This is a genomic window from Pseudomonas sp. 13B_2.1_Bac1, assembly GCF_025466155.1.
Lineage (GTDB): Bacteria > Pseudomonadota > Gammaproteobacteria > Pseudomonadales > Pseudomonadaceae > Aquipseudomonas > Aquipseudomonas aylmerensis.
Genome location: NZ_JANLOH010000053.1, coordinates 115,343 through 172,376, shown reverse-complemented (window position 1 = coordinate 172,376; position 57,034 = coordinate 115,343). Strand labels below are relative to the sequence as shown.

49 protein-coding genes, 1 tRNA gene, 4 pseudogenes and 1 riboswitch (2 of these 55 cut by a window edge) are annotated in these 57,034 nt (G+C 58.2%); of the genes and pseudogenes, 27 read left to right on the top strand and 27 right to left on the bottom strand.

Annotated features, from left to right (window positions below):
* From NTD80_RS13415 to NTD80_RS13400, 4 genes are all read right to left on the bottom strand, one after another.
* Positions 1 to 175, bottom strand: the 5' end (the start) of a protein-coding gene (locus NTD80_RS13415; protein ID WP_262133984.1) for an ABC transporter ATP-binding protein. It extends 590 nt beyond the left edge of the window; only the first 175 of its 765 coding nucleotides appear in the window; it begins with the start codon at positions 173 to 175; the stop codon falls past the left edge of the window.
* Positions 172 to 987: an ABC transporter permease gene (locus NTD80_RS13410; protein WP_120447837.1), complete on the bottom strand. Its 816-nt coding sequence runs from the start codon at positions 985 to 987 to the stop codon at positions 172 to 174. Before NTD80_RS13410 ends, NTD80_RS13415 begins: the two co-directional genes overlap by 4 nt.
* A gap of 12 nt (positions 988 to 999) precedes the next feature.
* Positions 1,000 to 2,067, bottom strand: coding sequence for a putative urea ABC transporter substrate-binding protein (locus NTD80_RS13405; protein ID WP_065899418.1), 1,068 nt, complete (start codon positions 2,065 to 2,067; stop codon positions 1,000 to 1,002).
* Between the two features lie 59 nt (positions 2,068 to 2,126).
* Positions 2,127 to 2,228, bottom strand: a riboswitch (guanidine-I (ykkC/yxkD leader).
* Between the two features lie 168 nt (positions 2,229 to 2,396).
* Positions 2,397 to 4,019 carry a methyl-accepting chemotaxis protein gene (locus NTD80_RS13400; protein ID WP_262133982.1) on the bottom strand — a complete coding sequence of 541 codons (1,623 nt, stop codon included), beginning with the start codon at positions 4,017 to 4,019 and terminating at the stop codon, positions 2,397 to 2,399.
* A 316-nt stretch (positions 4,020 to 4,335) separates the two neighbouring features.
* Between NTD80_RS13400 and NTD80_RS13395 the strand changes: the two genes are divergently transcribed.
* The gene (locus NTD80_RS13395) at positions 4,336 to 4,701 is read left to right on the top strand and encodes a hypothetical protein (protein WP_083221300.1); all 366 of its coding nucleotides are present in this window, start codon (positions 4,336 to 4,338) and stop codon (positions 4,699 to 4,701) included.
* A 55-nt stretch (positions 4,702 to 4,756) separates the two neighbouring features.
* Here NTD80_RS13395 and NTD80_RS13390 read toward each other — a convergent pair whose 3' ends face one another.
* On the bottom strand, positions 4,757 to 5,869 hold the full coding sequence (locus NTD80_RS13390) for an enoyl-CoA hydratase/isomerase family protein (protein WP_262133980.1): 1,113 nt from the start codon (positions 5,867 to 5,869) through the stop codon (positions 4,757 to 4,759).
* 136 nt (positions 5,870 to 6,005) lie between these two features.
* Here NTD80_RS13390 and ung point away from each other — a divergent pair, with 136 nt between their 5' ends.
* The 4 genes from ung (at position 6,006) to NTD80_RS13370 (ending at position 13,589) form a co-directional block, all read left to right on the top strand.
* Complete coding sequence (gene ung / locus NTD80_RS13385) at positions 6,006 to 6,698, top strand: uracil-DNA glycosylase (RefSeq protein WP_262133978.1); 693 nt, start codon at positions 6,006 to 6,008, stop codon at positions 6,696 to 6,698.
* 143 nt (positions 6,699 to 6,841) lie between these two features.
* Positions 6,842 to 8,809: a hypothetical protein gene (locus tag NTD80_RS13380; RefSeq protein WP_262133977.1), complete on the top strand. Its 1,968-nt coding sequence runs from the start codon at positions 6,842 to 6,844 to the stop codon at positions 8,807 to 8,809.
* A 330-nt stretch (positions 8,810 to 9,139) separates the two neighbouring features.
* Positions 9,140 to 11,083 (top strand): hypothetical protein, encoded by a 1,944-nt coding sequence (locus tag NTD80_RS13375; protein ID WP_262133976.1) that lies wholly within the window; start codon positions 9,140 to 9,142, stop codon positions 11,081 to 11,083.
* Between the two features lie 310 nt (positions 11,084 to 11,393).
* Complete coding sequence (locus NTD80_RS13370; protein ID WP_262133975.1) at positions 11,394 to 13,589, top strand: autotransporter outer membrane beta-barrel domain-containing protein; 2,196 nt, start codon at positions 11,394 to 11,396, stop codon at positions 13,587 to 13,589.
* A gap of 89 nt (positions 13,590 to 13,678) precedes the next feature.
* Here the strand turns inward: NTD80_RS13370 and NTD80_RS13365 are convergent, their stop codons facing one another.
* The 6 genes from NTD80_RS13365 to NTD80_RS13340 form a co-directional block, all read right to left on the bottom strand.
* Positions 13,679 to 17,299 (bottom strand): YncE family protein, encoded by a 3,621-nt coding sequence (locus NTD80_RS13365; RefSeq protein ID WP_262133974.1) that lies wholly within the window; start codon positions 17,297 to 17,299, stop codon positions 13,679 to 13,681.
* A gap of 163 nt (positions 17,300 to 17,462) precedes the next feature.
* Positions 17,463 to 18,491, bottom strand: coding sequence for an AbrB family transcriptional regulator (locus NTD80_RS13360; protein WP_262133973.1), 1,029 nt, complete (start codon positions 18,489 to 18,491; stop codon positions 17,463 to 17,465).
* Complete coding sequence (locus NTD80_RS13355; RefSeq protein WP_065899413.1) at positions 18,484 to 19,998, bottom strand: tripartite tricarboxylate transporter permease; 1,515 nt, start codon at positions 19,996 to 19,998, stop codon at positions 18,484 to 18,486. The genes NTD80_RS13360 and NTD80_RS13355 overlap by 8 nt, the downstream gene beginning before the upstream one ends.
* A 1-nt stretch (position 19,999) precedes the next feature.
* Entirely contained in the window at positions 20,000 to 20,458 is a 459-nt protein-coding gene (locus tag NTD80_RS13350; RefSeq protein ID WP_065899412.1) for a tripartite tricarboxylate transporter TctB family protein, read from the bottom strand.
* A 129-nt stretch (positions 20,459 to 20,587) separates the two neighbouring features.
* Positions 20,588 to 21,571: a Bug family tripartite tricarboxylate transporter substrate binding protein gene (locus NTD80_RS13345; RefSeq protein ID WP_065899411.1), complete on the bottom strand. Its 984-nt coding sequence runs from the start codon at positions 21,569 to 21,571 to the stop codon at positions 20,588 to 20,590.
* 33 nt (positions 21,572 to 21,604) lie between these two features.
* A complete protein-coding gene (locus tag NTD80_RS13340) occupies positions 21,605 to 22,897 on the bottom strand; it encodes an OprD family porin (protein WP_065899410.1) in 1,293 nt (430 codons plus the stop codon).
* Positions 22,898 to 23,132: 235 nt separating this feature from the next.
* On the opposite strand from NTD80_RS13340, the gene NTD80_RS13335 reads away from it, so the two are divergent.
* Positions 23,133 to 23,804, top strand: a complete 672-nt coding sequence (locus NTD80_RS13335; RefSeq protein WP_010212220.1) for a response regulator — start codon at positions 23,133 to 23,135, stop codon at positions 23,802 to 23,804.
* Positions 23,797 to 25,182, top strand: a complete 1,386-nt coding sequence (locus tag NTD80_RS13330; RefSeq protein WP_065899409.1) for a sensor histidine kinase — start codon at positions 23,797 to 23,799, stop codon at positions 25,180 to 25,182. The genes NTD80_RS13335 and NTD80_RS13330 overlap by 8 nt, the downstream gene beginning before the upstream one ends.
* On the opposite strand, the gene NTD80_RS13325 is transcribed toward NTD80_RS13330, so the two are convergent.
* Together NTD80_RS13325 and NTD80_RS13320 are read right to left on the bottom strand one after the other, a co-directional pair.
* Positions 25,183 to 26,004, bottom strand: a complete 822-nt coding sequence (locus NTD80_RS13325) for an HDOD domain-containing protein (protein ID WP_065899408.1) — start codon at positions 26,002 to 26,004, stop codon at positions 25,183 to 25,185.
* Positions 26,005 to 26,040: 36 nt separating this feature from the next.
* Positions 26,041 to 26,982, bottom strand: a complete 942-nt coding sequence (locus NTD80_RS13320; RefSeq protein ID WP_262133972.1) for a YgfZ/GcvT domain-containing protein — start codon at positions 26,980 to 26,982, stop codon at positions 26,041 to 26,043.
* A 140-nt stretch (positions 26,983 to 27,122) separates the two neighbouring features.
* Here NTD80_RS13320 and NTD80_RS13315 point away from each other — a divergent pair, with 140 nt between their 5' ends.
* Both NTD80_RS13315 and NTD80_RS13310 read left to right on the top strand, forming a co-directional pair.
* Positions 27,123 to 27,377, top strand: coding sequence for a succinate dehydrogenase assembly factor 2 (locus NTD80_RS13315; protein WP_010563680.1), 255 nt, complete (start codon positions 27,123 to 27,125; stop codon positions 27,375 to 27,377).
* Complete coding sequence (locus tag NTD80_RS13310; RefSeq protein ID WP_262133971.1) at positions 27,361 to 27,807, top strand: protein YgfX; 447 nt, start codon at positions 27,361 to 27,363, stop codon at positions 27,805 to 27,807. Before NTD80_RS13315 ends, NTD80_RS13310 begins: the two co-directional genes overlap by 17 nt.
* Here NTD80_RS13310 and nadB read toward each other — a convergent pair.
* Entirely contained in the window at positions 27,776 to 29,392 is a 1,617-nt protein-coding gene (gene nadB / locus NTD80_RS13305; protein WP_065899405.1) for an L-aspartate oxidase, read from the bottom strand. The genes NTD80_RS13310 and nadB overlap by 32 nt on opposite strands.
* 464 nt (positions 29,393 to 29,856) lie before the next feature.
* Between nadB and rpoE the strand changes: the two genes are divergently transcribed.
* From rpoE to NTD80_RS13285, 4 genes are all read left to right on the top strand, one after another.
* Positions 29,857 to 30,438, top strand: coding sequence for an RNA polymerase sigma factor RpoE (gene rpoE, locus NTD80_RS13300; RefSeq protein WP_003172477.1), 582 nt, complete (start codon positions 29,857 to 29,859; stop codon positions 30,436 to 30,438).
* 32 nt (positions 30,439 to 30,470) lie between these two features.
* On the top strand, positions 30,471 to 31,058 hold the full coding sequence (locus tag NTD80_RS13295; RefSeq protein ID WP_003172479.1) for a sigma-E factor negative regulatory protein: 588 nt from the start codon (positions 30,471 to 30,473) through the stop codon (positions 31,056 to 31,058).
* A gap of 16 nt (positions 31,059 to 31,074) precedes the next feature.
* Complete coding sequence (locus tag NTD80_RS13290; protein WP_262133969.1) at positions 31,075 to 32,034, top strand: MucB/RseB C-terminal domain-containing protein; 960 nt, start codon at positions 31,075 to 31,077, stop codon at positions 32,032 to 32,034.
* Positions 32,035 to 32,268: 234 nt separating this feature from the next.
* Complete coding sequence (locus NTD80_RS13285; RefSeq protein WP_065899403.1) at positions 32,269 to 33,705, top strand: DegQ family serine endoprotease; 1,437 nt, start codon at positions 32,269 to 32,271, stop codon at positions 33,703 to 33,705.
* A gap of 66 nt (positions 33,706 to 33,771) precedes the next feature.
* On the opposite strand, the gene NTD80_RS13280 is transcribed toward NTD80_RS13285, so the two are convergent.
* A complete protein-coding gene (locus tag NTD80_RS13280; RefSeq protein ID WP_065899402.1) occupies positions 33,772 to 35,205 on the bottom strand; it encodes a M48 family metalloprotease in 1,434 nt (477 codons plus the stop codon).
* Positions 35,206 to 35,300: 95 nt separating this feature from the next.
* Between NTD80_RS13280 and NTD80_RS13275 the strand changes: the two genes are divergently transcribed.
* Positions 35,301 to 35,540, top strand: coding sequence for a sulfurtransferase TusA family protein (locus tag NTD80_RS13275; RefSeq protein ID WP_028619344.1), 240 nt, complete (start codon positions 35,301 to 35,303; stop codon positions 35,538 to 35,540).
* A gap of 31 nt (positions 35,541 to 35,571) precedes the next feature.
* Positions 35,572 to 36,642, top strand: coding sequence for an AI-2E family transporter (locus tag NTD80_RS13270; protein WP_065899401.1), 1,071 nt, complete (start codon positions 35,572 to 35,574; stop codon positions 36,640 to 36,642).
* 114 nt (positions 36,643 to 36,756) lie between these two features.
* Here the strand turns inward: NTD80_RS13270 and NTD80_RS13265 are convergent, their stop codons facing one another.
* Together NTD80_RS13265 and NTD80_RS13260 are read right to left on the bottom strand one after the other, a co-directional pair.
* The gene (locus NTD80_RS13265; protein ID WP_025855402.1) at positions 36,757 to 37,230 is read right to left on the bottom strand and encodes a peroxiredoxin; all 474 of its coding nucleotides are present in this window, start codon (positions 37,228 to 37,230) and stop codon (positions 36,757 to 36,759) included.
* 12 nt (positions 37,231 to 37,242) lie between these two features.
* Positions 37,243 to 37,803, bottom strand: a complete 561-nt coding sequence (locus NTD80_RS13260; protein ID WP_003172487.1) for a glycine cleavage system protein R — start codon at positions 37,801 to 37,803, stop codon at positions 37,243 to 37,245.
* A gap of 273 nt (positions 37,804 to 38,076) precedes the next feature.
* Between NTD80_RS13260 and dapA the strand changes: the two genes are divergently transcribed.
* From dapA to NTD80_RS13235, 5 genes are all read left to right on the top strand, one after another.
* Positions 38,077 to 38,955, top strand: a complete 879-nt coding sequence (dapA, locus tag NTD80_RS13255; RefSeq protein ID WP_065899400.1) for a 4-hydroxy-tetrahydrodipicolinate synthase — start codon at positions 38,077 to 38,079, stop codon at positions 38,953 to 38,955.
* 17 nt (positions 38,956 to 38,972) lie between these two features.
* On the top strand, positions 38,973 to 40,088 hold the full coding sequence (gene bamC, locus NTD80_RS13250; RefSeq protein ID WP_065899399.1) for an outer membrane protein assembly factor BamC: 1,116 nt from the start codon (positions 38,973 to 38,975) through the stop codon (positions 40,086 to 40,088).
* A 4-nt stretch (positions 40,089 to 40,092) separates the two neighbouring features.
* The gene (locus NTD80_RS13245; protein WP_065899398.1) at positions 40,093 to 40,851 is read left to right on the top strand and encodes an MBL fold metallo-hydrolase; all 759 of its coding nucleotides are present in this window, start codon (positions 40,093 to 40,095) and stop codon (positions 40,849 to 40,851) included.
* 27 nt (positions 40,852 to 40,878) lie between these two features.
* Positions 40,879 to 41,592 (top strand): phosphoribosylaminoimidazolesuccinocarboxamide synthase, encoded by a 714-nt coding sequence (gene purC / locus NTD80_RS13240; RefSeq protein ID WP_010212191.1) that lies wholly within the window; start codon positions 40,879 to 40,881, stop codon positions 41,590 to 41,592.
* A gap of 83 nt (positions 41,593 to 41,675) precedes the next feature.
* Positions 41,676 to 41,765, top strand: a tRNA-Ser gene (locus NTD80_RS13235).
* A gap of 1,185 nt (positions 41,766 to 42,950) precedes the next feature.
* Here the strand turns inward: NTD80_RS13235 and NTD80_RS13230 are convergent.
* Together NTD80_RS13230 and NTD80_RS13225 are read right to left on the bottom strand one after the other, a co-directional pair.
* A pseudogene (locus tag NTD80_RS13230) lies at positions 42,951 to 43,232 on the bottom strand (TonB family protein); the annotation flags it as partial.
* Between the two features lie 842 nt (positions 43,233 to 44,074).
* The gene (locus NTD80_RS13225) at positions 44,075 to 44,335 is read right to left on the bottom strand and encodes a hypothetical protein (protein WP_262133963.1); all 261 of its coding nucleotides are present in this window, start codon (positions 44,333 to 44,335) and stop codon (positions 44,075 to 44,077) included.
* A 68-nt stretch (positions 44,336 to 44,403) separates the two neighbouring features.
* Between NTD80_RS13225 and NTD80_RS13220 the strand changes: the two genes are divergently transcribed.
* The gene (locus NTD80_RS13220) at positions 44,404 to 44,646 is read left to right on the top strand and encodes a helix-turn-helix domain-containing protein (protein WP_082781558.1); all 243 of its coding nucleotides are present in this window, start codon (positions 44,404 to 44,406) and stop codon (positions 44,644 to 44,646) included.
* A 95-nt stretch (positions 44,647 to 44,741) separates the two neighbouring features.
* On the opposite strand, the gene NTD80_RS13215 is transcribed toward NTD80_RS13220, so the two are convergent.
* The 3 genes from NTD80_RS13215 to NTD80_RS13205 all read right to left on the bottom strand — a co-directional run bounded on the left by NTD80_RS13215 (position 44,742) and on the right by NTD80_RS13205 (position 47,720).
* Entirely contained in the window at positions 44,742 to 45,716 is a 975-nt protein-coding gene (locus tag NTD80_RS13215; protein ID WP_262133961.1) for an HNH endonuclease, read from the bottom strand.
* Positions 45,717 to 45,730: 14 nt separating this feature from the next.
* Positions 45,731 to 46,129, bottom strand: a complete 399-nt coding sequence (locus NTD80_RS13210) for a hypothetical protein (protein ID WP_262133960.1) — start codon at positions 46,127 to 46,129, stop codon at positions 45,731 to 45,733.
* Positions 46,130 to 47,309: 1,180 nt separating this feature from the next.
* Complete coding sequence (locus NTD80_RS13205; protein ID WP_262133959.1) at positions 47,310 to 47,720, bottom strand: hypothetical protein; 411 nt, start codon at positions 47,718 to 47,720, stop codon at positions 47,310 to 47,312.
* A gap of 1,355 nt (positions 47,721 to 49,075) precedes the next feature.
* Between NTD80_RS13205 and NTD80_RS13200 the strand changes: the two genes are divergently transcribed.
* On the top strand, positions 49,076 to 49,687 hold the full coding sequence (locus NTD80_RS13200) for a recombinase family protein (RefSeq protein ID WP_262133958.1): 612 nt from the start codon (positions 49,076 to 49,078) through the stop codon (positions 49,685 to 49,687).
* A 110-nt stretch (positions 49,688 to 49,797) separates the two neighbouring features.
* Here the strand turns inward: NTD80_RS13200 and NTD80_RS13195 are convergent, their stop codons facing one another.
* The 3 genes and pseudogenes from NTD80_RS13195 to NTD80_RS31350 all read right to left on the bottom strand — a co-directional run.
* Complete coding sequence (locus NTD80_RS13195; protein WP_262133957.1) at positions 49,798 to 50,784, bottom strand: reverse transcriptase family protein; 987 nt, start codon at positions 50,782 to 50,784, stop codon at positions 49,798 to 49,800.
* On the bottom strand, positions 50,744 to 51,067 hold the full coding sequence (locus tag NTD80_RS13190) for a helix-turn-helix transcriptional regulator (protein WP_262133956.1): 324 nt from the start codon (positions 51,065 to 51,067) through the stop codon (positions 50,744 to 50,746). Before NTD80_RS13190 ends, NTD80_RS13195 begins: the two co-directional genes overlap by 41 nt.
* 724 nt (positions 51,068 to 51,791) lie before the next feature.
* Positions 51,792 to 52,289: pseudogene (locus tag NTD80_RS31350) on the bottom strand (tyrosine-type recombinase/integrase); the annotation flags it as partial.
* A gap of 76 nt (positions 52,290 to 52,365) precedes the next feature.
* On the opposite strand from NTD80_RS31350, the pseudogene NTD80_RS31345 reads away from it, so the two are divergent.
* Positions 52,366 to 52,452: pseudogene (locus NTD80_RS31345) on the top strand (hypothetical protein); the annotation flags it as partial.
* Positions 52,453 to 53,144: 692 nt separating this feature from the next.
* On the opposite strand, the pseudogene NTD80_RS31340 reads toward NTD80_RS31345, so the two are convergent.
* Together NTD80_RS31340 and NTD80_RS13180 are read right to left on the bottom strand one after the other, a co-directional pair.
* Positions 53,145 to 53,273: pseudogene (locus tag NTD80_RS31340) on the bottom strand (DUF6538 domain-containing protein); the annotation flags it as partial.
* Between the two features lie 181 nt (positions 53,274 to 53,454).
* On the bottom strand, positions 53,455 to 54,681 hold the full coding sequence (locus NTD80_RS13180) for an MFS transporter (protein WP_262133954.1): 1,227 nt from the start codon (positions 54,679 to 54,681) through the stop codon (positions 53,455 to 53,457).
* A gap of 279 nt (positions 54,682 to 54,960) precedes the next feature.
* Between NTD80_RS13180 and NTD80_RS13175 the strand changes: the two genes are divergently transcribed.
* From NTD80_RS13175 to NTD80_RS13160, 4 genes are all read left to right on the top strand, one after another.
* A complete protein-coding gene (locus tag NTD80_RS13175; RefSeq protein WP_106804865.1) occupies positions 54,961 to 55,215 on the top strand; it encodes a hypothetical protein in 255 nt (84 codons plus the stop codon).
* 144 nt (positions 55,216 to 55,359) lie between these two features.
* Positions 55,360 to 55,911 (top strand): cytochrome b, encoded by a 552-nt coding sequence (locus NTD80_RS13170; protein ID WP_262133952.1) that lies wholly within the window; start codon positions 55,360 to 55,362, stop codon positions 55,909 to 55,911.
* A gap of 48 nt (positions 55,912 to 55,959) precedes the next feature.
* Positions 55,960 to 56,511 (top strand): tetratricopeptide repeat protein, encoded by a 552-nt coding sequence (locus NTD80_RS13165; RefSeq protein ID WP_262133951.1) that lies wholly within the window; start codon positions 55,960 to 55,962, stop codon positions 56,509 to 56,511.
* A 60-nt stretch (positions 56,512 to 56,571) separates the two neighbouring features.
* Positions 56,572 to 57,034, top strand: the 5' portion of a protein-coding gene (locus NTD80_RS13160) for an RNA polymerase sigma factor (RefSeq protein WP_262133949.1). Its footprint extends 35 nt past the window's final position; only the first 463 of its 498 coding nucleotides appear in the window; it begins with the start codon at positions 56,572 to 56,574; its stop codon lies beyond the right edge, outside the window.

The following is a 57,034-nucleotide window of genomic DNA, read 5'->3' as shown; positions in this document are numbered from 1 at the left end:
GGCCTTTGCTCGCGGTTTCCTGGCCCAGCAGCAGGCGCAGGAAGGTCGATTTACCGCACCCCGAGGTGCCCACCAGCGTGCAGAACTCGCCCTCGGCGACGTGCAGGTTGAGGCCTTCGAGCACCACCTGGTCGCCATAGCGCTGCCACACATTGTTGACGCTGATAAAGCTCATGCCCGCGCTCCTTCGTACCAGGGGAACGCGCGTCGGGTCAGGGCCTTGAGGCCCCAGTCCATCAGCCAGGCCAGCAGGGTGATCCACACCACGTAGGGCAGGATCACGTCCATCGCCAGGTAGCGGCGCACCAGGAAGATGCGGTAGCCCAAACCGTCGGTGGAGGCGATGGCTTCGGCGGCGATCAAAAACAACCACGCCGAGCCGAGCATCAGCCGCAGCGAGATCAACAGGCGCGGCAGCAATTGCGGCAATACCACACGCAGCATCAGGGTCCAGGTGGAGGCGCCGAGGGTCTGCGCCTTGACCAGCAGCTCGACCGGAATCTCGCGCGCGCGCTGCTCCAGGTCACGGGCCAGGGCCGGGGTGATGCCGATCACGATCAGCATCACCTTGGACAATTCCCCGAGCCCGAACACGATGAACAGAATCGGCAGGATCGCCAGCGGCGGCACCATCGACAGCACCGTGAGCAGCGGCGACAACGGCGCGCCAAACAGCGGCAGCGTGCCAGCGGCGATGCCCAGGCACAGGCCGGCGAGGGCGCTTATTCCCAAGCCGATGGCCAGGCGGCGCAGGCTCGACGCGCTGTCTTGCCAGAGCACGTATTCCCCGGTGCGCGCGTCGGCGCTGAACGCCAGGCGTTTCACCGCGTCGCTCATTTGCGCGGCGCTGGGCAGCAGCTTGTCGTTGGGATTTTCCGCCAGGCGCTCGGCGGAGCCCACGAAGTAGGCGAACAGCAGCAGGGCGAACGGCAGTATCACCAACAACAGGCGGCTGGAGCGTTCCGGATGACGGTTGATCAGGCGCATGGCCAGCTCCTCTTACAGCTTGCCGTCGGCGGCCATCTGCACGTAGCTGGGGTCGAAATGCAGCTTGAGGTTGGCGGTGTCGCCGCTGGTCACGCCGTTGGCGAAGCTCATGCCCACGGCGCTGGTGTCCTTGGCGCCTTCGCCGAGCAAACCGTGTTCAAACGAGAACTCGGCGACCTTGCGCATGGTCGCCGGCAGCTGCGCGCTGGTGGCGAACGCCAGGGCTTCCTTGGGTGTGGCAAACAGCTTGGTGGTGTCCAGTTGCGCCTGGAAACCCTTGAGGTCGGTGCCGGAAGCCTTGGCCATATGTTCCAGGGCCTCGGTGCTGGCGGCGCCCTTGGCGTTCATCAGTGCGACCACTTCAAACCAGGCGCCCGTCAGCGCTTTGCCGAGCTTGGGGTTGTCCTTGAGGGTCTGGGTGTTGACCACCATCATGTCCATGATTTCGCCGGGCACTTTGCTCGAGTCGAACACTTCGCTTACGCCGGGCTTGGCCTTGATCTCCGAGAGCATCGGGTTCCAGGTGGTGACGGCCTGCACCTGATCGGTGTTGAAGGCGGCAGCGATATCGGCGTCGGAGGTGTTGACCACCTTCAGGTCTTTTTCAGTCAGGTCTGCCGATTCCAGCGCACGGGCCAGCAGGTAGTGGGACACCGAGAGTTCCACCAGGTTGACGTTCATGCCCTTGAGGTCGGCGACGGTCTTGCCCGTGCCCTTGATGATCACCCCGTCGTTGCCGTTGGAGAAATCGCTGACCACCAGCGCGGTGCTGTCCACGCCACCGGCGGCGGGGATAGTCAGCGCGTCCATGTTGGTCATGGTGCAGCCATCGAACTGGCCGGCGGTGTACTGGTTGATGGATTCGACGTAGTCATTGAGCTGGACCATGTCGATGCTGATGCCGTACTTCTTCGCCCATTTGTCGAGGATGCCTTGGCTGCCGGCATACTCCCAGGGCATCCAGCCGGCGTAGATCGTCCAGCAGACGCTGAAGTGGTCTTTGGTGGCGGCCTGGGCCGGCAGGCTCAGCACGGCGGCGAACGCGGCGGCGAGGAGGGCGGGTAAACGGATTGAGGGCATGGGCTTCTCCAGTTGATCAAGGGCGAGCAGGAGCAACGCGGCACCGCGAACGGTGGCTTGTCTCCCGGGCTTTTATCCCGCCGTGTAACCTCAACTGGAGGTCGCCAACTCTCGGACCAGCCACTCGCTTTCGGCGAGCCGGAACCCTAGTCGGCCATTGCAAATTGTGGTGCCGCGAACCTGTGATGAATCCTGCACGCAAGAGACAAAGCGAGAGTCGTGCCAAGTGGCTGCGATGCCCGGCGGTTCAGCCGGGCGGGCGGGAGAGGAGGGTGTAGAAGAGGGCATTGTGCGCCACGCGGGTGCGTTGGCGCACTGCTATGAGGCGCTTACAGCTGGAACTTGCTGACCAGCACGTTGAACGAAGTGGCCAGGCGTGACAGGTCCTGGCTGGAGGCGTTGGTCTGGTGCGCGCCGGCGGCGGTCTGGGTCGACAGGTCCTGGATGTTGAGCAGGTTGCGGTCGACTTCGCGGGCCACCTGGGCCTGCTCCTCGGAAGCCGAGGCGATCACCAGGTTGCGCTCGTTGATCATCGCCACACTCGCGGTAATCCGCTGCAGCGCGTCGCCGGCGTTCTGCGCCAGGGCCTGGGTGTTGTTGGCCCAGGTCAGGCTTTTGTTCATCGCGGCCACCGCGTCATCGGCGCCGACTTGCACTTCGCCAATCATCTTTTCGATGTCCACGGTCGAGGTCTGGGTGCGATGGGCCAACGCGCGGACCTCATCGGCGACCACCGCAAAACCGCGACCTTGTTCACCCGCGCGGGCGGCCTCGATGGCGGCATTCAGGGCCAGCAGGTTGGTCTGGTCGGCGATGCCGCGGATCACATCGATGACCTTGCCAATCTCGCGCACCTGGCCTGCGAGGTCGGCCACCGATTGGGTGGAGTCGTTGATCTCGTCGACCATCGATGACATCCCGGACACGGCCTGCTCGACCTGCTGGCGGCCATCTTCCGCCTCGGTGGTGGCCTGGCGCGAGGCTTCTGACGTCGACACCGCGTTGCTGGCCACCTCGTCGACTGCCGTCGTCATCTGATTCACGGCGGTGGCGGCTTGCTGGATTTCGTCGTTCTGGCGCGTCAGGCCACGGCTGCTTTCGTCGGTGACCGCGCTCAGTTCCTCGGCAGCCGAGGCGAGCTGGTCGGCGGCGTTGGCGATTTCCACCAGGGTGCTTTTCAGGCCACCCTGCATATCGGCGATTGCCATCAGCAGTTGCCCGGCTTCGTCGGTGCGCTCGGTGAGGATGGCTTGGGTCAGGTCGCCCTTGGCAATGCGTTGTGCACTTTCTACCGCCTGGGCGATGGGACGGGTGATCAGCCGCGTGATCAGCACGCCAATGATGATCGCAATGATAAAGGCCAGCACGATGCCGGCGATCATCCAGGTCAGCGCACTGCTGCGCAGTTCATCGGCGGCGACGGCGCCTTCCTGGATCTGGCGGTTGTTGGAGTCGATCATCACGCGGATCAAGTCGCGGGCCTGGCGGAACAGTTCATTGTTGCTGCTGTTGAGCTGCGCGCGGGCCTGGTCGACCTGGCCGCCATCGAGCATGGCGATGATGCGTTCGGAGTTGCTGACATAGGTCGGCCAGAGCTGGTCGAGCTTGTCGCCTGCTGCGCGTTCGTCATCTTCCAGCGGCGTGGCGCGGTAGGTAGCGTAGGCGGCCTGGCTGCGCTTGAGTTCGTTGCTGATGTCATCGCGCACGCGGTTGCGGTCCTGCGCGGCGACGTCACCCTTGCTGGCGTCCAGCAGGCGGTACAAACCACGGTTATGCGCCACCAGGCCATTAAGGGTGGCGGCCGTGTTGCTGACGGACACCAGGTTATTGGAGAACGTCAGCTCCAGCGCGCTCGCCAGTCGCACGACGCCTTTGATCCCCAGCAGGCCGACCCCGAGGGTGACCAGCGCGCACAGTAGAAATGACAGCAGCAGCTTGGTGGAAATTTTCATGGCTCGAATCCGCAGATGTTGGCGAAGGGCGCACACTAGAGCCTTCCTGGCATTGTGCGATGTCATAGTGACATCATCGCAATCGACAAAGTTTCGAGCCAGATAAATTTACTGAATCGTTAAAGCTTCAAGCAGACTAAACACGCTCTCCCCATGCAGCCATACGGCCCTTCAAGCCCCCGGCATTGATGTATCAAGTTGTTACCAGAACGCACCAGATTCTGTTTTTGATGTCAGATATTTCGTCATTCGTTGAAAGATGAATGCCGCCCTCCAGCGTCGCTGGAGGAGCTCTTCCGCGGTCCAGGAGGCCGCCATGTATCGACGATTGCTACTCAGTGCGTTACTCGGTCTTACGCTTTCTGCGTGTGTCCCTTACTACGATGGAGGCCAGAGCTATTACCGCTCCGAGGTCTACACCGCACCGGCGCCGGTGTATTACTACGGCGGTGGCCCGACGTACCAATACCGTCGTGACTACTACCCCGCACCGCGTTACTACGCCCCTCCACCGCGTTATTACTCGGCACCGCGCTATTACGCGCCGGCGCCTCGCTACTACCCGGCAGGCCCGAGGGCGGGCTACCGACCTTACCCGAACCAGGGCTGGGGTGATCATGGCGGTAATGGCGGGCATGGACGTGGAGGTGATCACGGCGGCGGCCGTGGCGGTCACCGTTGATCGATCAAATACGCAAACGGCGCAGGAAGCGCCGTTTTTTTATGCCTGTAAACCCTCAGTAATCCGACAGATCCGCCAGCGGGTGCCGGCCTTCCCAGGCCTTGGTGAAATGCGCCTGCACCACGGCGTCCGGGACCGTATTGATGTCCGGCCAATGCCAGTGGGGTGTCTGGTCCTTGTCGATCAACCGCGCCCGTACCCCTTCGCTGAACTCCGGATGACGGCAGCAATTGAGGCTCAGGGTGTATTCCATCTGGAACACCTCGGCCAGGGACAGGTGGCGGGCCCGCTGGATCTGTTCCCACACCAGGTGCGCGGTCAGCGGGCAGCCTTCGCTCAATGTCTTGCCGGCGCGATTGAACAGTGGGTCCGCGTGGTCACGCAGCGGGCTCAAGGCGCGCCAGGCGCTGCGCACATCACCGACGTCCAGCCATTCGTCGATCTGTGCCCGGCGCGGCAGCCATTGCGCCTCGGGTTGCTGGGCCACGGCTTCCTGGGCCAGGGCCTTGAACAGGCTGTTGAGCTGTATCGCGGTCTGTTCCTGCCAGTTCAGTTGCAGCAAGCCATCGAGCAACTCGTCTTGTTGATCGTCGCGCAGGAAACGGTCGGCCAGGCCCAGGTCGAGGGCATCACGACCATTGATGTGCGCGCCGGTGAGGCCCAGGAACAGGCCAAGTTTGCCCGGCAGGCGCGACAGGAACCAGCTGGCGCCCACGTCCGGGTACAGGCCGATGCTGATCTCGGGCATGGCCAGGCGACTGCTCGGCGTGACAATCCGTATGGCCGCGCTTTGCAGCAGGCCCATGCCGCCGCCCAGCACGTAACCGTGGCCCCAGCAGATCAGCGGCTTAGGGTAAGTGTGCAAGCGGTAGTCGAGGCGGTATTCCGCCGCGAAGAATTGCGCAGCCAGGGCCGGCACTTCTCCTGGATGTTCACGGGAGGCCTGGGCCAGGCTGCGCACTTCGCCACCGGCGCAAAAAGCCTTGGGGCCGTTGCCGCGCAGCAGTACGCAGACGATGTTCGGGTCTTTGGCCCAGGCATCCAGGCGGTCGGCCAGGGCCAGGATCATTGGTAGGGAGAGGGCGTTGAGGGACTTTTCAGCGTCCAGGCTGGCGATGCCGATGCGGGCGCCGCCACTGCCGGTCAGTTCTTCGAAGTGCAGATTCATCGTGACCTCAATCGAGAAGGTGAAGGATCAGTATGATCGCTTCGTGGGAAAGTGCCGGTGGTGTGTCAGATCAATTGACAAGCAGGGCCGGCTTTCCTAGGGTTCGCCTCATTCTTTTCTACAAGACATTTCAACTATGACCGAAGGCGACCGTATCAAACTCGAACCCAGCTGGAAACACGCCCTGCGTGATGAGTTCGATAAGCCCTACATGGGCCAGTTGCGCGAGTTCCTGCGCCAGGAACATGCCGCCGGCAAAGAGATCTACCCGCCCGGTCCGCTGATCTTCAATGCGCTTAACTCAACGCCGCTGGACAAGGTCAAGGTAGTGATCCTCGGCCAGGACCCGTACCACGGCCCCGGCCAGGCCCACGGTTTGTGCTTCTCGGTGCAGCCGGGCGTGCCGACGCCACCGTCGCTGGTCAATATCTACAAAGAGCTCAAGCGCGACCTGAACATCGACATCCCCAACCACGGCTGCCTGCAGAGCTGGGCCGACCAGGGCGTGTTGCTGCTCAACACCACCATGACCGTGGAACGTGCCAACGCCAATGCCCATGCCGGCAAGGGCTGGCAGTTCTTTACCGATCGGATTATCGAAGTGGTCAGCGAACACCAGCCGCACCTGGTGTTCCTGCTGTGGGGCGCGCATGCCCAGGGCAAGCAGAAGCTGGTCGATGCCACCAAGCATTTGGTGCTGACGTCGGTGCACCCGTCGCCGTTGTCGGCGTATCGCGGATTCCTAGGCTGCGGGCATTTCAGCCGCACCAACAAGTTTCTTCAGCAAAACGGAGAAACCCCCATTGATTGGGCGCTACCACCGGTCTGACTGGAACGCCCTACCTGTTATTTCCGACAGTATCGGATAGGTCGTTTTGCGCATTTAATAATCTCCTTGGCCTTGTCGATCTGGCGAACACCAGAACGGTAGTCAATGGTCGATCATCGATTGATTGCTCAAGGAGATTAAACATGTCCGAGTCGAATCTGCCCACTGACGCCCAGCCCGTTGACCCGCGGCAGCCGGCTGGCGATAAGCGCCCCCCGCGCAAACGTTCCGAGTCGATCATGAGCCTGGACAACCCCATCCCGAGCCAGGCACTGCCGTTGCTGTGGGATGAGGCGGCGTACACCCTGCCAGTGAGCCTGCAGGACCAGGATTTGCTGGTGACGATCGAGAGGGTCTGGCCGGTCCATCATTCCAATTTCGAAGTTAACACGTTGGTGGAGTACCTCTGGCAGGGGCAGGTCGAACATACGTACACGATCCCGGGGCCGTACGACCCCGACGTGGTGTTTCCATTGACTCAGGCATTACCCGCTCACATCCTGTCTACCGGGGGCATTCGGCGTTTGAATTATCGAGTCAGCTCGGTGTTTGTGCCGCTGACTGAATCCTTCCCGACGTTTATCAATGTCGACAAGACTGCGCCCAATTTCAATAACCCCGGCCTGCCGCTGGAGTTTGAGGACGAGGTCCTGGTTGAAGTGACAGATGACTATCTGGTCAGCAATGGCGGGGTGCCTGCCATCGTACCGCGGTGGCTGGATATTCGGACTGAAGATGTCGTCAGGTATTACTGGGGCGAATTTCCCGACGTCAACCTGGTGGGTGTCGTTGTTATCGAGCGGTCGCATGTTGAAGGTGCGCCTATCGAGTTCACTTTTCCCGAGGCATTTGTACGTACCAGCGGCCCGGGGCAACGTTTTGCTTCCTACACCCTGACTGATCGAGCCGGTAGGGTGGGGCCGTTTTCCGAGCCGGTGACGCTGAACGTGTCACTGGCAACGCTGCCCGACCTGCCGCGGCCGTTGGTGCCCTTGGCCGAGGCGGATGGTTTGATCAACCTGGAGGACGTGCGCCAAGATGTCACCGTGTCGATTCCACAGATCACCGACGCAGCCCCTGGGGACCGAATTTTTCCGTTCTGGAACACCCATGCCCTTGCACCGATTACCATCGGCGCGGTGCAGCAGTGGCCCATTCCAGTGCCGGTGCCCTGGCCGATTCTGGCTGACGGCGGCTTCGACAATACTTACCCGGTACGGGTGCGCTATCTGTACCGGCGGGGTACGGCGTCGAAGAACTCTCCCGACAGCTTCTACCTGGTCGACCTTTCGGTTGCAGGCGTTTCGCCCATTGGTCCTGACCCGATCAATCCCGGTTTGGAGAGGGTCACCGTAAAAGGCCGTTCTGGGGATAATGTCGTTACGGCTGTCGATGAGCCGGGGCCAGTCCCCGTGGAGGTTCCCCTGTTTTTTAACCCTGTCGTGGGTGAGAGGCTGGAGTTGTATTGGGGCAATGATGGCACTTATGCCGGCGAGTATGTGGTGCAGCCAGGCGATGTTGCAGGGCAGTTGGTCACGATACAGGTGCCCTGGACAGTGGTGTCGACCGGCTCCAATCCAGCGCTTGAGGTCTACTACTGGACTGACAATGGCGTCAATCGTCAACGCAGCCCGTTCACGCCGGTACGGGTGGAGTTCGATACGTTGATTGGCTTGCAGCGGCCTCGGTTGCTCAATGACAGTCCCCGCGACTTTGTGGCCTGCGGCACCACTCCGGAGCCTTGGGAGGGGGTGTTCCTGGGAATAGACTGGAACTCGCAGCATTTCGAGGTCGGCGACACGGTTCGGCTGTATTGGAAAAGCTACCCGAGCAAAAATGGCAGTGGGGAACATTTTGATGTCACGGATGTGTGGTTCGATCACCGACTGACGAGTGATGATCGTGACATCGGTGTGGCGCAAATCCAGATCCTGCCCTTCAATCCGTTGATTACCCTTCCAGGTCTCGTGGCCGAATGGGGGTCTGCAGTTGTTTCTTACCGACTGTACAAGGCCACGGGGCCTACAGGGCTATCGTTGAGGAAGCTGATTTACATCGATCTGAAACGGCCGGGTGGGGGCACCTGCCTGGGACCGTCGAGTAAAATGTGACCCGTGCAAGCAATGATAAAGAAGAGGGCGCAAGCCCTCTTTTTTTACTTTGATTTTCGACCAATGGCGCAGCGCTATTGGCGATGAGGGACTTCCAAGTGGCAAGACTATGTCGGGTTAGATTTTATGTTACTAGTCGATGATGTTTGCGCATGAGTAAGTTATTAAAAACACCCCATCGCAGGTTGTTATCTTCAAGCACACTTTTTCATATTGTGCATCTGTCAGATTTGACAGGCTGTGCCTCGAAGTTAAAAGGCGTTTAATTAATCTGTCCTTGGTTCAATTGCATTGGGCGAGCACAGTCCTTAACCTTTCGAGTACATACCGATGGCAAACTCAAATAACCAAACCCCACCCATTCAGCCGACGGATGCTCTATTGAAACGACATCCGCGAGGTTATTCGCCGGGTGGGGTGTATGTTGTCGACGACTTGCGCGTCGTCAATGCGCTCCCTGATATCCCCGGTGGGCAGCCTAACTTGATGCGGGTGGCCACGCTTTATCAACAGGGTGTCCAGTGTGAGATTGATAGCTGGACCGATACCTTTCCGCTTCCGATTGGCGACCCGGATAATTTGCAGCTCTACATTAATGGAGCGCCCTACGGCGCGCGTATTCCCTTTACGAAACCGTTGTCCGCGCATACGTGGCCTTATACATTTTCGATTCCGGAACAGGACATTGGCGAGCACGGCGAGAAAAGGCTGAGTTATGAGGTGTTTGTGGCGACGGGCGGCACTGAGCGTTCGGGCAATACGCGAGTGACGATCGACCGCCTCGATCCCAACGCCCGAATCATCCCCGAAGCTATTGGCCTACCCGCCTGGGTGGTGGGCGGTTTAATCACACTGGAGGGCTTGGCGGAGCACAATAATGAACTTGAGTTGACCGTCCCCGGCCGCCTTGACCCCCAAGAGGGTGACTTGACGATGGTGGACTGGGGGTTCCCTACCCCGAGTCCCATTTTCAGTTCGGCTGTAAACAGAACCACCGCACCGTTTATTCTTACGTTGACCACCGCTCAGATTGTGGCGCGAGGCGCCGGCATGAAATATCTTGCCTACCGATACACGGACCGTGCTGGCAACAACACTTCTTGGCCGCCGGAACTGACGCAAGTGACGGTAGTGACGGAGCCCTTCCCAGCCAACCTGCAACCCCCCCGCATTCCAGAAGCGCCTCTTGACCTCACCGATGTGCAACTGGGAAGGGCGGAAGTCTTTATCGATGGCTATGACAATGCCCAAGTGGGTGATGATATCCAGATTGACTTCAACGGCCTGGTGATCACCTATACCTTGCCGTCAGTGTCCTGGCCGCAGAGGGTCCCCATCCCGTGGGATATCCTCAGGGACGCGGGTGGGCTGGACGCTCCCTATCAGGCAGACGTCCGTTACCGGGTGGTTCGTGCGGGGGGCACTTCGCCCTATTCAACCACCATCACGGTGGATGTGGACCTGACCTCGGCGGGTGGGATTCCTGAAGACCCAGGTCCTGTCAATCCTAACCTGGCCCTGATCGAGATAGAGTCTTCGCAAGGCCTGATCAACGAGATCGGGCCGGGAGACACGGGTGACGCTACCGCACGCTTTGCTGTCTACCCCGGAGCGCGCGCTGGGCACAGGATTCAGATCTTCTGGAAAGGCATACCGGCCCTCATGCCGCTCTACACCGTGACATTGGCGGACGAGAGCGCCGCAGAGTTCGTAATTACCGTTCCGGCCAACGTGATTGCCCAGGGCGGTAACGGCGAAAATCTACCGGTGTGGTACGAGCTCAATAACGGGGTCAATGGCAACATTATCTCCTCGTTGGAGACGCCGGTTGATGTGTTTGCCAGCCAACTCATCGATCTTGCGCCCATCGTATTTCCTGATGCGCTACCTGCAGGCGGAGGATTATTCGTCATCTCCTGCGACCAGGGTGTCACCGATGGCATCAGAACGAAGATCCTCGACCCTGAGAACCTGCGTACCGGTGATAAGGTCACTCTGGTGTGGGTGGTCTACGGTCCTGATGATCTCACTTCCACGATCATCACGGTTGAACATGCCTTTGATCCAGTCACGGTCACGGGGGATCACAACGTGCCGGGGCACCCAGGCGAGCTTCGTACCGTGCCTTTCCCGGTGTTTATCCAACCCGTTACGCAAGGCCGTATCGAAGCCTACTATCGAGTTCTCAAGGCTGATGGCGTAACACAGGGAGAGTCCGACCCCACAGTGGTGTATTTAACTCGTCGTAGAGGCGATGGGACTGTCTGCGGATAATCCATTGCTCGCTGTTTGAAATGCACGAACCGGTGAGGGTTGCCTCACCGGTTCGTGTGTTTTTATCACCCCGCCCTAGTTTCCTTTCTATCAAGTCTCCTTTACTGGTGCGTGATTAGGATAAGTCCTACGCGCTCTTGGATTCGGCTGACATGCATCGCCCTCTTCGTTCCGTACTCTCTGCGCCTCTGAAAGCCTGAGTCGATGGTCCTGTAATCGATTGGCTTGCTCAGTCATCCGAGTAGAGGTACTACCCTTGAGTAACAAAACGTCTTTTCCTTTATCACGACTCGCCACTGCAATTAAGGTCATGGCGGTCATACCGTTTTCCCTGGTCGCCACACAAGCCTTGGCTGTGGATATTCATCCTGGTCAGAACGTGGTTATCGATGAGAGCTCGCAGCGTGACCGCTATCAAGTCACCGATGCCACTTTGACCGCCGACGGCGCGGATATCGTGAGCGTTACGGCCTACGGCTCGACGTTCAACATGACCGGTGGGCAAGTGAAAACGACCCTCGACGGTGAGGTGGGTGTTGCCCTCTACGGCAGCCAAGCCAACATTGACGGGGCGTATATTTCCAGTGCCGGCAGCGCTGGCATGATTGTGGGTTCCCTGAGCACCCAAGGCTCCAGCGTCCAGGTCAGCAACAGCCTGATTGAAGGTGCGACCGACGGCATCCTGCTCAACGGTTCCAGCACCTTGACGCTGGACCACACCAATGTCTATGGCGGCACGACGGGTTTGTCGTCGTATGACGGCCAACTGACGGCCAACAACAGCCTCATTGTCGGGGGCACCAACGGCATTGTGGCCTACCGCCTGCCGACTCAGGACAACCCCTCCGTATTGACCTTCAATCACACCGACGTGGTGGGTGAAACGGGCGCGGCGATCCTGGTGGACTACCCGGGGGGGACCCAGATCAACGTCGCCAACGGCTCTACCCTGGTGGGCGGCAACGGCAATATGCTGGAACTGACCAACGGCGGCTCCGCTGACATGCGCGTCAGTAGCACGGCCCTCAGCGGCAATATTCAAGTCGGCACGTCGAGTGTGCTGGACTTGAGCCTGGACCGCGCGATCATGAATGGCGACGTGATCAACAACGGCGGCACGGCCAGCGTTGGCCTCGACAACGGCTCGATCCTGACCGGCCGCCTGGAAAGTGTCGATAAGCTGGCCATCAACAATGACGCGACGTGGGTGATGGTCGACAACCAGCAACTGGGCGACCTGTCGCTGAGCGGCGGTAACGTCAAGTTCGGTGACACCGGGACGTTCTACCAACTGGATGTGAACAACCTGTCGGGCAACGGCACCTTCCACATGAGTGCGGATTTCTCCACGTTGACCGGCGACTTCCTCAACGTTACCGGTACTTCGTCGGGTGACCACAAGCTGTTGATTTCCAGCAGCGGCGCCGACCCATTGCGCGATGACCGTCTGCACGTGGTGCATACCGCCGATGGCGGCGCGAGGTTCAGCCTGTTGGGCGATCGTGTGGATGTGGGCACCTACTCCTACAGCCTGATCGACGATAACGAGAGCAAGGACTGGTACCTCGACCCGGACAGCAAAGTCATCAGCCCGAGCACCAACTCCGTGCTGGCGTTGTTCAACGCCGCGCCGACCGTGTTGCTGGGGGAGATGACCACCCTGCGCACCCGTATGGGCGAGTTGCGCTTCAGCGACGGCAAATCCGCAGGCCTGTGGACCCGCGCCTATGGCAACAAATACGAGGTGTCCAACGACACGACCGGCCTGGGTTACAACCAGACGCAACGTGGTTTCACCCTGGGTGCCGATGTACCGGTAGAGGGTGGCGACGGACAGTGGTTGATCGGTGCCATGGCCGGTCACAGCAGCTCGGACCTGGATCTGAACCGCGGCAGCAGTGCCACCATCAACAGCTACTATGTGGGTGGCTACGCCACTTGGATGGATGCCGAGAGCGGCTTTTACTTCGACGGTGTGCTCAAATTCAACCGCCTGCACAACGAGTCCAAGGTGGCCATGAGCGACGGCAAGAAAGCCAAGGGCAATTACACGCAAAACGCGGTAGGTGCATCGGCGGAAGTCGGCCGGCACATCAAGCTGGACGATGATTTCTTCGTCGAGCCTTACGGCAAGGTGGACGCGGTGATTACCCAGGCCCAGAGCTACACGCTGGACAATGGCCTGGATGCCAAGGGGGATCGTTCGAGCACGGTGATTGCCGAATTGGGCACCACGGTGGGGCGCAATATCCAGCTGGAAAGCGGCAGTGTGCTGCAACCGTACCTGAAGGCTGCGGTAGCCCATGAGTTCGACCAGAGCAACAAGGTGTTCGTTAACGATAATGCCTTCAACAACGACCTGTCCGGCTCGCGCTTCAAGGTCGGCGCGGGTGTGGCAATGTCGGTATCGCAGAACCTGAAGCTGCATGCGGACCTGGAGCACAGCGTCGGCAAGAATATCAAGCAGCCTTATGGGGTGAACGTGGGGTTGCGGTACGATTTCTAAGTCGGTAAATGCAGGGTTTGGTGGCAGTTCAAACTGTGCCGGTAATAAAAAATGCCCCCGTTCGAAAGAACGGGGGCATTTTTTATGGCTTAAAGGCTGACGATAATGACATTGTTATTTCCGGAGTTGGCAACGTACGCCACCCCGCCATCAGAGCTGATAACAATTTCTTTTGGACGATCCAGCGGGTGGGTGGTGGTATTGATTTCTCCAGTGATGAGTCGGGTTGTCGTATCGATGATTTTTATCGAGTTGTCTGCATGCAGGCACATATAGGCTTTATCGCCGTTTGGTGCGAATGCTATTCCCCAAGGCTGGGGAAGGCTCTCGATCTTCTTGATAAGAGAGGGCGGGGTGGTCGTTGCAGAAAGTATATTCAGGGTGCCATTGGTAGGCGTCCAAAGGGTTGTCACGTAGAGGACTTCTTCAGTAGGGCTATAGGCAATACCTCTGGATTCTACAGATCCGTTGAAGTAACTGCCTAAAAGCGTGCCGTTAGATTGATTGAACTCACTTACATAGTTACCCGTTGTGTAAACTCGACTGCCAGAACGGTTGGTTGTAATCGCACTTGTATAATAGTAGTTGCCGGTGAGATATCTCACGGCTGTATTAGTTGAGGTGTCGATTTCTTGTGTAAAGTTGTAGTAATCATTGCCTACATATAGACGTGAACCTGTAGGGTTCAGGCGCAATGCTGAAGTATTAGCATATCCACTAATGGTTTTGATTGTCTGGAAGTTATCAGTCTCAATGAAAAGCGTCACACCCAAGGCATCGGTGACATACAAGGTTTGGCCGTTCGGATGAATGGCTATGCCGCGAGGTGCCGATGTAAGCGAGATCGTGTGTGTCACTTTTCGTGTAGCGGTATCGATGACAGAAACCGTTTTACTGCCAAAGTTGGCCACATAGAGTGTCGAATTGTCAGAACTCAGCGCAAGGTGGTTGGGCGTGTTGCCCACCGCGATTGCCCCTTCAACCACTCCCGATGCCTTCTTCACCCTGTACGCCGGCGAAAGTGTCAACGGCATAGCCGAAGACTTGTAGCCGGTGCCATCCAGCGACACCAGCACCTGGGCTCTGAGCGTGTCACCTTCGTGCAGGCTTCGCAGGTAACTGGCCGGTATCGGTGCCCGGATGCGTTTGTCCGTGAACTCCTCGTTGCTGACCGGCACTGCGATCCGTAAGTCCAGATTACTGCTGCTGAACAGGTCGATCCAAACCGCCTGGCCCTGGCGCATGAACGGCCATCCTTGTACCAGCACGGTGTAGGACTTGCCGGTCTCCACCTGGTTGCCCACCGCTTCTGGAATGGTCACCAGGTCCAGTTCCTGCGGCGCCAATGCTTCGATTTTCAGCGTCAGGTCATCGGACTTGCTGGTCTTGCCGATTTCAATCACGTTGTAAAACACCGTGCATTCCCCACCCAGGTACGCGCCGACAAAGTCGCTGGGCACGGTAAAGCTGGTGTAGTTTCCGCCGGGTTCGGGCCGCGCCGGTTTAATCGGGATATCCGGCGAGCCGACCCCCGGTTTGCCGATGATGTACACCTTGATATCCGCACTCGGTGGCAGCGTGTCAGTGATCACGCGGATGGTCACGATTTCTGGGCGCGGCGGCAGCACGTGCAGTGGGTTGAGCGTGGCGATACCGGTGCCTGTCACCGTGGCCTCGACGACTGTCGGCGCGCGCAGCAGCAGCCTGGAACCGACCCCCATGTTCACCGGCTGCGAGAAGCGCGTCAGCGTGTTATCGCGTTCGCGGGTGTAGTAGATGCGCATGCTCTGGCCCAGGTTGGGCGTAATGAAACGGCGCTCAAGTGTGAAGGGCAGGTCGCGGCCGACCCAGAAACTCTGGATAGGGAAGCGTTTCGGTGGCTGGGTACCGCCGGGCGCAGTGCCTTCGCAGTGCAGGACGACGGTATCGCCGACGTGGAAGTCGGGATTGCTCTTGACCAGGATCTGGGCATCGTCGAGTGACACGGCCGGGTCGAATTGATACAGCGGTGGGGGCGCTTCTTCTACCAATGGTTCGGGCAACGAGGCGACCGGGTTGCCGACGTTGAACGTCGCATCCAGCGAGGTGCGGCTGCCCTGGGCGTTGGTTACCTTATAGAGGACCCGCAACGTGCCCCCTTCCAGTTTGGCGATGTCGCCGTTGGGGCCGTTGTTGAGTCGGAACAGGATAGCGCCGGTGCCCGCCGGCTTGTCGATTTCCCGGTAGTAGCGACTGCCATTGGCGTAGGTGCCGTCGAGGATCAGGGTAACCAGGTCGAACGGATCCCGACCGTCATACGCCAGCACTTCGACGTTGACAGCCAGCAGTTGGGGGTCGATCACCTCCCCATTGGCTTCGATCACGATGGGCGCACGTAGGCCGGTTTCGATGGGCGTACCGATCACCTGCACGATGCTGCTTTCGGATGGCCGGTTCGGCACGCCGCTGCGCACGCGTTCGTAGGACAGCTGGAAGCGTCCTCCGATCAGCTTGCGCAAGTCTTCGTTAGGGCAAGGGATGATGACAAAGCTGGGAGCTGGCAGGGGCGGGGAATCATACGTGGTGGTAATGAGGTTTCCGCTGACCGTACGACCCACGACGGTGGCTCGCACGATGTCACCGGCCATGAAGTTCGGAGGCGGAGTGGATACAAAGATGCTCGCATTCGCGCCATTGAGTCCATCGTGGTTGAGCGTGCCCGTGGGTGCTTCCAGGACAAACGCCGCCGGCAGCAAGGGCTCGGCGCCATCGTTGAGACGGACATTGAGCAACTGGGGCGGCGACCATCCTTGAGAGGCGTTGCCCACTTCATCGATGACCTCGTATTCGCACACATGCGAACCGCTGCCGACTTGCTGCCAGAACCCGTAATAAAGTGTGACGGTGATATCGCCACGGCCAGCCGCCTGGGCGTCGGAGAGGGGCGGAATGGGTGCAAATGCCCCGCCAATGCTCAGGCGAATACGGTCGCGTGCTGCGCGGTAAGTGTTGGCGGGCTGGCCGTCATCGACCGGGTAGAACCTGAATGTAACAGGCACGCCGTGCTGCGCATCGGCATCGGTCACGCCGAAATCAACGATTGCCTGTGGAAATATCGGCATGGGCAGGTTTTCATTCTGCAGGGTGCTGGCAATCGGATTACGGCCAGCAGGCGAGACGGTATCGACCTTCAATCTTAACCGAGTGGTTTCTTCGGAGCCCCCTCCAATGAACTTGGCCCTCATGAACACCGGGGTGACCGTGCCGTCGATCAGACGTGAACGAGGGATATAGAGCGGAATTGCCCGGCTTTTTGCGACATCATCACTGGTCACGTTGTAGATAGCGGCCGGCACGAGCGTGTCAACGCAAAACAACTCGATGAAATCGCCCTCAGCCATATCCAGATAAGGCAAGAGAATGCATAACAGACCCGCCTCACGGTGCACTTCCAGTGCCGCTTTGTTGATGCCGCCATCAAAGCCTTGAACACCGGATGTCAGCCCCGGAATGTATAAGGGCAGGCCTGAAAACGGCACTCTGGCGAAGTCTGCCGGGGTCAGCACGTCTTGAGTTGACTGGGGGGGAGCGAAGTATTGGGGGAGCAGGTGTTGGGGGGCGGACAGGTCCACATCCAGCTCGTCTTCATCGTCGGCATTCGCAGGTGCTGGAGTCACGGCAGGAAGGTGGGTGGATTGCAGGTCGGTACTAAGATCAATATCAAGACTCATGATAGCTAATCCTTTGTCATGCACGAGGGATACGACTGGAATGTCGATTGCGCATTCGTCGTTTCAGCAACTTAGCGCCGTCCCAGGCAGCGCGGATAGCTGTGAGAAATGACAGTGCCGACCAATGGTCAGTGGCCCAGAACGAGCCCTTGAAACAGGAGGGTTATGGCTGCCGGTTCCAGTGCCGGAAGAGTGGCTCCGCCAGGAACAGCACAAACAACAAGCGCATCACCTGCATCGCCGTCACCAACGGCACTGACAGTTGCAGGGTCTCGGCCGTGAGGCTCATCTCGGCAATCCCGCCGGGCATCATGCCCAGGGTCAGCGAGCGAAGGTCCAGATGGGTGAGGGCACTCAAGCCCACTGCCGCCAACGTTGCCAGCGCCATGGTCAAGGCCGTGCCGATCAAGGTGCGGCCCATGAACGACGGCGCTCGACGGAAGAACTGCCGATTGAAGTGACAGCCCAACCCGCTGCCGATCAACCACTGGCCGATCTGGCTGCCGCCGTCGGGCAGGCCGATATGCAGGTCCCACACCACGCTGGCCGTCGCACTGACCAGCAACGGGCCGAACAGCCACGGGTTTGGCTGGCGCAAGCGTTGCCATCCCCAGGCTACCAACGCCCCGAGCGGAAACAACAACGCCAGCCATGCCCAACTGACCGGTGCCGGATGAAACTGCGGCGCGCCGCCTTCAAGCAGGTACTTGAAGATTGCCGGCACGCACAGCACCACCACCAACACGCGCAAACTCTGCCCCGCCGCGACCCGGCTGAGCACCGCACCATTGCGCGCGCCGAGGTTGACCATCTCTCCGGAGCCGCCCGGCATGCTCGAGAAAAACGCGGTGGCGCGGTCTTCGCCACTGCGGCGCATCAACCACACGCCGACGATGCTCGACAGGCTGGTGATCAGAGCCCCGAAGAAAATCAGGCCGAAGTGGCTCATCACCTGCTCGATCACCACCGGGGTGAAGTGCAGGCCGATGCCGATGCCCACCACCCATTGGCCGCATTTGCGTCCGCCGGGAATCTCCGCCAACTGCCACGGCGTGAGGCAACGCACGAGGATGATCGCCAGTAACGAGCCGACCATGTACGGCAACGGCCAGCCAACCAGGCTGGCCAGGTAACCGCCGGCCAGGCCGACCAGCGGTGTTCCCCACCAATGTTTAAAGGTGACCTCAGACATCGGCCACGGCACGACGCTGCAGGGCACGTTTGCGGTAGATGCGCACCAGTGGGAAGGCCAGCATCAGCGCCGTCAGCACCCACACACCGAAGGTGATCGGGCTCGACCAGAGGATATCCAGCGCACCGTTGGAGATCGACAGCGCGCGGCGCAGGTTCTGCTCCATCAGGCCACCGAGGATAAAGCCCAGCAGTACCGGCGACAGCGGGAAGTCCAGCTTGCGCAGGATGTAGCCGAAGATGCCGATGCCGACCATCAGGAACAGGTCGAAGGTGGTGGCGTGGACCGCGTACACACCAATCGCGGTGATGATCGCGATCACCGGTACCAGCGCCCAGTTCGGCACGGCGAGGATGCGCGTGAAAATGCGGATCATCGGGATGTTGAGGATCACCAGCATGATGTTGGCGATGAACAACGAGGCGATCAGGCCCCAGACGATGTCCGGTTGCTGTTGGAACAGCAGCGGGCCCGGCGTGATGTTGTAGAGCGACAAGGCGCCGATCATCACCGCCGTGGTGCCCGAACCCGGTACACCCAGGGTCAGCATCGGCACCAGCGCGCCGCAGGCGGAAGCGCCGATCGCGGTTTCCGGGGCGGCCAGGCCGCGCATGTCGCCCTGCCCAAACTTGCCGCTGGCACCGGCCAGGCGTTTCTCGGTCATGTAGGCCACGGCCGAGGCCAAGGTCGCGCCGGCACCTGGCAGTACGCCCATGATGAAACCGAGCAGGCCGCAACGGATGTTCACTACAAACACCGCAGACGCTTCCTTCAGGTTGAACATCATCCGTCCGGTGGCCTTGACCGCTTCCTGGCCACGGTGGGTTTTTTCCAGCAGCAACAGGATCTCGCTGATGGAGAACAAGCCCAGTACCAGTACGACGAACTGGATGCCGTCGGTCAGGTGGATGTTATCGCCGGTAAAACGGTAGACGCCGCTGTTGGCATCAATGCCCACCGCCGAGAGAAACAGGCCGATCAGCGCCGCGACGAAGGTTTTCAGCGGTTTGTCGCCGGCCATGCCGCCCAGGCAGACAATCGCGAACACCATCAGCACGAAATATTCCGCCGGACCGAAGGCAATCGCCCATTTGGCCAGCAGCGGTGCAAACAGCACCATGCCGCAGGTGGCGATAAACGCGCCGATGAACGAACTCCATGCCGACAGCGACAGTGCCACACCGGCCAGGCCTTTGCGGGCCATCGGGTAGCCGTCGAGGGTGGTCATCACGGTGGACGCCTCGCCCGGGATGTTCAGCAGGATCGAGCTGATACGGCCGCCGTATTCGCAGCCCAGGTACACGGCGGCGAGCAGGATCAGCGCCGATTCCGGCGGCAGGCCCAGCGCGAAAGCGATCGGGATCAACAATGCCACGCCGTTGATCGGGCCCAAGCCCGGCAGCAGGCCGACCACGGTGCCGATCAAGGTGCCGCACAGCGCGGTCACCAGGTTGTAGGGGGACAGCGCAACGCCGAAGCCCTGGCCCAAATAGCCAAAAGTATCCATGTCAGTTCTCCAGAACGTCGAGCAGGCCGAGGGGCAGCGGAACATCCATGGCTTTATCGAACAGCAGATAAAGACCAATGGCCATCAGGCTGACGATCACCACGCTGGGCAACCAGCGGCCGCCATACAGGCGCGCCATGGGGATGCCGATCAGCATGCTGCTGAGGATGAAACCCAGTGGTTCGAAGGTGCCGGCAAACACAATCAGCAGGGCCACGCAGACGCCGATCTTGATCAGGGTCTGGCGGTCCAGCGCGGGTTCTTCCTCGGTGTGCTTGGTCGGCTGTGGGCGAAACAGCATGTAGATCAGCCCCAGGCTCATCAGCCCGAGCATCAACAGCGGGTAGGCGCGAGGGCCGACCGGCTCGTAGGAAAATGCCGCCTGATACGGCCAGGCCATCAAGGCGAGGCCGGCACAGACCAGCAACATCACCGAGGCGAAAATGCGTTGTAAGAGCATAGGAAACTCCTGGGCCACTTTTGCAGGCGCGACACTGCTCGCGAAAAATGCACGGACGCCGCGTGTGTCCAGGCAGCACGCGTCGTCGTAACGTTTTCCGCGGGCAAGCCCGCTCCCACAGAGGGGCGATTACTGGATCAGGCCGAACTCTTTGGCCAGCACTTTGTAGTCAGCCACCTGCTTCTTCACGTAGGTGTCCAGCTCCGGGCCGGTCATGGCGAACGGGAACAGCTCGCGCTGGTCACGCAGCTTGGCGAACTCGTCGGAGGCCAGCAGTTTGTCGAAGGCATCTTTCCACCAGGCGTAGTCGGCATCGCTGACTTTCGGCCCGAGGTAGAAGCCACGCACCACCGGCCAGACGATGTCGTAGCCTTGCTCCTTGGCGGTCGGAATATTCTTCATTTCCGGCTCGTCCAGGCGCTGTTCGGAGAACACTGCGAGCAGGCGCATATCACCGCTGAGAATGTGCGGCATGGAGTCGGAGATGTCGGTACTGCCGACCTGGATATGCCCACCGAGCAGCGCGGTGGCGATTTCACCGCCGCCCTCGAGGGCCACATAACGCAGCTCACGCGGGTTGATCCCGGCGGCCTTGGCGATCAGCGCGGTTTGCATCCAGTCCTGGCTGCCGACGGTGCCGCCGGAGCCGATCACGACGCTGCCCGGATCTTTCTTCAGGGCTTTGACCAGATCGTCGAGGGTCTTGTAGGGCGAGTCGGCTTTCACCGCGATGGCCCCGTAGCTGGTGCCGACCGCTGCCAGCCAGCGCACGGCGCTCTCATCGAAGCGACCGAACTTGCCCTGGGCCAGGTTCAGCAGCGAGCCACTGGACCAGGCTACCAGGGTGCCGGCGTCCGCCGGGCGCTGCGCGACCACCGCGTTGTAGGCCACCGCGCCCACGCCGCCAGGCATGTAGGTCACGCGCATCGGCTTGCTCAGCAGCTTTTCATTGACCAGCGCGCTTTGCGCCAGTTTGCAGGTCAGGTCAAAACCGCCGCCCGGGGAGGCCGGCGCGATGCATTCCGGGCGCTTGGGCTCGTCGGCGGCCAGCAGTTGGCCGGCGAACAGCATGCAGCCGGCGGCGAGGGCCAATTTACGCAGTGAAGGGGTCATGATGATCTCCGTCTTTGTTGTTATGAGTTGTTACTACCAAAGCGCGACGCTATAGCTGACCAGCAGGCGCATTTCATCCGCGTCACGGGCTGAATAGTTGGAACGATAAGTCGCGTTGCGCAGGCGCACCGATACATCCTTGAACGTGCCGCTTTGCACCACGTAGCGGATCTCGCTGTTGCGTTCCCACTCCTTGCCGGTCTCGCCGTTCTTGAGCTTGATGTTGTCACCCGAGAGGTAACGGCTCATGAAGCTCAGGCCGGGAATCCCCAGTTTGGCGAAGTCGTAGTCGTAACGCGCTTGCCAGGAGCGCTCTTCAGCGCCGGCGAAATCGTTGATCTGCACGAAGTTGACCAGGTACGGATCGCTGCCATCCACATACGGGAAAGCACTGTCACCGGACATGTGCTGATAACCGGCGCTGAGCTTATGACCATTGAGCGCATAGCTGAACAGGCCGTTGAGGGATTGGTTGTCGATCTTGCCGCCACGGGCACTGCCGGTGTCATCGCTGATCGCCAGGCGCAGGTCGGTGGCGAAGGTCCCGGGCCCCATCGGGCGCGCAGCGACCAGGCCGAGGAAGTGCTGGCGGTAGACATCATCGAGTTGGGCGAAGTGATAGCTGCCGGTGATCTTGTCGGCGAACTTGTAGTCGGCACCGCCAAAGTTGAAGTGCTTGCCGGTGGCGCCGCTGAGGAAGCGGCTGTTCTTGTTGTTGAGGGCGATGTCCTCGTAGTTGGTGTCGTCGCGGTCCTTGGCCTTGTCGAGCCGGCCTGCGGTGAACACCAGGTTCTTGAATTCCTTGGAGGTCAGCAGGCCGCCGTTGAAGGTCTGCGGCAGGATGCGCCCGTCGTTGGGCTTGAGGATCGGCAGTTCGGGGATCAGCGCCCCGATCTTCAACTCGGTGGCAGAGATTTTCACTTTGCCGGTCAGGCCCAGCTTGGAGTACTCGTTGGCGGCGCGGCCATCGTCATGGGTCGGCAGCAGGCCGGTGCCGGTGCGGTCGGGGCTGGAGTCGAGCTTGACCCCGAGCATGCCCAACGCATCCACGCCAAAGCCGACGGTGCCGTCGGTGTAGCCCGATTGCAGGTTGAGCATGAACCCCTGGGCCCATTCGTCGCGCTTGGATTGCTGCGCACTTGTGCCGTCGCGAAAGTCGCGGTTGAAGTACATGTTGCGGGTTTCCAGGGTCGCGCTGCTGTCTTCGAAGAAGGCAGCCTGGCTGAGCGGCGCAAAGCCGGCTAGGGCAGCGGCACTGGCAAGGGCGGTGTGGGTCAGGCGAGAAGAACGAACAGGCGGGCAAGCCTGGGGCTGTGTCGACAGCATCGTTGGGTACTCCGTTATTGTTCTTATTTTGGCGAAAACGCTTCGAGGCGTTTTTCGGGCGCTACGGATCAGGTAGCTCGATGGGCATGACCCACCGTGGCTGGATGCTAAAGGGCGAAGCTTTCACTAACCTTTCAGTTGTCTTTCAATGTTTTCGGGCTTCACAGGCCAGGCGGCGCCTGTAAACTGCCCCGCAAAGCGTGGCGTCGGCCATGCCCGAACGAGGTAGAAGTCCATGCGTGTCCTCCTGGTTGAAGACCATCTGCAGCTCGCTGAAAGCGTCGCCCAGGCGCTCAAGAGCACGGGTTTGACTGTCGATGTGTTGCACGATGGCGTGGCCGCGGACCTGGCCTTGAGCAGCGAGGAATACGCGGCGGCGATCCTCGACGTGGGCCTGCCGCGCATGGACGGATTCGAAGTGCTGGCGCGGTTGCGCGCCCGTGGAAAAAACCTGCCGGTGTTGATGCTGACCGCGCGCAGCGATGTGAAAGACCGCGTGCATGGCCTGAACCTCGGCGCCGACGACTACCTGGCCAAGCCGTTCGAACTGACGGAGCTGGAGGCGCGGGTCAAGGCGCTGCTGCGGCGCAGCGTGCTGGGCGGCGAGCGCCAGCAGGCCTGTGGAGTGCTGGTCTATGACCTCGACACGCGCCGCTTCACGGTCGGCGGCGAGCTGATGACCCTGACCTCCCGTGAGCAAGCGGTGCTTGAAGCATTGATCGCGCGTCCAGGCCGCGTGATGAGCAAGGAGCAGCTCGCCTCGCAGGTGTTCGGCCTGGACGAAGAGGCGAGCCCGGATGCCATCGAAATCTACGTGCACCGCCTGCGCAAGAAACTCGACGGCCAGCCCATCGCCATTGTGACCTTTCGCGGTCTCGGCTACCTGCTGGAAGCGCGCGATGCATAAGCCCAGCAGCCTGCGCTGGCGGCTGCTGTGGAACCTGGCGCTGTTGCTGGTGCTGCTGATGCTGGCCAGCGGCATGAGCGCTTACTGGAATGGCCGCGAGGCCGCCGATACCGCCTATGACCGCACCCTGCTGGCCTCGGCCCGCACCATCGCCGCGGGCCTGACCCAGGTGGACGGCACCCTCAGTGCCAATGTGCCTTACGTGGCCCTGGACACGTTCGCCTATGACAGCGCCGGGCGCATTTATTACCAGGTCAATGACATCGACCAAAAACTGATCTCCGGCTACGAAAACCTGCCCGGCCCGCCGCCCGGCACGCCGCGCACCGATGATTACCCGGCACTGGCGCGCTTCTATGACGCCGTGTATCTGGGCCAGCCGGTGCGGGTGGTCAGCCTGCTCAAGGCAGTGTCCGAACCGAACATGAACGGCATGGCGGAAATCCGCGTGGCCGAAACCGATGAAGCGCGCGTGAGCATGGCCCGCAGCCTGATGGCCGACACCTTGCTGCGCCTGGGCATGCTCGCCATCGGCGCCTTGTTGCTGGTGTGGTTTGCCGTCAGTGCGGCACTGCGCCCGCTGGAGCGCCTGCGCACGGCGGTGGAAGAGCGCCAGCCCGACGATTTGCGGCCGCTGCCGTTGGTTGAGGTGCAACATGAGTTCGGCCCGCTGGTGCGGTCCCTCAACCACTTCACCGAGCGCCTGCGCGGCCAGTTCGAGCGCCAGGCGCAGTTCATTGCCGATGCGGCCCACGAACTGCGTACCCCGCTGGCGGCGCTCAAGGCACGGCTGGAGCTGGGCCTGCGCAGCGACGCCCCGGCCACCTGGCGCAGCACCCTGGAAACCGCGGCCCAGGGCACGGACCGCCTGACCCACCTGGCCAACCAATTGCTGTCCCTGGCGCGTATCGAGAACGGCGCGCGGGCGATTGCCGAAGGCGGCGCGCAGTTGCTCGACCTCAGCCAGCTCGCCCGTGAACTGGGCATGGCCATGGCGCCGCTGGCGCATGCACGCGGCGTGGCGCTGGCCTTGGAGGCCGACGAGCCGGTGTGGCTGCGCGGCGAGCCGACCCTGCTCAACGAGTTGCTGAGTAACCTGGTGGACAACGCCCTGGCGCACACGCCGCCCGGCGGCAACGTGATCCTGCGGGTGACGGCGCCGGCGGTGCTGGAAGTGGAGGATGATGGCCCAGGCATCCCGCTGGATGAGCGCGACCGGGTGTTCGAGCGCTTCTATCGACGCAGCCAGCAGGGCATGGGTTCAGGCCTGGGGCTGGCAATCGTCGGCGAAATCTGCCGCGCGCATCTGGCGCAGATCAGCCTGCATGATGGCGAGCTGGCGGGGTTGAAGGTGCGTGTGAGTTTTATCGCCGGCTGATCAATAGAACATCGAGCGCGCTTCATCCAGTTCCGCGCGCAAGCTGTCACTGTAAGGGTCGACCCGCAGCTTCTTGATCGCCGGCAGGGTGGACACCGGTACGCTCGCCAACGGGTGATCGGTGCCGCGATGGCAATACAGCACGGCGATCTGCACCAGGTCGATGTAGTCGAGGCTGGCGGAGTCGCGCTCCAGGTTCAAATATTGTCCCGGCAACTTCGCCAGCATTTCCGGGAAATCCCAGCCACCGAGCAGTTTGTCGCCAAGCAGTGGGTGGATGCTGTCGATCACGTGGTTGAGGCTGACCGGGTCCGAGAGCAGCTCGTAGTGGTCTTCGGCGTAGGTCAGGATCGGCAGCACGCCGATCTGGTGCACCAGGCCGCCGAGGGCTGCCTGGTCTGGCTTGAGCAGGCTGTGGCTGCGGCACAAGGCGTAACTCACGCCGGCCACTTCCAGGCTGCGGCGCCATACATCGCGCATCTTCTGTTCGACGGCTTCGGAGCGGGCGTGGAAGATCTGTTCCATCACCAGGCCGATGGCCAGGTTGCTGCTGTAGTTGGTGCCCAGCCGCGTGATGGCGGTGTGCAGGTCAGTGACTTCCTGGGTCGCGCGCAACAGCGGGCTGTTCACCACTTTGATCAGGCGCGCCGACAGCGCGGTGTCACGACCGATTACCTTGCTCAAGTGGCTGATGCTGATGTCCGGGTCTTCGGCGGCCTGACGGATGTTCAGGGCGACTTCCGGCAATGTCGGCAGAACCAGGTCATCGTTGTCGATGGCCGTCACCAACGCCTGTTGGACTTTTTCCGCCAGCTTGTTCATTCATGATCTCTAGGGTGTTGCAAAAAGGTACGGCGACTAACGCTGGATCTCTCGATCACGGTCGAGTTGGTAAGGCAGGTCGAGCAGCTGTAAACCGGGGCCTTCCAGGGTGCCAAGATGCACATCGCCACTATCGGCTGCTTCGGCTTGCAGCACGGCCAGAAGTTCAATCACCTGGTCCGCTTTTGCCGCAATCACCACCTCGCCAATGGCGCTGTTGTGGCTGGGGGAAAACAGCGGGGTGCCTGGCTCGGGCATTTGCGCCGCATTGAGGCTCAAGCGGTACAGGCGGCGCTTGAGTTTGCCCAGGTACTGCATGCGCGCGACGATTTCCTGGCCGGTGTAGCAGCCTTTCTTGAAACTGACGCCGCCCACGGCTTGCAGGTTGAGCATCTGCGGGATGAACAGCTCGCGAGTCTGGGGCATGACCTGGCCGATCCCGGCGCGGACCTGGCCCAGCAGCCATTCATTCAAGTCTGCTTGTTTCAATTGCGTGGCCAATTGGCTGCGCACGGCATCGGCATTTTCGGCGGGGACCCAGAGTTCACTGCGGCCGGGCGACACGCGAATGGCGATCAAGTGGTCGGTGCGGGCAACACTGTCGGTGTCGGCCGGCAGTTCCAGACCCAGGCTGGCGAGGACCTGATCGGCTTCGGCCAGGCCGAAACGCACCCAGGCGGCGCTTTCGTCGGTGAGCTTGGATTTGGAGAACACGGCGTATTTCTTCAGGTCCGCCAGTTGCGGCTCCAGCAACTCGGTGGCCATCGCCAGCAGCACGCCGTCACCTTGCAACACAATGCGAAAACTCGATTGCATCCGGCCTTTTTGCGTACAGCGCGCGCCGAGGCTGGCCTGCGTGTCGCTCAGGTAATTGAGGTTGCAGGTCAGTTGGCCCTGCAGGAATTTGGCAGCGTCGGAACCACGGACGGCGAGAACGCCTTCGTGGGACAGGGGGCAGAAGAAAGCAGAGTCAGCCATGGGTCATCGCAGGTCAAAAAGTCATGGGTGCATCATAGAGGGGCGCCCGGCAAATGGATAGTTTCCGTATGGGGCGACCAAAGCCGACTGTTCCGGTGCCGTTCGGCCTGTATACTCGCGCTCTATTTGAGGAGCGCTCCATGGTCGAAGATGTAGAACTCAATCGCCTCTACTGGCACAGCCGTCGCGGCATGCTTGAACTGGACGTGTTGCTGGTGCCATTCGTCAGAGAGGTCTATTCAACCCTTAATGAGGTGGACCGCAATGTCTATGTCCGCCTGCTGGAGTGCGAAGACCAGGACATGTTCGGCTGGTTCATGGAGCGTGCCGAGTCGGAAGACCCGGAGCTGCAGCGCATGGTCCGCATGATTCTGGACCGTGTACAACCCAAGTAATCGTTTTGAATGCCGCTGGCAGGCCTCGCGGCTCTTGCTGGCGGCGTATCTTCTTGTCCAGGCGTTCGCACTGGGTGCCCTGTTGGTGGTGGATCTACCGTTCGCCAGTCTGGGCATGCTGGTGTGCCTGGCTCACGCCGCCTGGGTTTTACCGCGCCATATTCTGTTGACTCACCGTTCGTCGATTCGTGGCCTGCGCCGTGACGAAGACGGCTGGCAGTTATTCAGCGACGAGCTGGGCTGGCACAGTGTGCAATTGCGTCCCGACAGCCTGGCGTTGCCGCTGATCGTGGTGCTGCGCTATCGGCTGAAGGGCCAATGGCGCGTGCGTTCACTCTGCGTGCCGAGGGATTCGCAGGCCGCCGATATACACCGGCACCTGCGGGTTCGCCTGAAGTTCAGCCGGCGTAGGTGGTTGGCACCAGAATAGTGTCGCGCGCCTCGGGCAGCATCTGCGGGTAGTCGAGGGTGTAATGCAGGCCCCGGCTTTCCTTGCGCTCCATGGCCGAGCGGATCATCAGCTCCGCCACCTGGGCCAGGTTGCGCAATTCGATCAGGTCACGGCTGACCTTATAGTTGCTGTAGAACTCATCAATCTCATCCAGCAGCAACCGCACCCGGTGCTGAGCGCGTGCCAGGCGTTTGTTGGTGCGCACGATCCCTACGTAGTCCCACATGAAGCGCCGCAGCTCGTCCCAGTTGTGGGCAATGATCACGTCTTCGTCCGAATCGGTGACCTGGCTGGCATCCCAGCGGGGCAGGGCGGCCGGCACCGGGATACGCGGCAGCTGTTCGAGAATGTCCGCCGCCGCCGAGCGCGCGTAGACGAAGCATTCGAGCAGCGAGTTGCTGGCCATGCGGTTGGCGCCGTGCAGGCCGGTGAAGCTGGTTTCGCCAATCGCATACAGGCCGGGCACGTCCGTACGGCCTTGCTGGTCGACCATCACGCCGCCGCAGGTGTAGTGCGCGGCGGGTACCACCGGGATCGGGCCTTTGGTGATGTCGATATTGAAGGCCAGGCAGCGCTCGTAGACGGTCGGGAAGTGCGTCTTGATGAAGGCTTCTGGCTTGTGGCTGATGTCCAGGTAGACGCAGTCGATGCCCAGGCGCTTCATCTCGTGGTCGATGGCGCGGGCGACGATATCGCGCGGGGCCAACTCGGCGCGCGGGTCGAAGCGCTGCATGAAACGTTCGCCGTTCGGCAGTTTCAAGTGTGCACCTTCGCCACGCAGGGCCTCGGTGATCAGGAAACTCTTGGCCTGCGGGTGATACAGGCAGGTGGGGTGGAACTGGTTGAATTCCAGGTTGGCCACCCGGCAACCCGAACGCCAGGCCATGGCGATGCCGTCGCCACAGGCGCCGTCGGGGTTGCTGGTATAGAGGTAGACCTTGGCTGCACCGCCGGACGCCAGGATCGTGAAGCGCGCACCATAGGTGTCGACTTCGCCGCTGGCGCGGTTGAGCACGTAGGCGCCGAGGCAGCGTTCGCCCGCCAGGCCCAGGCGCTTTTCGGTGATCAGGTCGACGGCGACGCGTTGCTCCAGCAATTCGATGTTGGGGCGTTGGCGTGCCTGTTCGAGCAAGGTCTTGAAGATGGCCGCGCCGGTTGCATCGGCGGCGTGGATGATGCGGCGATGGCTGTGGCCGCCTTCACGGGTCAAGTGGAATTCGAAGCCGCCGTCGTCAGTGCCCGCGTGCTCGTCACGGGTGAAGGGCACGCCTTGGTCGATCAACCACTGGATCGCCTCGCGGCTGTGCTCGACGGTGAAGCGCACTGCGTCTTCGTTGCACAGGCCGCCGCCGGCGTTGAGGGTGTCTTCGACGTGGGACTGCACCGTATCGGTGTCGTCCAGCACGGCGGCGACACCGCCCTGGGCCCAGAAAGTCGAACCGTTGGCCAGGTCGCCTTTGCTCAGTACGGCAATTCGCAGGTGGCGGGGGAGGGTCAGCGCAAGGCTCAAGCCGGCCGCGCCGCTACCGATCACCAGCACATCGTGTTGAAACTGTTGGCTCATTTGAAGGATTCCGCAAAAAGCGATCCACAGGGTTGGCGCAAACAGGACGCCCGGATCGGCGAATCAAAGGGTCACACGGGCCACTAGTATATAGAGGGGGGGAGCGGCACAATAGCCGGGCATTCGTGGCAATGTGAGATTACGGTGCGCGGCTCGGGTTAAAATCGCCTGGTTATTGAGATGGGAACTTTTTGCATAAGCCCCGACTCAATAGCAGGTTGCCCGAAAGCTGGGAAAACGTTGAGTTTATTGGCCCGTCGGGAGCATTGGACGCGTCAGAAAACCGACGACAAGATTATTCGCGCAGTCGGCATTGCCCGTGCTGCGTTTTTCGTGTGTGCCAAATCAGTGCATGCCGGAAACTTGCTTGGAGGGGGAGAACTTTTGCGAAAAGTCCGAGTCTATGTTTGCAAGCCTGATCGTTTAGTTATGCAAGCCTCCTTCAAGTACAACGAGGAGTGTTCATGCTAACCCAGGAAGAGGATCAGCAGCTGGTCGAGCGCGTTCAACGCGGCGACAAGCGAGCTTTTGATCTGCTAGTGCTGAAATACCAGCACAAAATTCTCGGGTTGATCGTGCGGTTTGTGCACGACACCCATGAAGCGCAGGACGTTGCACAGGAAGCCTTTATCAAGGCGTACCGTGCACTTGGCAATTTTCGCGGTGATAGTGCGTTTTACACGTGGCTATACCGCATCGCCATCAACACGGCGAAGAACTATCTGGTGTCTCGCGGGCGCCGCCCACCGGATAGTGATGTAAGTTCAGAAGATGCAGAATTTTACGATGGTGACCACGGCCTCAAAGATCTCGAGTCGCCGGAGCGTGCATTGCTGCGCGACGAGATCGAAGGAACCGTTCATCGCACAATTCAGCAGCTGCCAGAAGATTTGCGTACGGCGTTAACTTTACGTGAATTCGATGGTCTGAGTTACGAAGACATTGCGAGCGTCATGCAGTGTCCGGTGGGGACTGTAAGGTCACGGATTTTCCGGGCCCGGGAAGCCATCGATAAAGCCTTGCAACCGTTGTTGCAGGAAAACTAAAGACAGCGGCGACAGCCAAGAGAGGAACCGCCATGAGTCGTGATGCCCTGCAGGAATCGCTGTCCGCAGTGATGGATAACGAAGCGGATGAACTGGAACTTCGTCGAGTGCTCAATGCATTTGATGATGCCGAAACCCGTGATACCTGGTCTCGTTACCAAGTCGCTCGGGCGGTGATGCACAAGGATCTTCTAATCCCTCGTCTGGATATTGCTGCGGCCGTTTCTGCCGCGCTGGCTGATGAAGCCGTTCCGGCAAAAGCTGCTCGTGGTCCTTGGCGTAGCCTGGGTCGCCTGGCAGTTGCTGCTTCGGTGACTGTTGCCGTGTTGGCCGGTGTTCGCCTGTACAACCAGGACGAAATCGCCGGTGCCGAACTGGCCCAGCAGACTCAGCAACCGGTCATGGCCGGTCCGCAAGTCAAAGGCCCAGCGGTATTGGCCGGCTACAAGGAAAGCTCTGACACCACCGGCCCTATGGCCAACGGTGTGTTGCAAGGGCAATCCGGCTGGCAGGACCAGCGTCTTCCAGGCTACCTGCGCCAACACGCACAGGAATCGGCCTTGAAAGGCACTGAAAGCGCTCTGCCATACGCACGTGCTGCAAGCCTGGAAAACCGCTAAACCGTCAAGGAGCCCTATGCGCGCCATACCGCTCCTTACGCTTTTGCTCAGTGGTTGGTTTGCACTCCCCGCCCATGCCGATGAAGCCCAAGACTGGCTGACTCGACTTGGGCGTGCAGAGCAGCAGCAAAGCTTTAAAGGTACGTTTGTCTACGAACGAAACGGCAGTTTTTCCACCCATGACATCTGGCATCGCGTCCAGGATGGTCAGGTCCGTGAGCGGCTCTTGCAGCTCGATGGCTCTGCCCAGGAAGTCGTGCGGCTGGACGGCCGTACTCAATGTGTCAGCGGCACTCTGGTCGCAGGCCTTGGCAATTCGCGTGATGCACCTTCACGCGCGCTGGATCCGCAAAAACTCAATCAATTCTATGAACTGGCCGTCATCGGCAAATCGCGCGTGGCCGGTCGGAATGCGGTAATCGTTTCGATAACGCCGCGTGATCAGTATCGTTATGGCTTTGAGCTGCACCTGGACCGTGAAACCGCGTTGCCGCTCAAGTCCTTGCTGCTCAATGATCAGGGCCAATTGCTGGAGCGTTTCCAGTTCACGCGCTTGGATACTTCCCTGCCCGATGATCACGACCTGCAGCCCGGCAGTGACTGCACGCCGGTCAGCGTCGCCAAGACTCAGGCACCGCAAGCCCCGTCTGTCGAGGCGTGGCACCTGGAGTGGTTGCCGCCGGGGTTTCAGCTGAGCAACAGCAGTGTCCGCAAAGACACGCAAACCAAGGCAACCGTCGAAAGCCTGATGTATGAAGATGGCCTGGCGCGGTTCTCAGTGTTTCTTGAGCCCATCAGCGATGTAAGCGTCACGGAAACCCGCACCCAGTTGGGCCCGACGGTGGCCGTGTCCCGTCGCCTGAATACGGTAGACGGCGAAATGATGGTGACGGTTGTCGGCGAGATTCCTATCGGTACGGCCGAACGTATCGCGCTGTCAGTGCGCGGTGAAAAAAAGCCAGGCACCCAGCCGTGAGCCGTTAATCCTATGTTCATCCTGACCTTTCACTGTGTATCCACGCCAGGTTGGCTGCCGAGAGCATGAAATGTCCGGATCAGCATTTTCACTTGCAAAAATCTCTCATGTTTTTTATAGGTCAGGGCTTGTCGGCTCTGGCCTTGTTTTGTTCGCGGAACAAAGATGTCGGTCGCAGTTTTCGGCGTTTCTTGAACCCTGTCGCTCAACCCTGCTCGTCGTAACGGGAGCTGTATGTCGATACCACGTTTGAAGTCTTACCTATCCATAGTCGCCACGGTGTTGGTGCTGGGTCAGGCCTTGCCTGCGCAAGCGGCCGAGTTGCCTGACTTTACCCAATTGGTTGAGCAAGCCTCGCCTGCCGTGGTGAACATCAGTACCACGCAGAAGCTGCCGGATCGCAAAGTCTCCAACCAGCAGATGCCGGACCTCGAAGGCCTGCCGCCGATGCTGCGCGAGTTCTTCGAGCGCGGCATGCCGCAGCCACGCACGCCCCGTGGCGGCGGTGGCCAACGTGAAGCACAATCCCTGGGGTCGGGCTTCATCATCTCGCCGGACGGCTACATCCTCACCAACAACCACGTGATTGCCGACGCCGACGAGATTCTTGTGCGCCTGGCCGATCGCAGTGAGCTCAAAGCCAAGCTGGTGGGGACTGACCCACGTTCCGATGTAGCGTTGTTGAAGATTGATGGCAAGGACTTGCCTGTGCTGAAGCTGGGTAAATCCCAGGACCTGAAAGCCGGTCAGTGGGTGGTCGCCATCGGTTCGCCGTTCGGTTTTGACCACACCGTGACCCAAGGTATCGTCAGCGCCATTGGTCGCAGCCTGCCCAACGAAAACTACGTGCCGTTCATCCAGACCGACGTGCCGATCAACCCGGGTAACTCCGGTGGGCCGCTGTTCAACCTGGCTGGCGAAGTGGTGGGGATCAACTCGCAGATCTACACCCGTTCCGGTGGCTTCATGGGCGTGTCCTTCGCTATCCCGATCGACGTGGCAATGGATGTTTCCAACCAGCTGAAAAGCGGTGGCAAGGTCAGCCGTGGCTGGTTGGGCGTAGTGATCCAGGAAGTGAACAAGGACCTGGCTGAATCCTTCGGCCTCGACAAGCCGGCCGGTGCCCTGGTCGCACAGATCCAGGACGACGGCCCGGCTGCCAAGGGTGGCTTGCAGGTTGGCGATGTGATCCTGAGCATGAACGGCCAGCCGATCATCATGTCGGCTGACCTTCCACACCTGGTAGGTGCACTCAAGGCCGGCAGCAAGGCCAAGCTGGAAGTGATTCGTGAAGGCAAGCGCCAGACCGTTGAGCTGACCGTTGGCGCCATCCCTGAAGAAGGTGCGACCCTGGATGCCCTGGGCAACACCAAGCCGGGTGCCGAGCGCAGCAGCAACCGCCTGGGTATTGCCGTGGCTGAGCTGACCGATGAGCAGAAGAAATCCTTCGACCTCAAGAGCGGCGTAGTCATCAAGGAAGTGCAGGACGGTCCGGCAGCCTTGATCGGCCTGCAGCCAGGCGACGTGATCACTCACCTGAACAATCAGGCGATTGACTCTACCAAGCAGTTCACCGACATCGCCAAGGCATTGCCGAAGAATCGCTCTGTGTCGATGCGCGTGCTGCGTCAGGGCCGTGCCAGCTTCATTACCTTCAAGCTGGCCGAGTAACCGCCAGCTCAATAAAAAGCCCCGCCTTCGGATGACGAAGGCGGGGCTTTTTTGTGTGCGATGGGCTTAGCTCATCATTCCCTTGACCAGGCGTTCCTGTTCGATCAGCTCACGCTGGCGCGCATCGATGCGTGACGACAGCGGGAAATTGTTGCCGGCGCGTCGCTTGGCAAAGTCCAACTGCTGAATGGCCTGCTGGAAGTCGCCCACCAGGGCAAAATATTCGGCACGCGCCTGGTGCAGGCCGATGATATTGCCGGACAGGCCGCGCGTCTCGGCAACCTGATACCAGACATCCGGATCGTCCGGACGAGACTTGAGCAATGCATCGAGGGCTTTTTCTGCATCGGCGGTGCGGTTCTGCTTGAGCAGCAGATCCACTCTCACCTGATTCAACGGATAGTTGCCCGGATACTGGGTCAACATCTTATCGGTGCGCTGCTGCGCATCCGGCAGGTGGTTGTTGTCGATGTCCAACTGGATCTGGGCCAGGTTGTAGGTGATGTCAGTGGGCGCCTTGGCCAGCAGCTGCGCGAGGTTTTCCCGCGCCTCCTTGAACTGCGAGCCCTTGATCTGGGCAATGGCCAAGCCATAGCGTGCCACGTCGTTTTTAGGGTTCTCATCCAGCTGTGCCTGGAAGCGCTTGGCAGCGAGCCCGGACGTATCTTCGTATTGCAGCTGCACGCGGGCGCGAATCAGTTGATAACGCAGGCTGTCTTCCTTGCCGCCGGGCTTGGCTTGCTCGGCGCGGTTGCGGGTGTCGGCGATCCGCGATTCGGTGACCGGGTGCGTCAGCAGGAATTCAGGCGGCTTGGCATCGAAACGGTACTGGCGCATCAGGCGTTCGAACATGGTCGGCATGGAACGCGGGTCGTAACCGGCTTTTTCCAGGTTGAGGATGCCGATGCGGTCTGCCTCTTGTTCGTTCTGGCGCGAGAAGCGCCGTTGTTCCTGGATCGCAGCGGCCTGGGTACCGGCAATTGCGGCAATCCCCGCATCACCTGCGCCGGCTGCGGCGGCGATGATGCCGCCCAGCAGGGCCGCCATCATCGGGATCTGCATGCGCTGTTGCGCCTCGACGCCACGGGCAAAGTGGCGTTGGGACAAATGCGCCAATTCGTGTGCGAGCACCGAGGCGTATTCGCCCTCGGTCTGGGCATTGAGAAACAGGCCGCCGTTGACCCCGACAATCCCGCCGGGTGCGGCAAAGGCGTTCAATTGCGGGCTGTTGATCAGGATGAACTCCAGGCGCCGGTCATTCACTTGGCTGGTCTCTACCAGCTTGTACACGCTGGTTTCGACATAATCCTTGAGTTGCGGATCATTGAGCTGCGAGACCTGGCCGCGCAGGTAGGCCAACCAGGCGCGCCCCAGTTGGTATTCCTGTTGTGGCGAGACAATGGCAGAACTGGCGTCGCCAAGTGACGGCAGGTCATCGGCGAAGCCCGGGGAGGCCAGCAGGCAAGCCAGCGTCAGCAGGGTAGGGCGCAAAAAAGTCATGCACAGAGCCTTTCGACAAAGAGCTTACTGTAGCCGGACACTGAGCTTCGGACCAGATATTCTAAGCAGCCCGAATGCGTGCCTGGAGTAAAACCATGACCGACGCTGTAGCCTTTGATGCCGAACTCGATGCCAGTGGCCTCAATTGCCCGTTGCCCTTGCTCAAGGCCAAGCTGGAGCTCAATCGATTGGCCAGCGGCGCAGTGCTCAAGGTCATTGCCACCGACGCGGGCTCCCAGCGTGATTTCCGTACCTTTGCCAAGTTGGCGGGCCACACCCTGTTACATGAAGACGACGCCGCCGGTGTGTACCGTTACTGGTTGCGCAAGGCCTGAACCGTTCGCCCCCACCACCCGAGGTTGATTGATGTTCAAAGTGTTACGAGACTGGATCCAGCGCTACTTCTCCGACGAAGAAGCGGTGGTGCTGGCGGTCCTGCTTTTCCTGGCCTTTACGGCCGTGCTGACCTTGGGCGGCATGCTGGCGCCGGTTCTGGCGGGGATGGTGCTGGCTTACCTGATGCAGGGCCTGGTCACCACTCTGGAGCGCCTGCGACTGCCGGGCGGCGCTGCCGTGGGCCTGGTGTTCGCCTTGTTCATGGGCTTGCTCGTGGTGTTTATCGTGGTGGTGTTGCCGTTGCTGTGGCACCAACTGATTACCCTGTTCAACGAACTGCCGGGCATGCTCGCCAAGTGGCAATCACTGTTGCTGCTGCTGCCGGAGCGTTACCCGCACCTGGTCTCGGATGAGCAGGTGTTGCAGGCCATCGAAGCGGCGCGCGGCGAGATCGGAAAATTCGGGCAATGGGCACTGACCTTTTCCCTGTCCAGCCTGCCGTTGCTGGTCAACATCATGATCTACCTGGTACTGGTGCCGATCCTGGTGTTTTTCTTCCTCAAGGACCGCGCGATGATCGGTCGTTGGGTGAGCGGCTACCTGCCGCGCGAGCGGGCGCTGATCACGCGGGTGGCCGAAGAGATGAACCGCCAGATCGCCAATTACATCCGTGGCAAGGTCATCGAGATCATTATCTGTGGCGGCGTGACCTACATCGCCTTTATCGCCCTGGACCTGAACTACGCGGCATTGCTGGCGTTGCTGGTAGGGGTGTCGGTGGTCGTGCCGTACGTCGGTGCGGTGGTGGTGACGGTGCCGGTGATGTTGATCGCCTTGTTCCAGTGGGGCTGGAGCGACCAGTTCATCTACCTGATGGCGGTGTACGGCATTATCCAGACCCTGGATGGCAACGTGCTGGTGCCGTTGCTGTTCTCGGAGGCGGTCAACCTGCACCCGGTGGCGATCATTTGCGCAGTGCTGTTGTTCGGCGGGCTGTGGGGGTTCTGGGGCGTGTTCTTTGCCATTCCCCTGGCGACGCTGTTCAAGGCGGTGCTGGATGCGTGGCCGCGGCAGGAGCCAGTGGTGGCGCCGCTGCTTTAAACGTGGCGGGGGATTGAAGGCGCCATCGCCGGCAAGCCGGCTCCTACAGGGAAATGCGCTACAACTGTAGGAGCCGGCTTGCCGGCGCTGACAATCCAAAGGTCGCAGCAGCAATCAAGCCTTGTTCAAAGCCTGCGCCGCCGCCAATACCGCATCCACATGACCCGGCACTTTCACGCCACGCCATTCCTGGCGCAGCACACCTTCGCTATCGATCAGGAAAGTGCTGCGATCCACGCCCAGGTATTCCTTGCCGTACAGCTTCTTCAGCTTGATCACATCAAACAGTTGGCAAACCGCTTCGTCCTTGTCGCTGATCAGCTCAAAGGGGAATTCCTGCTTGCCCTTGAAGTTCTCGTGAGACTTCACGCTGTCGCGTGACACGCCAAACACCTCGGTGTTGGCGGCCTTGAATGCCGCGTACTGGTCACGGAAACCCTGGCCTTCGGTGGTGCAGCCCGGGGTGCTGTCCTTCGGGTAGAAGTAGATCACCACCTGCTTGCCCTTGAGAGCGGCGAGGCTGAAGGTCTGGCCGCTGGTGGCCTGGGCTTCGAAATCGGCTACGGGTTTGTCGATGACTACCGCCATGAAAAAACTTCCTTACATTGGGTTCTGTGGGCGCCACGGCTCGATCAGTGCGTCGAGGTTCAAGGCATCGGCAAAGTCCAGGAACTGGTCGCGCAACCAGCTGATCTGCACGCCGGCCGGCAAGGTCACGGTGAACGTGGCGTTGAGCATGGTGCCGCCGGTTTGTGGCGCCTGGTAGGTGTCGCAGGTGAGGTTCTCCAGCTCGACGTTGTGGTCGATAAAGAACTGGCACAGCTCATTGACGATGTCCGAGCGGTAGGCCGAGCTCACGTACGCTACATAAGGCAGGGCCTGGGGACGGTTCTCCAGGGCCGCGCTGCGCACCACGTTGACGGTGAAGTCGTGCTTCTTGGCCAGGCCCGGCAGGCCGGTTTCCAGGCGCGCGAGGGCATCCCAGGTGCCGGAAATCTGCAGCACCAGCGCACTGCACTCGCCGTGGCGGGTCAAGCGGGAAGTCACAACGGCGCAGCGGTTTTCATGGCTGGCGCGGCACAGGACGTTGGTCAGCTCCATGGGGTTGGCGCCGAGGGCACTGATAACAAGGAATTGTTCGCGAACTGTGGGGGTGGACATGCAGCCTTCCTAAAACGATGAGCGGTCGATACTGTGAGGGCCGTATCGATCAAAGGATGAAGGGTAGCGAAAAGCGTCGCCAAGGGATAGGAGGTGGCGTTTTCATTGCGTGAACGGCGGAATTTTATCGGGCTTGCGGCCGTACTTTGGCCCAATGATGGCATTGCCCGTCGTTTAGTTGCTCCGGAACGCATCGTCAGGCGGTACTTAGCTTGTACAAGCATCTTGGCGCCAGTACCATTACGGCTCTCTTTTTCCGGCAGGAGCGGTTGCATGATTGCGGGCAGTATGGTGGCACTGGTCACACCCATGGATGCACAAGGTCATCTCGACTGGGACAGCCTGGGCAAACTGGTGGACTTCCACCTGCAAGAAGGCACCAACGCCATCGTGGCGGTCGGCACCACAGGTGAATCGGCCACCCTCGATGTGGAAGAACACATCCAGGTGATCGAATTCGTGGTCAAGCGCGTCGCGGGCCGCATTGCCGTGATCGCCGGTACGGGCGCCAACTCGACGCGTGAAGCGATCGAGTTGACCAGGAACGCCAAGAAGGCCGGCGCCGATGCCTGCCTGCTGGTGACCCCGTACTACAACAAGCCGACCCAGGAAGGCCTGTACCAGCACTTTCGCACCATCGCCGAAGCCGTGGACATCCCGCAGATCCTCTACAACGTACCCGGCCGCACTGCCTGCGACATGAAGGCCGAGACTGTGATCCGTCTGTCCACCGTGCCGAACATCATCGGTATCAAGGAAGCCACCGGCGACCTGCAGCGCGCCAAGGACATCCTCGCCGGCGTAAGCAGCGACTTCCTGGTGTATTCCGGTGACGACGCCACTGCTGTCGAGCTGATCCTGCTGGGCGGCAAGGGCAACATCTCGGTCACCGCCAACGTGGCCCCGCGTGCCATGAGCGAAATGTGCGCCGCCGCCATCGCCGGCGACGCCGTGACCGCCCGCGCGATCCACGAGAAGCTGATGCCGCTCAACAAGACACTGTTTATCGAATCCAACCCTATTCCCGTGAAATGGGCACTGTTCGAGATGGGCCTGATGCCGGACGGTATCCGTCTGCCGCTCACCCGCCTCAGCGACGCCTGTCACGAACCGCTGCGACAGGCCCTGCGCCAGTCCGGCGTCCTGGTTTAATTGAGGAAGCACTACGCATGAAGCGATTGGCCGGACTTTCCGCACTTGCCTTGATTATCTCCAGCACCAGTGGCTGCGGTTGGATCTGGGGCCCGGAAGGCTACTTCCGTGACCGCGGCAGCGATTACCTGGAAGCACAAGCAACCAAACCGATGCAACTGCCGCCGGACGTCAATGTCGCCAAGCGCCTTGACCCGTTGCTGCCGATTCCACGCAACGTGGCCGACGACACCACCAAGGGTGAGTACGTGGTGCCACGTCCGCAGCCGATCTCGGCCGTGGCGGATGCCAGCGACTACAGCCTGCAGAAGAGCGGCGATTCGCGCTGGATCATGGCCCAGCGTCCACCAGCCGAAGTCTGGCCGGTGGCGGTGCAGTTCTTCCAGGACAACGGCTTCCGTATTGAAGAGCAGCGTCCCCAGACCGGTGAATTCACCACGGCATGGCAGCACAGCAGCGAACTCTCCGCCAGCATGGCCAAGCGCCTGCAGGCCGGTGGTGTAGCCGCCGACAGCGAAGCCCGAGTGCGTGTGCGCATCGAGCCTGGCGTGCAGCGCAATACCAGTGAAGTCTACGTCGTCAGCGCCGAGCGTCCTGCCGGCAGCACCGCCAACGTCGATTTCACCAACCGTTCGGTCAACACCGGTGTCGACTCGGCACTGGTCGACGAGATGCTGGCCAGCATGAGCCGCATTTCCGAGAAGGGCGGTTCCGTCTCCCTGCTCGCCGCACGTGATTACGACACCCCGAGCCGCGTCAGCCTCACCGAAGATGGCAGCGGCAACGTGGTGCTGAACCTGGGTGAAGACCTGGACCGTGCCTGGGCCAGCGTTGGCCGTGCCTTGGAGCAGGGTCCATGGCGTGTTGAAGACATCAACCGCAGCCTGGGCCTCTACTACATCAACGTGGCGGAAAAAGCCGAGCGCAAAGATGAAGAGCCAGGTTTCTTCGGCAAATTGTTCGGCAGCAAGCCGACCAAGGAAGAGATCGAGACCCGCGCCGAGCGCTACCAGGTTCGTTTGAGCAAGGTTGGCGAAAGCGTACAAGTCACCGTCGAGAAGAACATCAATACCGTTGCGCCAGCTGAAACAGCGCGCAAAGTGTTGGGCGTGATTCAGGACAACCTGGGCTGATCCGATGCGTTTTGCCGTTCTCGGCAGCGGTAGCCAAGGGAACGGCACGCTGGTCGCTCATGACGACACGTACGTGCTGGTGGATTGTGGTTTCTCGTTACGGGAAACCGAGCGGCGCCTGCTGCGCCTGGGGGTTCACCCCACGCAGCTGAGCGCGATTCTGGTGACCCACGAACATGCCGACCACGTGCATGGCGTGGGTTTGCTGTCTCGGCGCTACAATCTTCCGGTGTACCTCAGTCGCGGTACCTTGCGCGGGATGCGCAAACCGATTGAACCCGCAGGTTTCCTGGCCGGTGGCGAGCAACTGCAGATCGGTGCGTTGAGCATTGATGTGATTGCCGTGGCGCACGACGCCCAGGAACCGACGCAGTATGTATTCAGTGATGGTGAGCGGCGTTTCGGCGTGCTCACCGACCTGGGCTCCTACTGCGCCAAGGTGCTGGACGGTTACCGGAACCTCGATGCATTGATGATCGAATCCAATCACTGCCGGGACCTGCTGGCGCGCGGTCATTACCCCTACTTTCTCAAGCAGCGGGTCGGTGGCGAACTGGGACATTTGAACAACCACCAGGCGGCGTACCTGGTGTATGAGTTGGGCTGGCAAGACCTGCAACACCTGGTCCTGGCCCACTTGAGCAGCAAGAACAACCTGCCGACGCTTGCCCGGCAATGTTTTGTCGACACCCTTGGGTGCGACCCGGACTGGCTGCAACTGGCCGATCAAGATTCAGGGCTCGACTGGCGACACATCGCCTAGCCCACCTCACTCAAAGCGGAGCCCATCATGGAAAAACGTGAAGAACTCTACCGCGGCAAAGCCAAGTCGGTTTACAAGACCGACGACGCCAACCGCCTGATCCTGCTGTTTCGCAACGACACTTCGGCGTTCGACGGCAAGCGCATCGAACAGCTTGATCGCAAGGGCATGGTGAACAACAAGTTCAACGCCTTCATCATGCAGAAACTCGAAGCGGCCGGCATTCCGACCCAATTCGACAAACTGCTGGGCGACAACGAGTGCCTGGTCAAGAAGCTGGACATGATCCCGGTGGAATGCGTCGTGCGTAACTACGCCGCCGGCAGCCTGGTCAAGCGCCTGGGCGTGGAAGAGGGCCTCAAGCTCAACCCCTACACCTTCGAGCTGTTCCTGAAGGACGACGCCAAGGGCGACCCGTTCATCAACGAATCCCACGTCGTGGCATTCGGCTGGGGCACCGCTGAGCAACTGGCGCGCATGAAAGAGTTGTCCCTCAAGGTCAACGACGTGCTGAGCAAGCTGTTCGACGACGCCGGCCTGCTGCTGGTGGACTTCAAGCTGGAATTCGGCGTATTCCACGATGGCTCCATTGTCCTCGGCGACGAATTCAGCCCGGACGGCTGCCGCCTGTGGGACAAGGACACCAAGAAGAAGATGGACAAAGACCGCTTCCGCCAGGGCCTCGGTGATGTGATCGAAGCCTACGAAGAAGTCGCCAATCGTCTCGGCGTACCGCTTTAATCGACGCAAGCATCTGATAGCACGGAAAAAAATCGCGTTTGGGGTTTGCTTCCGCGAAACACACTGTTATGATGCGCGCCGTTGGAGAGATGCCAGAGTGGCCGAATGGGACGGATTCGAAATCCGTTGTACCTTCACCGGTACCTAGGGTTCGAATCCCTATCTCTCCGCCATACAAATGAAAGCCCCTGAAATCAATGGTTTCAGGGGCTTTTTGTTTTTTGGTTGTACGTAGAGTTTGTACGTAAAAAAGCCGCAGATTCCCCTCCCGCCGTACCAAAATTTCGCACCCGACGGCATGCCCTTTAAGTAGGGGGATGGTGCTTCGATAGCCCCTACGTGTAGACGGATCGGAACGATTTGTTCTAGTGGACGTTCAGTATTCTTTACATATCATGTGGGTTTTTCAAACAGTCCGTGTTTGCCACGTGCAGCATGGTTTAACTGCACGATTAATACGGCACCGATTAAGCATGAAAATTGATTGATTGAGCATCCGTCCTAGTTCTTTCTGTGCAAGGCGCCAGGGTTCGGTTTGAGTGGCGATCGGAAGGTACTTGCTAGGGTGGTGGCAGGTCTTTCTTGCGCGTCTTGGGCGGGCTTATGGGTGCCGCTGGTTCGATTTAGCGTCAGCGTATCGAAAGTTGAAAATATTTTCGATTTTCCTTCGATTTTGGCATTTGACCGACATAAATACCTGTGTGTTCCTGAACTATATATTCCGCCAATGTTTAATCTGGCATCGGGCGGTAAGTAGAATAGGTGTACAGGTCGAAACCATAATCGACCATAAATTCGAACGGTATCAATTTCTAAGAGACGTCAAGAACGTTGGGTGTAGATGGCCGTGCGATAATGTTGCGTAAGCGGGTTTTTCCGGGAAGTCACAATCGGAAGGATTTGCAACCTCTATCGCCAAACTAGAACAATGAATTATGGACCATGACAGGATGATGGCTCTGCAGAAAAAGATGCAACCATCGATTCGATTGAATTTCGTCATACTGGACTCAATCGGATACCGTAGCTGCTGCGAAGCAAAAAACAGACATTAATCGTGCATAGGGTTACCCGCGCGAGCTAAACATCAAGATAATACTTGTTGTATGCAAGTCTAGTATGGGCCGTGCCGGGGACGTTCTTCAGACTCCCTTGGAAGGATTTTCCTGGACAGGGAAAATCCGTCCGGAACTTTCTTCAGTAAGGGTTCTATAAGATTAAAAGAAAGTATACTAGATCGCCGCAGGCGATGCCCGTAGGGCTGATCTAGTACATTCTATTAACACCTTAATTAATGAATGATCGGATGGAAAATTTGGTGGGTAGAAATATTATTGACGGTTTTTAAGACAATAATTTCATAATGCCAAATCTTCTGGTGTGAATTTCATCCTGAAGGATTGATATCGGTTGGTATCCGATGGTTTCATTTCTTGCATTTCGGTCAATCGACCAATGTTTTTGACTGCGGCAACCGCTGAAGTATCAAACGGTTCATCACCACTGGTTTTGGCTACACGAACTGCTTTAACGGTACCATCTGGCGTCATACCGATTTCCAATTCAACGACCATTCCCTTCCTTGCTGACGGTGGACGTGTCCAGCCTTCAGCGGAACGAGCTTTGATCAGTTCGTCAAAGTTTGCCCCCATATCAACTTCATTGATCAATTCAGGGGCGGAGCGCGAAGTCGCTACACTCGGTGGAAATACCAGACAGTTTCTTAGATATATGCCAAGCCCAAATTCCACCCTTCGGCATTGAAAGTACAGTTCCTGTCCTGTATCGAAGTTGGCGGCAAACTCATTGAATAATTGAATTCCTGTGATTTCCGATTTCCCCCCAGAAACCTTCCAAGGCCAAGCCTGATACCCTGACATAAATACCGTTACAGCAGTGTTTTTTCCTTGATCAATTATGAAGAAAGCTCCTTGATCATCCATCATGATCTTACTGATGCGCCCGTGATAGATGCCGGGCCTGCTATATTTGATTTGTGCCCTTGCCTGATTGGATTGTAAATCTTTTGTTATCTGCTTGGTGTCAACAGCTTGCCGAAATTCCCAACCTGTCGTGTCAAACATTTCATGCATGCGCGTGTTGAATTGATACCATGCTGCGGAGTCAAGTCCAGCACCATAGGTAACAGATGCCAGTGTGGATAAAAGCACTACCAATGGAAGCTTCATTGAAAATCCTTTTGTTTGTATTGGCGGTCTGAACTCAACAGGCACATGTCAATGGCCATAATTAGATTTGTAACTATCCAAACCCCAAAAAAATGTTCTTGAGAACTGCTCATTAGAATTGCCAGAATCAACGCCCCACCGAAAATACCCGCGAACCAACGGCCCATGTACAGGTAGCCAGCCCCAGGAAGCAGTACATTCAACCCGACTGCGGCGGTCCTGCTTTTTAATTTCGGCCTACTGACTGCGTACTGTTCAACCCCTGTTTTTCGCATTGCTATTCGTCCTTGAAATCAGTTCGTATTGATCGGTGCGCGCAAACGCCGCAAAGTCGAGGGCACCCCTGCCAGGAACAAGGTCAAGGCCACCAGCAGCATCACAGAGCCCACCAGGACGCCAACGCCCAGTGCTTGCCGGAAGCTGGAAACGTATCCGAACTCCAATGAGCAGATACCGCCAATGCTGGCTAGCGGCATGCTGATTGCGGCGATAAATATGGATGTGTAGAGCTTCATACTGACCTCGGTTTCAGTGAATTTGATCTCAATATTCATAGTATACTGTGAGGACGTATCCACAGCCATCACCGACAGTGACCCGTCTTTGAGACCGGACTGTAAAAGTGGATATCGGCGTAGCTTTCGGAAAGGTCCTTCGCCAGAAGCGTAAGGACGCCGGATTGACCCAGGAACAGCTTGCCCATGAGGCTGACGTGCAGCGCAATTATGTCAGCTTGATCGAGCGAGGAATTCACCATCCCACAATTGCAGTTGTGTTCAAGCTTGCACATGCATTGCGGTGCCCTCCATCCGTTCTCATATCGGATTTAGAGAAAGCAGTTAGCGACACCCCTGAGTCAAATTGATTGCTGCTTTGCCCCTACAAGGGGACTAGCCAGAATGCGTGGGTCGTTAACTCATCGAGTGATGATTGATTGAAACCCTAAAGTAGCCTTCTTGATCAGACGTTCACCGCAGATTCGTACGATCTGACAATCTCAAGGCATCGCTGCCTAAGCTCGTCACGGTTCAAGGCGTAGTGAGCCTGGCGGTGTGCATCAGCAGACAACGCAATGACATTTTCAACGGTGTCAGGACCCCCCTCACAGAGCGGGATTATGTGATGAGTTTCTAGATACGTGCCGCCGTTTGCCATCCGAAACCCCGGCGCCATTGTCAATTCGCAAATACCTTTCGACCTCGCTAACACGATTGCTCGGACACTTGGATCACGATATCGCTGCACGCCTTGGTAGGTGTAAGTAGAAGGTCGGGGCTCGGCGTGAAACTGGTCCACAATTATCCCCGCGTCAACAGAACCGTATTTTTCGGGTATGTTCGGCACCCTGTCGATAGGGTCCACTACAGGCTCTAAAGTTTGGTGACTGTTACCACCTCGCACGAGGCTGAAAGCCCCTGTATCGTCGTTAAAGCCTTCCACTTGCCAGAATTGATCATCTAAATAACGGCCGATGGCACGATCAGTTCCAGGGTCGATTTCATCCGACTCACGTACAGGACCAGACACGATTACCACTCGAACAGGAATTGCATTTAGGTGTGCCAGCTGAACAGTCGCGTGAAAATGCCCTGCACGATTAATGCTCGGGTCCTTGATTGTTCGATTCCTGTTTTTTGGAACTTTCTCAAGTTGCCGAATCAAATCTTCCGCATATACCTTCAAATTTCTTGAGAAGAAAACTCTCCCATGATCATCAACTTGCAGCTCTTCAAACCAAACGCACAATAGCAATATGCTTCCGTTGCTGCTCCGGAATGACCATTCGTAACAATATCCTCCATTAGATTGGGGCAAGGCCACAGGGTGACCATCACTCCTGAAGCTCCAAGCAGAGACGTCGATGCCCGCTTGTTGCACACAATCGATGATCAACAATTTTCTCGTCGGTCTTAGGGCTTCCAATTTAACGTCCATAATTACCCACACACCTACTGATACCAGCGTTCTTGGAACCACGGATTGGGGGTGATAGGAGCTGCAACTCCGTTCCTAAGGAACAGCGTATAGACCTTCTCGCCAATGTATGCGCCGTAACTGTTCTTGGCATTCACACCACATTCGACAACGTACCCAAAAACAATCGGTTTCCCACCACTGACAGGCGCATCACGTAGGTATGCCTTATAGGGCATTTTGAATCGGTACTGGGCGGTATACGGGTCTTTCAGATGTTCCTGGAAGTAGGCTTTCACTGTCTCTTGGTAGTCATCTGGATAAGGCCCATAGTTCTCCCCGGCTACCGAGGCCGGGTCAACTTGGGCTGATGAACATCCAGCTATCGCTAGGACCATGACCATCATCACAGCGGTTTTCAGTTGTTTGAGCATGTGTCGTACCTGGTGCAATGCAGTTGAAGTTATGTGATAGCACACCGCCTGAAAAAGATTAAATTGGACACTACAATCCTGTCCCAGCGTACGCTTAGCATCAGATCGTTTTTCAACATTCAAGACACGTAAGACGTGTCGAGCTACCAACATCCAGCAAGACGGCAACAACCACCCAGACAGTGGGACTGCATTCACATTACTGCACAAACTTGGCAGTCCAATGCGAATAGCAGGTGCCATTACTACTTTGTAGGCTTATGTACTGGAAGCGTAGGGTGCTTAGGCTTGGTTTCAGGGTTCACATGGTGCCTTCTGTCGTCCTTACCATCATCGCGTTTGGGTTTTGGGCCGGGCTTGATATCAGTCAACATGAGCTGTCCTTTTCGTCTGTGGTACTGGTTTTCAGTCGTGACTTTTAAAGCCACCGCGTTTTTCATGCGGATGAAAAATTTCACCCCACCTGACATATGTAGTGGCAACCGGCCATAAGTCAAGGTCGGGGTGGCGTTAGGCAAGTCCGTTCGGCATCCTTGTCAAAGACCTAACCTAATTCACTACAATTCTTCCATACCTCTCAAACCTGTCTGCGTTCGTCATCGAAAGCGGCGTGATAATCGACATACGAAGAGCGATATTATCGACTCTGAGACACCGCCTTTGCTGCTTGCCCTTCTACGTGGCAAGGAATGGTAGATATAGCCAGAGACCTAATGCCTGAACTGGCCAACGTGACAACCTTGGGTAAGATCACATTGGCGGTTGGACCACGCAGCTACGATCAGTCCCGTCGCACAGGCTCCCGTAAGGGGGTTGGCGACGCTGAAGGGTTTTGCTGATTCTCTTGATGACCCAGTGCTAGACGTGGTTCCTGTGACGCTTCGGGTACCCCCATCGGTGATGGTTGATCCGCTTCGGTGGGAGCAAAAGGCAGCGGGCGAAAGCCCCGATAAACCCACTCCAAAGCGTACAGAGATACGCCTGTAACTAGGCCTGCCACCACACCGACAAACATGATTCCTGTGAATAGGTTGGTCACCTTTTCTTCAGGGACTTGCGGTGCGGCTTCAAAGAGCGTGAATACTGTGTAGAGCCCAGCAGCGATGGATGCAACCCACTTCACCAACTCCCACAGCCGTCTCCATCCTTCTCCATGCATGCGAATCTCTCCCGTGATGGGTTATACAGCGTTGGGGCGGAAGCCACGGATAACCCACCCGATGAGCCATCCCATTACATAGAGGCTGACGCATAAGCCCAGCCATATCCCAATCCCAGTAGCGACGTGCTTGAACTGCTTACCTGGCAAATCCAATAAGTCCCGTTGGTAGCGCTGGTCCGTCTCTTTGCTGCGCTCATCAACTTCGGCCACCGTTTTGTCGGATGTATCGTAAATACTCCGAGGTTCGATACCCGCGTCCTTCTTCTGGATATGCTCGATTTCCATACTCTGCATAACCTTGTCGGCCTTATACCAAGTCGTTAACTGGCTTTCGGTTTCTATGCCGTCAACGATGAGAACGGCAGCTACCGCTCCGAGCAGGCAGCTCACCAGCACCCAAAGCCTTTGCCACCCGTTCAGTCGTTCCACTCGTCAGCTCTCCTTGATCGTGCAGGGATTATCCATGGTGGCGATGTGTAGGCATACCCTTCATCACCCCGATCCCTCCACAGGTCCAATAGGCGTACCATTAGAGATGGCATTTTGCCATTTGGAGTTATATGTCCCACTACCGAGACGAACATCAGCGTCTATTGGACTCAGTTGGGCGAGGTGCATGGATGGCTCTCAATCAAGATGATGAGCTTCTTCTCCGATCATTCGTTTACACAGGGTATGTCAACGCCGAGGTTGTACACGGGCATCCTGGCAAGATGCGGTTAAGCCTAACTACGCGTGGGCTAGCCTATTTCAGCGAACTGTCCAACGAGAGACGTCCGCCAGGTATTGGTCTGGAAACGGGCGGGGGGCCACATTCTCGGCGGTCAACAGATGGGGAGAGGGACTAATCCTGAAACCTCAGCCTAGCGGGGACTAGCTCTGCCTTGGCTTCTTGAAATGTGCGGTGATCTGATCAAGGTCATCCCAGGGGCGGTGTCCCTGTCCGGCATATCCGCACCCCGCTAGATGTTCAAACATCATTGCCTTGTCAGCTTCGTTCTGTTCCGCCTTGCACGTTTTACACATGACACTCGTAGCAGATAATCGCCATTGAGTATTCCACGTACTCAGGTCGTCATTGGCAGACATTGCAGGCTCTCGCTTTTCGGTCTTGTCTTTGATTGATAAGGACATTGTGGGCGAAGTTCCATCCAATGAAAACCTCGGTCATATCCCAAAAGAACTTGGGCTAAACGTACCGAATACTAGTGGGCGCTGTAAGTGTTCCGTCCAAGTGTTAGATGTGTGGCACGTCTGTAGCCCAGTATTTCCGTTGTGCCTGCTCGAAACGGACAAGCTTGCCCCTGTGAGAACTCAGCGTCGGACTAGCCTCCAACATTCAGGACGCACAGACGTGTTCAAATAGCGAAATTCTGCAAGACGGCGGCACCCAGCCCCAGCCAAGCTTTAGCTGGTCTACGATTCTTGCACCACAACCGAGGATGCCTCTCATGGATGACCTGAACGAAATGACCGCCGATGCCTTGGAACTGCTTATGCTGAACCAGAACGCTCTGGGCGCTGCCATCGAAGAGTTGAGCAACTGGGTTCGGGATCAGGGGGGATAGAGACCCACAGAAACATCGTCGGCGCCCTAGAGACGCTGGACACGAGCAATGAAGGCATCGCTAGCATGATCCGGGTACTCCGCAGGTAGCATCATCAAACGACCGGTTGATGATGCCCGAAAATGACGGCCGTAAACGTATCAACAAAATAGCCTTGAAATTATAACGATACCAATCTACAGTGATACCACGTTTAATGATACGTGAGCACATCCCATGTCCCGAACATTTCTATACTGCCGTGTTTCAACATCCACTCAGTTCACAGCAAACCAAGTGCAAGAAGTGAAAGCAGCGGGATTCGACGTACAGGCAAGCCGGGTAATAGAAGAAGTCATATCGGGCAGCATCGCTGCCTGTGAGCGGCAAGGGTTTCAAAAGCTGTTGGATCGAATGGAAACAGGTGACGTACTGATCGTGACCAAACTGGACCGATTGGGCCGAAACGCAATGGATGTGCGCCAGACCGTTGAACATTTAGCTGGAATTGGAATTCGCGTGCATTGCCTCGCATTAGGCGGCGTAGACCTGACCAGTCCGGCAGGCAAAATGACAATGCAGGTTTTGAGCGCAGTCGCAGAGTTTGAACGTGACCTGCTGATAGAGCGTACGCAGCAAGGTTTGATGCGCGCCAAGGCTGAGGGAAAGCAGCTTGGTCGTCCTGTTGCGATCAAGACGACGAACGACGTACAACGACTGAAACAGCAAGGATTTATTCAGACACGAGTTGCCAGTGAACTCGGTATTGGCATTGCTACGGTAAAGCGTCATTGGAATGTCACTGCCACTACGGGTGGGGGAAGCACGTACGACGCTGTTGGAGAGTGAAGAGTATAAATGCACTATGAATCGTTAATAAGGTGGTAGTGAAGCTCGTAAGGACAATAACGAAGTATGGTCACAGTGGAACTGAACCCAGCATGGTTTGGTCGCGGCTGCTAAGAGATTGGAGGGTCTACAATGTCATTCCGAGTGTATATAGCCCAATTATCAAATCGACTATCAATCGTCGCTGCTTCGCCTACCATACCAGCAAGCTTCTTTTTCAGTTCTTCTTTAGTGAAGCCAAAAGATTCACCATTGCCTTCGATTGCGTTTGTAACCTTACGAACTGCCATTAACCTTGAAAAAGGAACATGCAGCTTTTTGTCAAGTGAGATGATGCCAGTAATATGTGCAGGCTGTCCGAACTTGAAGTGACGAGTTTTATGCTCTGCGAGCTTGTATCCATACCGACTTACAATGATTTTTATTTTTGATTTGAGTATGCGTGGAATTTTCTCGCCAGAAAAGGTCAGGTCATCTATGTAACATGTGAACTTTAGGTTGTATGAGCCAGCAAGTGCATGGCACTCATCAAACATTTTTTTTGCGACCCAAAACGACAGTAATGGGCTCAACGGGCTACCGGTAGACATGGCCCCGTTACAAGTCGTTAAATTGGCGAGCTTTCCTGCAATGTCGCTGGGGCAGCACATGACGCGTACAAAGAAGTCATGGACCAGATGATATTTGGTTGAACCATAAAAGCTGCTTATGTCAAATGTTGCGGCTTCGCGTGCACCTTTATGAGCTTCCGCATTTGTTTGATATGATCGGTGCTTTACCGCACCTTGAACATAATCCGGGTAACTCATCCGTCGCAACAAAGACAAGATTCGATTATGTACGCGTCGTAGTTTTTGCGTTGGTTCTTGCACTGAGCGTTTTTTTCGAGTCTTTCCTGTGAATGGATTGACTGATAACGGAATTTCAAAGAAGCGATAGTTTTTGGTGCATATTAGTAACTCATTCAAATCCGGCACGCTCAAGTTCAAAGCTTCAGCCAATCGCTTCGGTGAAGTGACTTTGTATAAGCGGCATTGATTGACTGGGATTTGGTTGTCAGGCTTTAGTTTTGCTTTTTCTTTCTTCTTTGGCTGCATTTCGATTCTCATTCCATTCAAGTAATGAAACAATGGTCTTTGCAATTCCGACCCGTATTTGATCGGTTGGCTTTTGAGAATCTAACTGTTCAGAAAAAAACAGTATTGATGAAAGAGGGATGTCAAAGTTGCTACTGTATTTTCGCAGTAGCTCTATGGAAGGTTGTTTTTTACCTGACTCGATTTCGGACAGGTGTGAGTTTGATATTCCGAGTTGCGATGACAGTTCGGTCTGTGAGATGTCATAGTATGATCGGATGAGTTTAAGTGCTTTGTTTAGCATAATACACCTACAGCAAATATGTGACGACAGCGGGGTAGGTTATGCATACTCATTCGAAGAGCGCTACTAGTCTTGTCCAATGCTTATCAATCAATGCGAAAAGTGGTACCAAAATCTTTATCGCATATAGAAAAGCTTTGAGCAGCTTCAGACGCTTCCGTTTGTTCCGTTTAACCAGGCACAGTCCTGCGGTTTTTTCATCATTTGGTTGCATTTTTGATGCTCCTGTAAGGGTTTGCGCCAATCCAACGGATCAGCCTCTCGAAGCAACCTTTACAAGCCAAATAAACGATGATTGAACTGTGCTTTTCCCCCTCGCTGGAATCACCTGGCTTCGAGTCTCGACGAAGCCTGACTAGGTCGGTACGCACCGGTGATACGCGTAGATCACGACGTACGCCGACTGTGCCGCCCAAGGGTTAGAGGCTAAAGCCTCCACGGTGCTATGCACCAACAACAATCGAGATGAATCATCGACCGCAGCTAGATATTTGCAGACAAATTCAAAATAGTCAAAAAAATAATTCGCTTTTAGCGAATTAAATCCGCTGGCTTTGATCAAGGCTTACGTTTGCTGCGGCCCTCGTGGTCGGACCTGTATCCAGGCGTTGCACAAATGGGCTTTTGGGGTGAAGACGGGAGGGGGGTGGGCGAGGGTGTTTTGATACCACCCTATATTCTGCCTAAAGGCCCATGGGTCCCAGTATGGGGTTGGTTGTGACAGTTAAGTGCCGAGGCCAGCAGACTCAAGCTTGCTTAACGGTGGAAGCTTCGATATCGCATCGAATTTTTGTGCGATTGTCGCCCCTTGGCTGTACACGTCAAACGTAACCAACCCGGTTTCATGACCTACAAGTTCAGCAATCAAAGTGCCTTGTACGTTCGCCCTGACAAGCTGGGTAATAACGGTCTTCCGGATGGAGTGGAAAACACGATCCGAACCAAATCCCTGGGCCGTCTTCAACCTGCCAAAAGCCTTCACCATCGCGTCTGATCGGATGCCATATTTGCTACGACTTTTGGTCGCGATAAGGTATTCATCAGTCGAATCGTTCATCAGTCGCTTTACAAGATCGATGATGCCAGGGTGGATTGGGACGATCCGTATTCCAGCTTTGGTCTTGCTGTCAGTAATATCGAAGCTAAGAACGTTATCCACGGTGATCACGTTGTCTTTCTTCAATTGGCACAGTTCTTCGATACGGGCGCCTGTGAAGGTTCCAAGTAGGATCAGGTCCGCGAGGGCCGGCAGTCCTTCTGAAACCGCCGCCGCGTGTAGCTTTGTGAGGTCATCCAAGGTGAAGTCCTTACGTTGCGCATCTACCTTGTCCCTGCCTCTTACTTTCGGCAGATCGTGTTCTTCAAACGGGTTGGCTCTGTCCTTGTAGTCGACCCGCCAACGAGCGTCGTGCTTCATTGCCCATTTCCAGAAGACATTCCCCGCCAGCAGGTATTGCGTCAGGGTTTTACTTGCCAAATTGATTGAATCCAACCACGACGAAATCGCATCGAAGTCTAGAGGTTTACCTGTTTGCGTGAGGTATGCCGACAGTTTTTCTAATTTGGACTGTTGCTGATCAATCGTTTTGGCAGCGATGTTTCTGTTTTCACGAAAGGTTCGGAATGATGCCAGCCTTGCCTTGGTGATGGGCGATTTGGGTGTGTAGCCCGTTGGGTTATTAATGAGATTTGTGAATTCCTTGTACTCGTCGGGAGAAAGCCGATGCTTCGACGTAAATGCGTCTTGAATGGTTCTTTTAAAGGCTTGATTTAACCCTTCTTGAATACGTAATTCACCATCGACTCCATTGTCCCATTCGTGATCAACGATACCTTCCAGTAAGGTCATAAATACTGGATTTTCGAGTTTGAACGCTTCGACTTCCGATGGGCTCACGTTGAGCGGGGCTGTAGGTTCGCCGATAATTTTCAGTTTTCGATTTCGTTTAAGGGTTTCCAGTTCAAGCAATCCAGAAAGCAGGTTTTCCTGCCAATCTTCAGGTAATGGTTTGCCTTCGCGTGCAATTTTGATTTGAGCTTTCCATGCCGCAAGAATGGGGAGCCTGCGATCCAGTGCTTCTTGGTGCACGCCTGTCATGAGTGTTTGAGAAAGCACACGACGTCCGCCGAATGCTTTTTGTACGTCTACGGGGACGGCTAGCCTGACGTGGTAGGTGCCACCTTGAAGTTCTAAATTGTTTGCCATTTGATGTGCCAGTGATCGTTTGTACGTATTTATTGTACGTAAAATGGCTGTGAAGGCCCCGCAATGCAATGGTCTTTGGGTTTTTTTCCGTTATGTGGAGCCTCCCTATCTCTCCGCCATTACATAGAAAAAGCCCCGTAGCTGAACAAGCTACGGGGCTTTTTCGTTTCTGCGGTTTTGATCAGCTCGGCTGGGCCACCAGGGTATTACTCACACGACGCCCCAGTACCAGCACCGTCACGAACCCACAGCCCACCAACGCCGTGGCCAGGCTCAGCAGCACCGCGCTGCCCATCTGGTCGACAATCCGGCCGCCGAAGAACGAGCCCAGGGCGATGATCACCTGGAACAAGGCGACGAACAGTGGCATGCCGCGTTCGACATCCTTGGGGGCCACGACAAACATCCAGATACTTGCGCAGGCCGGGAAGGCGCCGAAGGCGAAGCCCCAGAGGGCGATCAGCATCGCTGCGCCGGTCATGCCGGTGGCGAAGTAGGGGAACATGGCGGTGCTGGTGCCGATCATCAGTGCGACCAGCAGCAAGGTGTGGCGCACGCTGCGGTTGGCGGCAAAGCCGGCGAAGACATTACCCATGACCCCGGCCACGCCGTAGAGCAGCAACAGTGAGCCAATCGTCGGTCCGTCAAAGCCCGAACTGTTTTTGAAGAAGGGCGCGACGTAGGTGTAGGCGGCGAAGTGCGCCAGGCCGATCAGCAGGACGGCGATCAATCCGACCCGTGCTTGCGGGTTGATGAACAAGGCGGGCAGGTCACGCACCTGAATGGCCTTTTCCGGCTTGAGGCGGGGCAGCAGGAGGACTTGCGCGAGCAGCACCGGCACGCCGACCAGCGCGGTGACCAGGAAGGTCATGCGCCAGCCCATCAGGCCGCTGAGCCAGGTGCCCACGGGGACGCCGAGTACGGTGGCCAGGGTCACGCCCATCATGATGATCGAGGTGGCCTTCGCGACGCCCACGCCCTTGGGGGCGAGGCGGCCGCTGAGGGCGATTGCCGTGGCCCAGAAGCCGCCGATGCTGATACCCAGCAGGACGCGGCCGAACAGCAGGAGGCTGAAGTCGCTGGCGTAAGCCACGACCGAGTTGGCGATGATCATGATCAGCGTCAGGCCGATCAGCAGATAACGACGGTCCATGGCGCCAATGCTGACAGACAGCAACGGGGCGGCGAGGGCAGCCATGATACCGGGCAGGGTCACCATCAGGCCGGCGTGCCCGGCACTGATGCCGAGGTCGCTGGCGACGTCGTTGAGGACGCCCACCGGCAGAAACTCACTGGTGACCAGGGCAAAGGCGCCCACGGCGACCGAGAGAATCGCCAGCCACTGCTGTTTGACACTCTGTTGATTATGTTCGGGACGGCCGCTGGGGGCCTGGCTCGCGCTTGGCATGGTGCTGGATTCCAGAAGGGGAATGTCGCCTGAGTTCAGGCGAGGGGGAGGGAAAGTGGAGGCGATTATATAAATCGGCTCTGGCAATCACACAGGCGCTCGTTTCGATAATAACCATCAGTGCAATCGATTCGACGCCCCTACAGGACGGTTGGGTTTTTCTTACCTGCATCTCCAACGCTGCCTACAGGCGATGCATTGCGACCCTTGGCGTTAGTCACTATCTTGGGCCCCACGGTTTTTCAGGTAGAAATTCCCACACTGCATAGGAAATGCACCATGAGTAAAAACACGAAAAAAACCTCCGACAAGATGGCCACGCTGGCCGCGCACACCCTCACTGATCCAAACGCCTCGGCCATTGCCAAAAGCCTGGCGGCGTCTGCATTGGCCCAGAGCGGTACCGACAAGCAGACCAGCGCCGACATGGAGGAAAAAGCCGGGAAGGCCCTCCAGAGCGGCCACTACAGCGAGAAAACCAAATCCCTGGCCGCCTCGGTGCTTTCCCAAGCCAATAAAGAGCGCGGCAACTGAGTTACACGTCATGAAAAAAGCCCCGCAGTTGAACACGCTGCGGGGTTTTTTCGTTTGCGGGCAGGCGCGCATAAATTATTCGCGCCCCACCGAATAACTTCCCCTCTTGCGGTGTTCACTCCACAGACCACCCAGGAAACGCCCATGAACACACCTGTCGACCGCTACGACCGCCTGACCCGCACCTTCCACTGGCTGACCGCTGCCGTGGTGATCTTCATGTTCGCCAGTGCGCATATCTGGGAAAACCTGGAAAAAGGCACGCCGCTGCGCAAGGGCCTGCAGTCGGTGCATATCTCCCTGGGCATCGCCCTGGCGGTACTGATCGTCGCGCGGATCGCGTGGCGGCTGTCTGGCGGCACCCGGCTCAAGGCCGACAGTCACCCGGCGCTTAACCTGCTGGCGAAAATGGCGCATGGTTGCCTGTACCTGTTGCTGCTGGCGCAGATTGTCCTGGGGTTCCTGTTTCGTTGGGCACAGGGCGAGCCATTCAACTTTTTCGGACTGTTTTCGGTTCCCGCGCCGTTTGCGATTGATCACGCATGGCGCGGCACGCTGGGCGGGCTGCATGACAACGTGGCGTGGGCGATCATCGGGCTGGCCGGCCTGCACGCCTGCGCGGCGCTGTGGCACCACAGCATCAAGCGTGACAACACGCTGCGCCGCATGCTGCCCGCCCCACGGGACGCTGTTTGAAGTGATGTTTGCTGCTGTATCTCCCCATCGTTACGGAGCACGACAACCATGAAGACTCGCCACCAACACCCCATTACTTATCGCACCGCGCTGTTCTTCGGTGCCTGCCTGGCTGTTGCCTTGCTCGCCGGCCAGGCCCGGGCTTCCGGCGATGAATCAGCGCCGCCCAAGCCGAACTGTCCGAAGGGCCAGGTGTGGGACACCAAGACCGGCAAGTGCGTGCTGCAAACCAGCAAGGCGACGTCGGATGCCGATCGGACCGACTATGCCTACCGCCTGGCCAAGGACGGGCGCTATGAAGAAGCCCTGGCCTTGCTCGATACCCTGAGCAATCCCAACACCGCCAAGGCCCTCAACTACCGCGGCTACGCCACGCGCAAACTGGGGCGTACCGATGAAGGCATCGGCTATTACCTGCAGTCCGTGGCGTTGGACCCCAACTACGCCCAGGTCCGCGAATACCTGGGTGAGGCCTATGTGATCAAGGGTCGGGTGGACCTGGCCCAGGAGCAGCTGCTGAAAATCAAGGCGCTGTGCGGCACCACCTGCGAAGAATATGAAGACCTGGCCGAGGCCATCACTGCCGCGCCCCAGGTCTGACATCGGTGACTGAACGAGCAGGGGGCCGCCATTACTCGAGAGGCTGAGTTTCGTCGCGAATTGGGCCAGTTGTTGCCGCGTTTATGGCGATACGGCCTGGTGCTGTCACGACAAAAGCACCTGGCCGAGGACCTGGTGCAGGCCACCTGTGTGCGAGCGCTGGAGCGTGCCGGGCAATTTGTCGCCGGCACGCGGCTGGATCGCTGGTTGCTGGCGATCATGCACTCGATCTGGCTCAACGAGCTGCGCTCGCAGCGGGTTCGCCAGGGGCAGGGCTTTGTCGATGCAGAGCAAGCGTTGTCATTCGATGGCGAAAGCCAGGCCCAGGATCACGTGCTCGCCGCGCAAGTGATCAAGCGCGTCAACGGGTTGCCCGAGGCGCAACGAGAAACGGTTTTTCTGGCGTATGTCGAAGGGCTTTCATACAAGGAAATTGCCAATGTCCTGCAAATACCGGTCGGCACAGTCATGAGTCGGCTCGCGGCCGCACGCGCCAGGCTGGCCGAGACGGCCCCGGCAAAAG

Coding starts and splice junctions, on each gene's coding strand:
- NTD80_RS13410 (WP_120447837.1), bottom strand. CDS start 987: ATGCGCCTGATCAACCGTCATCCGGAACGCTCCAGCCGCCTGTTGTTG.
- NTD80_RS13405 (WP_065899418.1), bottom strand. CDS start 2,067: ATGCCCTCAATCCGTTTACCCGCCCTCCTCGCCGCCGCGTTCGCCGCC.
- NTD80_RS13400 (WP_262133982.1), bottom strand. CDS start 4,019: ATGAAAATTTCCACCAAGCTGCTGCTGTCATTTCTACTGTGCGCGCTG.
- NTD80_RS13395 (WP_083221300.1), top strand. CDS start 4,336: ATGTATCGACGATTGCTACTCAGTGCGTTACTCGGTCTTACGCTTTCT.
- NTD80_RS13390 (WP_262133980.1), bottom strand. CDS start 5,869: ATGAATCTGCACTTCGAAGAACTGACCGGCAGTGGCGGCGCCCGCATC.
- ung (WP_262133978.1), top strand. CDS start 6,006: ATGACCGAAGGCGACCGTATCAAACTCGAACCCAGCTGGAAACACGCC.
- NTD80_RS13380 (WP_262133977.1), top strand. CDS start 6,842: ATGTCCGAGTCGAATCTGCCCACTGACGCCCAGCCCGTTGACCCGCGG.
- NTD80_RS13375 (WP_262133976.1), top strand. CDS start 9,140: ATGGCAAACTCAAATAACCAAACCCCACCCATTCAGCCGACGGATGCT.
- NTD80_RS13370 (WP_262133975.1), top strand. CDS start 11,394: ATGGCGGTCATACCGTTTTCCCTGGTCGCCACACAAGCCTTGGCTGTG.
- NTD80_RS13365 (WP_262133974.1), bottom strand. CDS start 17,299: ATGAGTCTTGATATTGATCTTAGTACCGACCTGCAATCCACCCACCTT.
- NTD80_RS13360 (WP_262133973.1), bottom strand. CDS start 18,491: ATGTCTGAGGTCACCTTTAAACATTGGTGGGGAACACCGCTGGTCGGC.
- NTD80_RS13355 (WP_065899413.1), bottom strand. CDS start 19,998: ATGGATACTTTTGGCTATTTGGGCCAGGGCTTCGGCGTTGCGCTGTCC.
- NTD80_RS13350 (WP_065899412.1), bottom strand. CDS start 20,458: ATGCTCTTACAACGCATTTTCGCCTCGGTGATGTTGCTGGTCTGTGCC.
- NTD80_RS13345 (WP_065899411.1), bottom strand. CDS start 21,571: ATGACCCCTTCACTGCGTAAATTGGCCCTCGCCGCCGGCTGCATGCTG.
- NTD80_RS13340 (WP_065899410.1), bottom strand. CDS start 22,897: ATGCTGTCGACACAGCCCCAGGCTTGCCCGCCTGTTCGTTCTTCTCGC.
- NTD80_RS13335 (WP_010212220.1), top strand. CDS start 23,133: ATGCGTGTCCTCCTGGTTGAAGACCATCTGCAGCTCGCTGAAAGCGTC.
- NTD80_RS13330 (WP_065899409.1), top strand. CDS start 23,797: ATGCATAAGCCCAGCAGCCTGCGCTGGCGGCTGCTGTGGAACCTGGCG.
- NTD80_RS13325 (WP_065899408.1), bottom strand. CDS start 26,004: ATGAACAAGCTGGCGGAAAAAGTCCAACAGGCGTTGGTGACGGCCATC.
- NTD80_RS13320 (WP_262133972.1), bottom strand. CDS start 26,982: ATGGCTGACTCTGCTTTCTTCTGCCCCCTGTCCCACGAAGGCGTTCTC.
- NTD80_RS13315 (WP_010563680.1), top strand. CDS start 27,123: ATGGTCGAAGATGTAGAACTCAATCGCCTCTACTGGCACAGCCGTCGC.
- nadB (WP_065899405.1), bottom strand. CDS start 29,392: ATGAGCCAACAGTTTCAACACGATGTGCTGGTGATCGGTAGCGGCGCG.
- rpoE (WP_003172477.1), top strand. CDS start 29,857: ATGCTAACCCAGGAAGAGGATCAGCAGCTGGTCGAGCGCGTTCAACGC.
- NTD80_RS13295 (WP_003172479.1), top strand. CDS start 30,471: ATGAGTCGTGATGCCCTGCAGGAATCGCTGTCCGCAGTGATGGATAAC.
- NTD80_RS13290 (WP_262133969.1), top strand. CDS start 31,075: ATGCGCGCCATACCGCTCCTTACGCTTTTGCTCAGTGGTTGGTTTGCA.
- NTD80_RS13285 (WP_065899403.1), top strand. CDS start 32,269: ATGTCGATACCACGTTTGAAGTCTTACCTATCCATAGTCGCCACGGTG.
- NTD80_RS13280 (WP_065899402.1), bottom strand. CDS start 35,205: ATGACTTTTTTGCGCCCTACCCTGCTGACGCTGGCTTGCCTGCTGGCC.
- NTD80_RS13275 (WP_028619344.1), top strand. CDS start 35,301: ATGACCGACGCTGTAGCCTTTGATGCCGAACTCGATGCCAGTGGCCTC.
- NTD80_RS13270 (WP_065899401.1), top strand. CDS start 35,572: ATGTTCAAAGTGTTACGAGACTGGATCCAGCGCTACTTCTCCGACGAA.
- NTD80_RS13265 (WP_025855402.1), bottom strand. CDS start 37,230: ATGGCGGTAGTCATCGACAAACCCGTAGCCGATTTCGAAGCCCAGGCC.
- NTD80_RS13260 (WP_003172487.1), bottom strand. CDS start 37,803: ATGTCCACCCCCACAGTTCGCGAACAATTCCTTGTTATCAGTGCCCTC.
- dapA (WP_065899400.1), top strand. CDS start 38,077: ATGATTGCGGGCAGTATGGTGGCACTGGTCACACCCATGGATGCACAA.
- bamC (WP_065899399.1), top strand. CDS start 38,973: ATGAAGCGATTGGCCGGACTTTCCGCACTTGCCTTGATTATCTCCAGC.
- NTD80_RS13245 (WP_065899398.1), top strand. CDS start 40,093: ATGCGTTTTGCCGTTCTCGGCAGCGGTAGCCAAGGGAACGGCACGCTG.
- purC (WP_010212191.1), top strand. CDS start 40,879: ATGGAAAAACGTGAAGAACTCTACCGCGGCAAAGCCAAGTCGGTTTAC.
- NTD80_RS13225 (WP_262133963.1), bottom strand. CDS start 44,335: ATGAATATTGAGATCAAATTCACTGAAACCGAGGTCAGTATGAAGCTC.
- NTD80_RS13215 (WP_262133961.1), bottom strand. CDS start 45,716: ATGGACGTTAAATTGGAAGCCCTAAGACCGACGAGAAAATTGTTGATC.
- NTD80_RS13210 (WP_262133960.1), bottom strand. CDS start 46,129: ATGCTCAAACAACTGAAAACCGCTGTGATGATGGTCATGGTCCTAGCG.
- NTD80_RS13200 (WP_262133958.1), top strand. CDS start 49,076: ATGTCCCGAACATTTCTATACTGCCGTGTTTCAACATCCACTCAGTTC.
- NTD80_RS13195 (WP_262133957.1), bottom strand. CDS start 50,784: ATGCAGCCAAAGAAGAAAGAAAAAGCAAAACTAAAGCCTGACAACCAA.
- NTD80_RS13190 (WP_262133956.1), bottom strand. CDS start 51,067: ATGCTAAACAAAGCACTTAAACTCATCCGATCATACTATGACATCTCA.
- NTD80_RS13180 (WP_262133954.1), bottom strand. CDS start 54,681: ATGCCAAGCGCGAGCCAGGCCCCCAGCGGCCGTCCCGAACATAATCAA.
- NTD80_RS13175 (WP_106804865.1), top strand. CDS start 54,961: ATGAGTAAAAACACGAAAAAAACCTCCGACAAGATGGCCACGCTGGCC.
- NTD80_RS13170 (WP_262133952.1), top strand. CDS start 55,360: ATGAACACACCTGTCGACCGCTACGACCGCCTGACCCGCACCTTCCAC.
- NTD80_RS13165 (WP_262133951.1), top strand. CDS start 55,960: ATGAAGACTCGCCACCAACACCCCATTACTTATCGCACCGCGCTGTTC.